Below are 57,671 nucleotides of genomic sequence, written 5' to 3'. Positions count from 1 at the left end.
ATCGCCGGCAAAGCTGGGAATGGGTGGTGCAGCCATAACCACATTATGACCGAAATCAGTGCCACAGACTCCACAATGAGAACAACCTTCAAAAGAGCAGTCAGGGACAATTGCAGCTTCTAGAGCGCGTTGTAGGTCTTGTTGCAGCCACTTTTTATCAATGCCAGTATCAATATGATCCCAAGGTAAGGGAGTATCCAGAGGTGATAGAGTTTCTTGTTCGTTGTTGCTGACAGCAAACAGATTCCATTCGCCATTTTCCACTTGACGGTATTTCCAGTCTAGACCGGCTTCGGTAATGGCTGTTCCCCAAGCTGTAAAGGCTTTATCTACATTATCAAACCAAGCATCCATGCCTGCACCCAATTTCCAAGCCCGATGTAACACTTTCCCCAGAGTGCGATCGCCTCTACCAATAAAGTCTTCCATCGCCGAGATCCGAAAATCCGTGAAATTTACTTTCACATTCCGCATTCCCCGAAATTCTTCTCTGAGTAGGTTTTGCTTTCTCGCAAACTCAGTTGTGGAGACTGAATGCCATTGAAAGGGAGTATGGGGTTTGGGGGTAAAGTTGGAAATGGTCAAAGTGAAGTTTAAGGATCTTCTGCCCTTTTCCCAACATTCTTGCTTTAACCATCTTACCGTTTCCACAATGCCAATCACATCGGCATCTGTTTCACCGGGTAAACCAATCATAAAATACAGCTTGATTTTATCCCAACCTTGTGACCACGCTGTTTTTACACCCCGCAATAACTCTTCATTTGTCAAACCCTTATTGACAATATCCCGCATTCTTTGTGTACCCGCTTCTGGGGCAAAGGTTAACCCACCTTGGCGCGTACCTCCCAGGATATTGGCAATATTTTCATCAAACCTATCTACTCTTTGACTAGGTAAGGTGAGGGAAATGTTGTCATTTTTTAAGCGATTTTTTATTTCCATCCCCACCGCTGGTAGGGCTAAATAATCTGAACAACTTAAAGACAAGAGGGAAAACTCATTGTAACCAGTTTCCCGCATTCCCTTTTCTATAGCTTCTACCACTTTTTCCGGTTCGACATCCCTCGCTGGTCTAGTTAGCATTCCTGGTTGACAGAAGCGACAACCGCGAGTACAACCGCGACGAATTTCAATGGTGAGGCGATCATGTACTGTTTCTACATAAGGAACTAAGCCGATAGAATAGGCAGGAATGGGTGTGGCGACTCTTCTGAGGACTCTTTTGGGTACATCTGGACGCAGGGGATATACAGCCCCACCTACACCCATCTCATAGAACTGCGGCACATAGACACCAGGAATTTGCGCCAGGTCTAATAATAGTTCTTGACGACTCAAGCCTGATTTTTTCCCTTCTTCTAAAACCAAGCCAATTTCGGGAAGTAGTTCTTCACCATCTCCCAAAACCATGAAATCGAAGAAATCTGTATAGGGTTCGGGGTTAGAGGTTGCTGTTTGTCCACCGGCAAAAATTAGCGGGTAATTTCCCTGTAACCGTTCTTCTCTAGTCACGGGGATTCCGGCTAAGTCCAACATTTCTAAAATATTGGTGCATCCTAATTCGTAACTGAGACTAAAGCCTAAAATATCGAAGTCCGTCAACCACCGTTTAGATTCCACTGCAAACAGGGGTGTCTGCGTGGTGCGAAGTTTGGCGGCTAAATCCGCTCCTGGTAGATAAGCGCGATCGCATAACTGGCGAGGCTGGGCATTCAAAATATTGTATAAGATGATATGCCCTAAATTTGATGCCCCTACCTCATACACTTCTGGATAGGTCAAAACCCAACGGATTGTTGCCGTATCCCAAGGTTTATGGACTGCTAAACGCTCATTACCCAGGTAACGGGCAGGTTTTAAAATATCCGATGTTATTAATTGTTCAACTAAAACAGCCACTTTGCTATCTTCTAGCTACCATAAATTACAGCTAACCACCCCAACACTAGCATTAATTAGAGATTTTGACTGGAGTTCAATAATTTTATTTAGGTTATGCCTACACGCTGCGCGTTAACAAAGTTCCTCTGAAAGAGTCACGTGCAGAGGCTTCCAGAAGCAAAGGCGCAAAATTTTAGGAATTATATTGACATTATCGTCTAAGCTTTTATAAGTGTAAATTTGCATCTTGTTTAAAGATCAACTTTTTTTTCTGACTTGGCTACAAGTTTGAAGTCTCTTTACTCAATCTTTATAGCTTGACTGGGTTTATTTAAAGATTGTCATAAGTCAATGGTAAAGTGTAATTATATATACATTTTTTTTTAGCAAGTTAAAAAACAATCTACTTATGCCTTCTGAATGCAGATTAATCATCTGTCCCTATAGCAGTTACTCTTGCTGAAACTGTGAATGGAGGTAGTTCCAGGAAAATTTCTCTGTGATTGTCCACCTTGACTTTTACCCTTGTCATTGATAAAAACAGAGTTATAGAATAACTGGTCTTGATTATTTAGTAGTGATCTAAATCACAGGGTCGAGAGGTATAAATCACCTTTTATACCGAGCATTGTCTTAGATAATGACTAGTAACTGCAATTTGGTTTATTTGTTATGAAAACTCGATACGTGATTCGTCAGTTGGTAGAAAAAGCCCTGCATATCCGCAAGCTAACGCCAGAAATCGAAAATGAGATTAACTCGGAATTAACAAAGCTAGGTCATATCTCTGATGTTGACTATGAAGCTTTAGAATTACTAATGGCAGAGATGGATGCTGGTCGGGTACAGTTAGTTCCTACCTGGGGATAATACTCATACTGGAAGGTACTGACAATGCGTATTGACATCCTGTATTGCTAGTATTACCTATGCAATTAAGTCTCTTTATGTTTCTTGTCCTTGTTGATATGCTTGCCACAGTTGATGAATAAATAAATTAAATTGTTGTTTAGCTACTAAATCAGGCTCAAATTTTAGTTCTTTAGGAAAAAGTTGCCCTAAAAAAGCAATAACTTCTGTATCTAAAGCCGGTTTAAACAAATCTAGTGGCCAGAACAAATCTGATACACCTTGTAAATCAATTACAAGTGGTAATTCTGAGTTAGAGTTCACAAGCAGTAAAGGACGCACCCAACACAATTGTCGGGAAACGACGATTTCAATAACTTCTGCATAAAGATGCTGATGGCTATAATCCAAGGATACAATTTGTCCTGGTTGAAATTTTGGGCTGATATCCATAACTATCTAGAGTATTGACTTCTGTGTGGCAGTTTCCTTAATTTTAATAATTCCCGTTGCCAGTGATGAGATAGAAAATAAGGGAAAATTTTTCTGTCCCAATTATTAATGTAAATTTCTTGTGTTTGTGCTATGATGTCATAGGAAAAGCTTCTCAGCAACGCCAAAGGTATTTTAAGATGGAAATACGGCAATGCAGAAGTAAATAACTGTTCAGCATTTGCTTAACAGGAACATATTCTAGTAAATCAACGATAAAAGAGCAAAGAACCGTGTCAGTCGAAACCATTGAGAAGCGTTCTACATCCCGCAAGCTTGCGCCTCAGTATCGCGTCTTGCTCCATAATGATGATTATAATCCGATGGAGTACGTTGTACAAGTGCTAATGACTACTGTTAATAGCATTACCCAACCGCAAGCTGTTAGTATTATGATGGAAGCTCACCATAACGGGTTAGCTTTGGTTATTACTTGCGCTCAAGAACACGCGGAGTTCTATTCTGAAACCCTCAACAATCATGGTTTAAGTAGTACGATTGAACCAGAAGAATAGTTTTTGGTCATTAGTCATTGGTCATTAGCAGTATATTGTTGACTGATGATAATTGACTAACTTTATGAAAATTAATCTCACTCAACTTACCCAATACCCCGTTCCTGTGAGGCTAGTTTGTTTTATACTGGCCTTACTGTTTTTATGGCTACCCCTAGCTGTACCAATTTATTTGCTAGTCAAAGATACTAATTTAGAAAGTATTTTGACGCTGGTGATATTATATGTAGAGTTTATTTTTCTGCTGAATATTTGGGGTAAGCAAGTTTATCAACAACCAAAAATATTCAGCCATTATGGTTTAGAATTTACGCGTCTTAATGGGGTGAATGTGTTGCAGGGGTTGGCTATTGGACTAACTACTGTTTTAGTTTTATTTGGTTTAGAAGGTGTACTGGGTTGGTTGATATGGCAACAACCACAAGTATTTTTAGGGAGAATAATTTTAGAAGGTTTATTAGTTGGTTTTGGGGTGGGTTTTGCAGAAGAATTATTATTTCGGGGTTGGTTATTGGATGAGTTACAACGAGATTATAAATTAAATATCGCTCTCTGGATAGATGCAATTTTATTTGCTGTATCCCATTTTATTAAACCTTTGGAGGCAATTATTCATACTTTACCCCAGTTTCCGGCTTTGGTGTTGTTGGGCTTAACGCAGGTATGGGGAAAACGTTGGAGAAGGGGACGTTTGGGTTTACCTATTGGTTTACATGGTGGGTTGGTTTGGGGTTATTATATCATTAATGTCGGGCAATTAACTAAATATTCGGGACAAGTTCCTGACTGGGTGACTGGTGTGAATAATAATCCTTTACAGGGAGTTATGGGGGTATTATTTATGGGTGGTTTGGCTTGGTGGATAGGGAGTAAACAGCAGGTGACAGGGAAGAGTATAGAATTTGAACATAAAACCTGATTCAGAAAAAAGCGTTGCTGATTAAGGGTAGGAATTTTAGTCTCACGCAAAGGCGCAAAGACGCAAAGGTAAGAGGTTAAAAAAACCTGATTCAGAAAAAAGCGTTGCTGATTAAGGGTAGGAATTTTAGTCTCACGCAAAGGCGCAAAGACGCAAAGGTAAGAGGTTAAAATTTATCCTGTCAATCCTCAAATCCTGGACATCCTGATTCTGACAATTTAGGCTTGACAAAGCTCAAGTCTTGAGTTATCCTTATGTTATAGGTGGGAAAGTGTGCGCCCATATATATAGGCTTTTCAACCACCAACATAATTATTTTCCTCTTTATCCTGTCAATCCTCAAATCCTGTACTTCGACTTCGCTCAGTAACCGGATATCCTGATTCAGACAATTTAGACTTGACAAAGCCAAAAGCTTGTATTATGATTATGTTATGGGTGGGAAAGTGTGCGCCCATATATATAGACTTTTCAACCACCAATATAATTATGATGATTGTTTGTGGGAATTTGGGATTTTTCAGGATGTTGTTTAATGGTTGTTTGTTGAGATTTTGGAGATGATTTTGTCTGAATCAGGATATCCAGGATTTGAGGATTTTCAGGATGTTGTTTAATGATTGTTGGTTGAGATTTTGGAGATGATTTTGTCTGAATCAGGATATCCAGGATTTGAGGATTTTCAGGATGTTGTTGGATGATTGTTTGTGGGAATTTGGGATTTTTCAGGATGTTGTTTAATGGTTGTTTGTTGAGATTTTGGAGATGATTTTGTCTGAATCAGGATATCCAGGATTTGAGGATTTTCAGGATGTTGTTTAATGATTGTTTGTGGGGATTGTGGAGATGATTTTGTCTGAATCAGGATATCCAGGATTTGAGGATTTTCAGGATGTTGTTGGATGATTGTTTGTGGGAATTTGGGATTTTTCAGGATGTTGTTTAATGGTTGTTTGTTGAGATTTTGGAGATGATTTTGTCTGAATCAGGATATCCAGGATTTGAGGATTTTCAGGATGTTGTTTAATGGTTGTTTGTTGAGATTTTGGAGATGATTTTGTCTGAATCAGGATATCCAGGATTTTCAGGATGGGTAATTGGTAATTGCGAAAATGCTGTAAACTAACCATCTAAAGAAGAGCATAAAACAATCTTTCCATCACATCCTGAAAATCCTCAAATCCTGGATATCCTGATTCAGACTAAAAAAATCACCACTTCATCAAAAACAATCTTTCCATCACATCCTGAAAATCCTCAAATCCTGGATATCCTGATTCAGACATTTAAGCAACAAAAGGATACCCAAATTCTTGAAAGTATGAATCATTTATAAATAAAGACCCTATATATGGGCGAACACTTTTCCACTCATAACATAAGTGTAATCGAAACTGAGAATTTTGTCAAGGGTTAAAATTGTCAGAATCAGGATATCCGGTTACTGAGCGGAGTCGAAGTACAGGATTTCAGGATTGACAGGATAAATTATTTGTGTATGGTTTGCACAATTTCCCAGCCATAACAGAAGCATGGTGGAAACTGAGAATTAAGGTAAATACTTTTGCACAACAGTCCAACCACTGAGAGATACCCAAGCAAATCCTAATAATAAGCAGAAATTACACCCAAGATGTAATGGTCTAGCCCAAGGTTTGATGGTACTAATTTGAGTGGCACTAAAAGCGGATACTAAAACTAAGATGACGACTATTAAACCAGCGACTAAATGTGGTGAGTGTCCTAGTGAACCGAAGTGTCCTAATGTACCAACAATGCCAACGGCTAGGAGTAGTAATACTAGGCTAACTATAGTTATGCCGATTATATAATGGAGCGATCGCACTTGCGGACGATACGAAGGTAATAGAATACCGAAAGATTCTGGGTTTGTTCTGACCCGTAACATCCAAATACCAGTTATGGCTAAAAATAAATAGGCTAGTAAAGATAATCCCATTGACCAAGCGGCTATTTTCCATAACCATAGAAAGGAAGGTAGGTGCATAAAACAGTTCAGTTCCAGAAAGTTACCTATTGAGCTTAACAGGACTTCGGCTTTTTTCGGTATGCACTTGAATGAAATCCAGAATTTACCTAAAAAACAATCCACCAAAAGACTTTTAATTCTGTTCCCTGTTCCCTGTTCCCTGTTCCCTGTTCCCTACTATAAACATAAATCAAAATTATGGCTGGTTCTAGAAATGACTGGTTTCCCACTTCTGTTTGGCATTTTTCCCTAGAAAATTATCAACAATTAAATCCTCCACTCTTACAAACTATCTATGCAGAGGAACGTCGAGATAGTCAGGGTGAGAAGTGGTCAAATATACTAGGATGGCATAGTACAGATAGGTTGCATGAAAGGGATAGTTTTGACAACCTGATACAAATCATTAATCAAAATGTCTTAGAAGTTGCCACATTTTTACAATGGGACTTACAAAAGTTTAGTCTCAAAATTACAACTTGTTGGGGAATTATTAATCGTAAACTTGCTTCCAACTCTGTACATAATCATCCCAACTCAATTTTAAGTGGAGTTTATTATCTGAAAACTCCTGAAAATTGTGGTGGCATATTTTTCTCTGATCCGCGACCAGCTTCACAAATGATCGTACCACCATCTATAGAGTTTAATCTATGGACTTTCCCCAAAATCACTTATAAAGCTCGTGAAGGGACAATGTTAATATTTCCCAGTTGGCTGTTACATGGTGTGGAAATGAATATGAGTGATGAAGATCGGGTGTGTATTAGTTTTAATATTGGCATAGTACCTATAAATAGATAATCTTGCCTTAATCAAAAATTAACTTTTAGAAGGATTTTTAATTAAGAAATAGCCAATTCATAGTGCCTTCTTAACCTCTGAGTGAGAGGCTAATAAAAAGTGATACTCGTATTCGGTAAATATAGGTTTTCCTAAATTTACCAAACATTCATTCAGTAAGCACTACACAGAGAATTGAGGGATTTTATGGCTATATCATTCGATACAACCCAACCATCTCAAGTTAAAGGGCTAAATGGTTACACAGTCGATCCTATTTTTACAGTTGGTGACAAAATTGGCAACTATGTTGCTCCTGGGATTCTTGACGGTATTGGCGCTTACTCACTCAACGATACAACTGTTCGTATATTAGTTGTTAATGAGGTAGCGGCTACTGATGGTTATAAGTACACCCTGAAAAATGGGACACAACTCCCCGGCGCAAGAGTTAACTATTTTGATGTTGACAAGCGCACATTGCAAATCGTTGATGCTGGATTAGCCCATGACACAATTATCAACCGCAAAGGTGAAGTTGTTGATGCTGCTGCTGACTTAGAATTTGGTGGTATTCAACGTTTTTGTTCTGCTGCTTTGTTTGAAGCCAATCAGTTTGGTGCGGGTATTGGTTTAGCTGATCGTATTTTCTTCTCTGGTGAAGAAACCAGTAATGGTACACAATTCGCCTTAGATACACAAACAAATACTTTATATGCAGTCCCGGCATTTGGTCGCGCTTCGTGGGAAAACGTCACAGAACTAAATACAAGCCGCACTGATAAAGTTGCCTTTTTAATTGGTGACGATAGCAATAACGCGCCTTTATATCTCTATGTTGGCGATAAAAAAGCTGGTGGTTTCCTGGAACGTAATGGTTTAGCACAGGGTAAACTATTCGTATGGGTGGCTGACGATCCTGCAAATGCTACTGATGCGATTGAAGCTAATCCTAGCCAGTTCAAAGGCAGTGGTAACAGCACAAACGGTCAATTTGTAGAAATTTCTTACTACGATCCCACAAAAGCAAATACTACAGGTTATGACGCTCAAGGTTTTGCTACACAAACAAAACAAAATGAGTTAGCTACCGCCGTTAATGCCTTCAGATTCTCTCGTCCTGAAGATATCGCTACCAATCCTTTCGATGGTACTCAAGCTGTTTTAGCCTCCACTGGTATTACTGCAGGTCCTGATGTTTGGGGTACAACCTACAAAATTGATGTTGACTTTAGCCAACTTCTTTCTACTACTGCTACTGTTCCTACAGCAGAAGACACTGCACCCTTTTTACTACCAACAGGATTCACTCAGACAGAAATTGTTGACCGCAACAAAGCTAATCTAGATCCTCAATTTGCTGCCACCTTTGGTAACTGGGATATGGTGGCACTCGATCCCACCAACCGCTACATCTACATTCCGATGGAAGTAGGTCAAGGCGCTGGTTTAGCTCGCTACGACACCCAAACTGGTGACTTTGTTTCAGCCTTGACTGGTCAAGCGGCCTTACCCTACACCACCAATCCTACGGTTTGGGATAAGAATAATGATGATTTTGGTCCTTTTGACCCTGCTGTATATACTCCTTACGGAACAGTTCTTACCGCCGAAGAAAGAACCAATGGTCGTCTATTTGAGTGGCTTAACCCCTTGATGGCTGCTGGTGATCCAGCCAATGTGGTTTGGCGCAGCAATATTCCTGCGGTTTCCCATGAAGGATTGAAGTTTGACACCTCTGGTACTTTGTACTTTATTGATGAGAGCAACACTGGTTCTATCTACAAGTTTGTACCTAAGACTGTTGGTGATTTGAGTGTTGGACAAAGTTTTGTCTTGAAGGTAACTGCCTTTACAGGTAATGCTTCGGAAAACTGGAACTCTACTGCAAATGCAGCTACTACTCGCACTGGTGCAGCTACTTGGGTGGCGATTACCGATGCTAATGGCGTGAAAACCACCACCGCCGATCCCTTTGACTTTAGTAGCACTACTACGGGCGGACGGGCAGCAGCGGATGAAGTTGGTGGTACACCCTACGGTCGTCCAGAAGACTTAGAAATTATTGGTGACATTCTTTATGTAGCTACAACTAGCGAAAACGCAGTTTATGGCATTAACCTCAAAACTAATGAAGTTAAGCTTTTTGCTAGTCGTAGCACAATTGATGGTGGTACTGCTTTAGCTGCGGGTACCAACCTCAATAACCCTGACAACTTGGCTAGTGATGCTGCTGGTAATCTTTACATTATCGAAGACAACGGTCCTGGCGATATCTGGAAGGCATCTGATAGCAATAAGGATGGTGTAGCTGAATCAATTACTCGTTGGGCTAGTTTGGGAGTTCCTGGATCTGAACCTACTGGGTTGATTTCTACAAACAATCCCAATGAATTTATCGTTGCCATTCAACACCCCACATCTGGAAATGATGCTCTGTGGAAGATTACAACTGCACCAGAAATCACTGCAAAAATTGACATCCTTTACGATGGCAACGACGCTGGTAAACAAGATTTCGGTATGCGTAGTCCTGATAACCTCGACTGGGCTGATAATGGCAAAATTTACTTACAAGAAGACCGCGCACTAGGAGCAGATATCTGGGGTGCAACTTCTAAGCAAGAAGCCTCTATTTACGTTCTTGATCCTGCTGCTGCCAATCCAGCGGACAGCTTAACTAAAATTGCACAAGTTGATCGCTCGGCTGTTCCTTCTGGTCAAACTGATTCTAGCCCCACTGATATCGGTAACTGGGAAACTTCAGGTATTCTAGACGTTTCTAGTCTTTTTGGTAACGCTCCTGGTACACAGTTTGTGTTTGATGTCCAGGCGCATAGTATTCGTTCTGGAACAATTATTACCGCCACAAATATTGATGGTAATGGTGATGGCACAAAAACTAGACAAGAAAACCTGGTTGAAGGTGGTCAGTTATCTTTCTTGACTGCGCCTAATGCCAATTTGATTCAGGACACACAATTCTTTGCCGGTACACCTAATGCCGATACAATTGTCGCCAAACAAACTCCTGGCTTTAGTGGTATTAAGGATGTCGTGTTTAGTGGCGCTGGTAATGACGAGATTGATAGTGCGGCTGCGGGCGCTCTTGCCAGTAATAACATTATTGACAGTGGTAGCGGCAATGATACCGTGTTTTTAGCCAGTAGCGATCGCGCTTTTGGTAGTGATGGCAATGATACATTTTTCGGAGATGAAGCCAGTAATTTCCGTGCCTCTGGTGGCGCTGGTAATGATCTGTTCTTCCTGGGTAATGGTTCTAATGGTCGTGCCTTGGGTGGTGATGGTAATGATACCTTTGAAATCGGTCTTGGTGGTGGTCACACCCTAGCTGGTGGTGCTGGTGCTGACCAATTCTGGATTGTTTTTGGTGAATTAACCAAAGCTACTAATACAGTTCTCGATTTCCAAATTGGTACTGATAAAATTGGTATTTCTGGTGCTGCCAGTTTAGGTATCACTACAGCCAATCTGACTTTGACTCAAGTTGGTGCTGATACTGCGATTATCTTTAGTGGTCAAACTTTAGCCACTTTAACTGGTATTCAAGCGAGCGCTTTGAGTGTGGCTAATCCTAATCAGTTTGTCCTGGTTTAATTAAAGCCAGCATTTAATAGTAATTACTTGTAACTAAATACCTTGGCAGGACTTGATATTTTTACAAGTTTTGCCAAGGTTTTTTATGATGGTAGGAGTTAGGAGTCACCGAGTCAAATGGGAATTATTTGTAGGTTGATTGATTTGAGTTGGGGATAGTTTCACAGCCACAATTATTACAAGTGGGGTGTTGTAGGTAATTTTTACAAAAGTTTAAGTAATCAAATGTAGGCTTTCGTTGAACCATAGCATATAGTTAGTTCATCTTTGGGAAGAAGTTTAGTAAGAAAATAGCACTTTTCAGCAATATCTACTTCTTCTAACATACCTCTAAGATACAAGGTTGGGTTGAAGTATGAAACCCAACAGAGCAGAAAATGGACAAGGTATTGTCACTAAAAATTAATTTTAACCCCAATTTTTTAATCAAAAAATTGTTAAATCATAGGACTAGCTTAACCTTTACGTGAAAACCTCAAAAATATTAACACTCATACTCAGCAAATTAGATTTACCTAAGTTTGCCAAAACAGGACTTATTAATTCAGTAAGCATCATCAAAGGAATTGAAGAGTTTTATGGCTAAGAATACAATTATCATGATCGGCGACGGTTTAGGCTGGGAAATGGCTCGCGCTGCGGCTATCTACCAACAAATCAGTGAAGGTAAGACTGGTACAACCCTCAATGACTTTTATACATCTGGCAAGGGAACAGGGCTTAATTTCCAAACCTTGACAGGTTATACACAAGCAACTACCTACGGAACTACAATTGCAGGTAGTAACGGTATATATAACGTATCAAACTCAGCCCTCAATGGTAATACCTTCACTAATGTGACAGGTACAGCACCTATCCGTCCTGGGTTTGAATTTAATCCCACATTTAACCCTGGAACTACCCCTAATGGAGGAGCAAACGCTAACAATGGTGTTGTTGGCAACCTTGTGGGTTACGATCCAGTTAGAGGTGGTATAAATCCTTGGACGGCAGGTATTGATGCTGAGTATATTAAGTACAGCTATCCTGACTCTGCTAACACAGCTACCACCCTTTATTCAGGGATTAAGACCTATAACGCCGCTATTGGTGTTGATATTTTTGAAAATCCTGTTGAAAGTGTGCTTTCTAGAGCGGCATCTCTTGGTAAATCAACTGGTATAGTGTCATCTGTTCCTGTTGATCATGCTACTCCTGCTGCTGCTGCTGCAAATGTCAATAATCGCAACAAGTTTGATGGTGAATTTCCTTCACTAGATAACATCTTGCAGCAAGAACTCCGCATTTTCCAACCAACTGTACTCCTTGGTGGTGGTCATCCTCTTTCTACACCAGGAAATCCTTTACCAGTAGGTGTTGAACCAGATTCAATCAGAACCAACACTTACATTACACAATCAACCTATACAGAGTTAAGTACCAAGCCTACCAGCAACATTTACGACTACACCTTTTTGGAACGTGGTGCAAATGCGGCTGAGGTATTGGCGAATACTGCGGCTCAACTTGATCCCGAAAAAGGCGATCGCCTCCTTGGTCTCTATGGTGCGCGTGGACAAGATGGTAACTTGCCCGTTAGTTCTGCCGATGGTGACTACAGCACCACTGGCTTGGGAATGTTCACCGTCTACTCAACCAAGGGTCTAAATCCAGATACCCTGAGACCTCTCAATCCTGGTGAAACAGATACACAGTTCATTGCCAGAGAGACTGACGAAAACCCAACTCTTGATGACCTGACTAAAGCCGCTTTATCTGTATTAGGTAAAGATCCTGATGGTTTCTGGTTGATGGTTGAAGCTGGTGATATTGACTGGGCTGCCCACGACAACAACCTTGACAACCTGATTGGCACAATTTTAGACTTTGACAAAGCGATTGGCTCTACCATTGAGTGGATTAACCAAAATGGTGGTTGGGCGGATAACCAACTGATCGTTACTGCTGACCATGACCATTACCTTACCCTTAATGGCGACTACCCTACATTAGTCAGAAACCTCGGTGCTGAACAATTAACTACCATTGACACAATCTCTGGTTCTGGGCAATTCTGGGGAACTAGCGCCACCGATAAATACGAATGGGGAACCCATACCAACCGTCCTGTCCCTGTTTACTATCAAGGTGTTGACTCTGAAACACTAACAAATTCAATCGGTACAGGTTTTGAATCCTACGGTTTTCAAATCCCCGGTCTTGCTAATACCGTTGATCAAGTCCACATTGCTAAAACTTTGTTTGCCTCAGTAACTGAAGTTAATCAGGAAGACTTTGTTTCTGGAACTACTGGCGCAGATACCTTAATTGCACTTCAAAATATAGATGGGGTTCAAGACACTGTATTTAGTGGTGCAGGAAACGATGAAGTTGATTTAGCATTCAATAGCAATGCTCGTAACAACATCATTGACACTGGTAGCGGTAACGATAAAATCTACGTTAGTCGCAACGACGTAGCCTTCGGCAGTGATGGCAATGATGAATTTGATGCTAGAGATGGTAAAGGTGAGAATCGGATGTCTGGTGGCGCTGGTGATGATACTTTCTATTTAGGTAGCAATGACCGGGCATTAGGTGGTAGTGGTAACGATAAATTCTTTGCCGGTTTAGGTGGTGGCAACCTTTTATCTGGTGGTGCTGGTGCTGACCAATTCTGGATTGTCAACGCTGAACTACCAAAAGCCGCTAACACAGTTCTAGATTTCCAAGTTGGTACTGATGTGATTGGTATTAAGGGTGCTGCTAGTTTAGGCATCACTACCGCCAATCTAACTTTGACTCAAGTTGGTGCTGATACTGCGGTTATCTTTGGTGGTCAAACTTTAGCCACTTTAACTGGTATTCAAGCCAGTGCTTTGAGTGTGGCTAATCCTAATCAGTTTGTCCTGGTTTAATTAAAGCACTTTCCGGTCTTATCAGGTACAAGAACCCCACCCCCAACCCCACCCCCGCAAGCGATGAGGGGGCTAAGATGCACCTCATAAGAGCAGAAACCGCTGTAAAGTTGGGATTTAATAGTAATTACTCCCGGTTCGCCCATTTTTTAGGGAGTTAGGAAAAATGTGCAGATAAAAGTATAATCAGAGACAGGTTATACAAAATAAGCTAAGTAAGTATATGTTCGACGTTATGGCAACTGAATCCATAATTACAAACGAACGAGTAGATGACATACCCGTACTACTCACACAGATAGAACGGATGGGTGTACAAAAGCTAATAGATAAAAACTTCCCCACCCATGGAAATTGGCGAGGACAAAGCTTGGGGAATGTAGCAGTGATCTGGTTAACACATATCTTATCGCAAGCAGACCACCGTTTAAATCAAGTTCAAGCCTGGGCTGGTAAACGGTTAGAAACATTGAAAAAATTGATTGGTGAAAGCTTAAACGAACTTGACCTAACCGATGACCGATTAGAAGCAGTATTGCGTTACCTTAACTGTGACGAGAACTGGTATGCGTTTGAGGAAGAACTGGGAAGTAATTTGTTGCAAGTGTATGATATCAAACCAGAACGGGTAAGACTGGATAGTACAACAGCTTCAAGTTATTGCGGGGTGAATACTGAAGGGCTATTTCAATGGGGTCATAGCAAAGACCATCGTCCAGATTTGGCACAAGTCAAAATCATGCTATCAACATTAGACCCATTAGGAATGCCAATAGCAACAGAAATATTATCGGGAGAAAAAGCAGATGACCCTTTATATATCCCCGCAATTGAGAGAGTCCGTTCGACGCTAAAACAGCCAGGATTACTGTATATTGGGGACTGTAAAATGGCATCAATGGGGACAAGAATCCATATTGTATCAGGGGGAGATTTTTATCTATGTCCTTTAAATGCCAAGCAAACACCGACAGAAAAATTAAGAGAATATCTGCAACCAGTTTGGGATGAAAAACAAGAATTGACAACTATCAATTATGATTATGCAGATGGAAAAACGAGAGAGATTGCTGAAGGATTTGAACTAAAATTGCTCCAAAAAGAAAAGATTAACGAGCAAGAAATATCTTGGGAAGAGCGACAATTAGTAGTCCGTTCTTATGCCATTGCCCAGACAGAGGAAAAATATCTACGTGAACGCATACAGAAAACCGTTCATGCTCTTGAACAACTAAAAATCCCCAAACGCGGCAAGAAAAAGCTGACATCATTTCCAGAGTGGGAGTTATCTGTAGCTGAGATTCTCAAGCGTTATCGGACTGGGGGATTATTTGAAATTGATATTCAAACTCAGCGAGTTGAAAAAGTTAAAAGACAATATGGCGAACGTCAATCTCAAATAATAGAAGAAGTTTCCTTTAATTTAGATTTTAAAATTAATGAAGACGCGGTAAAACAACAAGTTCAACTGTTAGGCTGGCGAGTTTATGTCACTAATGAAACTGAAGCTAACCTGAGTTTGAAACAAGCAGTTCGTGCTTATAGAGATGAGTATTTGACAGAACGAGGATTTGCTCGACTTAAAGGCTTTCCTCTTTCTTTAACTCCAATTTATTTACAACGTGAAGACCATATTACTGGTTTGATCCGACTACTTTCAATTGGTTTGCGAGTTTTGACTCTTTTAGAGTTTCAGGTTCGTCGCCATCTTGACAAAAATCAAGAAAAATTGGCTGGACTTTATGCTGGTAATCCTCAGCGTAAAACGGCACGTCCTACTGCTGAAATGCTTCTTGTTGCATTTAAAGAAATCACATTGATATTAATTGAGGTTAACAATGAAGTCTACACTCATTTAACTACTCTTTCCCCTTTACAGCAGCGTATTCTTGTTTTACTTGGGTTTCCCCCTACTATTTATACTCAGCTTAGTGGTCAATCTTTTACTCCTGAGTAGAATTCTTCTAACTCTCGCAAAAATGGGCGAACCGGGAGTAATTACTTGTAATTAAATACCTTGGCAGAACTTGATATTTTTCGAGGTTTTGCCAAGGTTTTTTATGATGGTAGGAGTTAGGAATCACGGAGTCAAACGGGAATTATTTGTAGGTTGATTGATTTGACTTGGGGATAGTTTCAAAGCCGCAATAGGTATTGGAGTCGCTACAATCACAACCGCAATAGATAAAATCACAGCAACAGGTTTACCTCCAAATGTTAATAAGTCTTTGAAAATGGTTTCTGTGGTCAAGCTGAGGAAAATAATGATAATACTCAACAAATACTTTTAAGTCACCTGGCAAAACACACCGCAGGATTAGGTTTAAATGAATGAATTAATTGAGTTGACGGGAATAGATGAAACTGATTTACAGAAAGCTTTAGAAGTTTTGAAACATCATGATGTGATTGTAGAAAATCAGGGACGCTGGAGAATAATCGTAGAACTAGTTCGGCATTGGGTTGTTAATATGTTTTGTTGAACCTACAAACAGATATAAATTTGATTAAAATATGAATTTGGTAGGAAATATTGCTACTATAGAGCAAAATAGAGGTATGACCTATGCCTAACGTCGAAAAACTTAGCATTGCCCTAACACCAGAAATGGCTACTTTGGTTCGTGATGCGGTAAAATCTGGTGAATATGCCAGCAGTAGTGAAATCATCCGCGAAGCACTGCGGGACTGGAAATATAAGCGGTTTATTCAATCCCAAAATATTGAGGAAATACATCGTTTGTGGCAAGAAGGTATTGATAGCGGTACTGGAAAGTATGCAAACATAGACGCTATTAAGCTAGAAGCACGAAAGCGTTTCGCTCAGATTTCTGAGAGGGATGTGTAATTAGATGGCATATTTGCTTCGTACTACCAAAGCGGAAGAGGACTTGATTCAAATATGGTTGTATATTGCTACTGATAATCAAGTAGTAGCGGATAGAATTATTGACCTTTATAACATTACGGAAAACCCATAGCCCGCCTGGGAATGAATTCCCAGTCTAATAGCAAAAGTCATCTGAAGATGACTAAAAATCCCCATAAATCTATAGTTTACTTTAGTAAACTTTGACTATTAGCCATGAAATTCATTTCATGGCGGGTGCGAAAGCCAATAAATAAGACATTTTTCGGTTAAGTTGACAATCTCTAAAAATCATTAAGTCAGATTTAAATACTATCAGGATCTACACCCAAAGCCTTTAACTTTTCTGCTAGTAATTGAGCGCGTGCTTCGGCATTTTTAGCCCGTTCATCACCGGTTAGTAAAATATTACTATTTTGATCACACCAACGTAACCAAGAATCATTTCTACCTTCAAATTCTCCAGTCCATAAAGTTATAGCTAACCCAATATCTTCTAACCAATTATCTGTAGTTTCTATATAACGTCTACCCTGGAGAGTATAAATTCTGAGAATTTCTTCTCCTAAATTTTTATTTGGGTCATAGACAATATAATATAAAACTCGCATTTGCTCATAAATTTGCAGCTTTTTAGCTAATTCATTCCCATCTTTATTAGAAACAATTTCCAGTACGAGTTCCGGGAATTTACCAAAATTCCAAACTAGGTAAGAACGATTTTGTTTTTCCCACCAGTTCTCAGGAATTTGCACATCAAAACTAATAAACACATCAGGAACTATGGGAGGTTCACCATAAGTATGATAAACACCAACATTGGCTTCAGCTAAAAAAACCTGATTTTGTAAAGAACTGTAAAGCGAACCGACTAAAAGGCGTTGTTGTTTGGCAGATGCGAGATTATCTACAGTTGTATCATCTTCAGTGATGAGGAGGTTGGCATCTGGTACATCACAATTATCAATTTCAGTTTTGATGAGAAGTTGGTCAATCATGATTGTATCCACTAGTTGAGATATGGAAATTATAACACTAAATACAGGAATACTATGGTTGTTTTACAGTTATGAAATAGAATGTTTAATACCTATATTCTACATGGGCAAATACAAGGGAAATTTGGACAAAGTTCTGCCTCTAGCGTAAAGTCCGAAATATCACTCTTCCTGGATACTGTTGCTGATTAATTTTGGCATAGACTCGCAAACAGGTTAATACCTCGCCAGGATTACCACCACAGTCTAATTGCAGGTCATCCTTAGAAAATTCACAAACATCAGCATACAGTCCTGATAATTGTTTGAGTCGGACTTCATTACCTGCTTTAATAGCTTTATCGGCGGCTTTTTTTAACAGATGTCGGGATTCTTTTTGTAATTTTCCCCACCAAGAATAACGTTCCGCAGGGGGGATAAATACTAAGGAATGAATGGCTTCATCTATGTCAATCCAAGCACATAAATTAAGAACTGCATCAGTATTTTCATCTATTCTTTGGATGCGGTGAAAGCGATCGCTTAAAGCATCAATATATTGATGACGTTGTTCCAATTTGGCAGATAAAGAAACTATATCAAAGCTAAAAACACTTTTTAAAGCATGATATAAATCTGGATCTATTTCTATAAACTTAATATATAAAAGTAAAAATCCGGCGATTAAATATAAATTATCGGAAAGATGAGTTTGGGAAATTTCTGAATTTATCAAAGCTGTTTGAGATAAACATAGTCCTTTGGCTTGAACTGTACCACTCAACCCCGGATAAATAATTTCATCACGCACAAATGGCAATTCATTCAGATTGATATTATCTACAACTGCCCCTACTTCCTGTGCTAATTCTAAAGCCTTATGTCGCCAAGATGTCGCTACATCTTCAGGAACTCGCAATAGTTTTCTATGAATTTCGTTCCATATTTCCGTATCAGTTTGACCTTGAATATGAGAATTACCTAAATAAGAATTTAATTCTGAATTGTTATTAAAAATTTCTTTTAATTTTAATAATTTTAATTTATTTGTTAATTCAGGTTGTTTGAGATCCCCGACTTCTTTAATAAGTCGGGGATCTGAGGATGATGGTTCTAATAATTGATGAAGTTCTTGTAGAAGTTCTTCGCATACCTGACATCCGGCATCAAATGGATATTCTTGATTTGCTTTTGTTAAAGTTGCAGCTAATCCATATAAATTAAACCGCAATATTTTGGCTAATTCTGAGTTTTCTATAGTTAATAGTTTATGTAGATTCTGCATAATTTTATCAGGATGAAAATAAAAGATTTTAGATCCCCGACTTCTTGAAGAAGTCGGGGATCTTGAACTTAATGAATACCGCAAAAAGGATCACGTTCTTTATCAACTTCATTGGGTTGTAGTTCCAATTCTGCCCGATAAACACATCCTTCTTGTTCGAGACATTCTTGATTATTAGATGTCCAATAAGGAACTGCCCCCGCGTGCATTCTTAATATGCCTGTATTATCAAGAGTTACATGATATTGACAGGGATAATCTGTGATAATATCTGGTCTGCTGAGTGTACCAATCCGTAGCCATTTTTTAGTATTTGTCTCACTATCAGTTTGATAAATGTAGAAAGTATGTTGACCACTTTGAGGAAATGGTGGCAAAGGTTTACTGATTAATCCTGTGCCTGGTTGCTTCACACCATCTTGTAAATAATGAAATGTTTCCATTGATTTACTTTCATTATTATCAATGGCAAATACTAAATGATAAGCATGAGGTTGATCAACTGTGGCAGATTCTAAAACATTGACAGCAATATCACCATCATTTAAGTTGTGTTGGTGGTTTTCTACAGCGATATTCCACTTTAAATTACCATCAGTAAACAAGGCATTTTCAGTAGATTTAGATATGACTGAATTAATATCAATACCAACCACGTCTATTAAATAATGGGGATTACCTCGACATAGTAAAATACTAAATTGTAAAGCTTGGTCAATCTCAAATTGGACTTTGATTTTTTTGAGAAATTCCTGTTCTTCCATGCCCAACTTATCCATCAATATTTTACCGTCGAAACTACCCCACAGACGAAAAGTTCCATTTTCATAATCTTGACGATGGATAATATTAGTTAATTGAATGCCCTGCCAAGGTGTCCGCACTTTAGCAACCGTATCCCAAGGTGCAAGCTGATATAGTTCTTGTCCAGCACTAAAAATGGCTAATGGGTCGTTACTTTGGGTTTTGCGTTTGAAGTTGCAAGGAAGATAATAAAACAGGTTTTTGACATCAATTTCTAATTGATTTGCACCTTTGCGTAATAGACTTTTAGATTCTTCAGGATCAAATCGAAAGCGACGTAGTTTTTCGGCATAACAAGCACCTGCTGAGGTAGCAAGTTTAGTAAATTCTAAAACAAAAGTAATTCGTTCGGGATTCCAAACAAAATATGGTGATTGACCAAATTCCTCGTAAATTTGTTGTTGCACAAGATCAAGACTACAGGTTTTTCCAGAAAGAATTAACCAATCTACTTTTTGATTAGGTTCTGAACTGAGACGGCTTTCTATTAAACCTTTAGCAATCCCAATTGCTTCTTTAATTGACGAAGTTGCTGCCCGTTCAAATTGCTGATGATCTAAAGTTAAATAAATAGATTCAGAACTTCTAACTTGAAATTTAACAGCACTTTGGGCAAGCAGTTCGCCAATTTGTTGTTCATTTAAAGTGAAAGTTAATAAAGAACCATCTGTGGTTGTTTTTTGTCCTAATTTGAGTTTGGCGGCTTCCGCATGATCCCACAATGTGTAAAAGGTTTGTAGGCGTTGGGGTGCCTGTTGCCAACGAGTTGGTAAGACTTTTTCCGCAGTATCCAGGGCATCTTTAAAGGCAACATCACCTTCAGGATTTTCCTTATCTATACATTTTAATAAACTACCAGTTTTAAATTTCCCATCTTCTAAAAAACGGTCGTTTAATTCGGAGTTAATTAAGTCTTCTAATTTATCGCTTTCGATATCACCTGTAGTGACTGCGGTAAGGAGAAAATCAGAAATTGCTACTTTTAACAAGCGGAAAATTCGTAAAGTAATTAATTCACCACCTAATTGTAAATGTCCTGAAGAACCTAATAATTTAGGAGTCAGTTTATAGTAACGTCCTCCTAAACCTCGATCTTCATGATCTGCAAAGAAAGGGGTTTTATCTTCGAGGGTAAGTTCAATTAAAGCTAAGTCAGTTGTGCCGCCACCAATATCTAAAACTAGGACATTTTGTGACCATTTATTCCCATTTTGACGACAACGAGTTTTAAAAGATTCAATGCCAATATTCAGATTTCCGCCAAATTCTCGCCACAGGAAAAAGATAGCAACAGACACAGCTTCATCATAGGCTGTTTGCACATCATCAATGCCTAATTCCTGTACCAATTGCTTGATTTCTTTACGAACTACGGGAGGGGCAACGGTGGGATAGGTAACAACTGCTGTTAAAAAATCGCCTTCTGAAAATCTGCGTCTAGCCCGTTGCCGATAATCTTCTGTTAATTCAATTAATTGCGCCCAAGCTGCTTGAATGAGGCGATTAACTTGAATGTTTTCTTCGTCGTCTTCTAAGATAATGGGAAAAGATCGATCTTGTCCAAAATAGCGTTTGGGTGAATGATGAAATCTGCTAATAATTTCTTTGACTGAAACAGTTGTTCCTTGGGCTATGGCTTTTTTTCTATTATCTCTTGCGTCTCTACCCATGCGTAGTTTTAAAGGGATTAATTGCGATACTTCCATTTCACTGGGAATTTCTGTACTGCGTCGGTCAATATCTAAAACTACAGGAATTAAATTTTGTGATTCTAATGTGGGAACACGAAAAACTTCATGATATATAGCATAAAGCTTTTTGCTAACAGCCCGCCGAAATCTATCACTTGTTCCTAGACATAATTCAATTTGCCGAATTGCTTCTAAAAATAATTCTTTGTTATCGCTTTCAAAAATTTCACTTAATTGATATGATTCTATTTCTAAGTTTTTGCTAATATCAACCAGGAATTTTTCCCACTCACCACTACTAACATCTGGTAAGGCTAAATCTGGGGAGGAATTAAACCATTCCGCCATACGTTCTCTTAATCTCAGTTCTTGTTCTCTGGGTAAAACTTCGGCAATGGGAACTTCTATGGGGTCAAAAAGTGTCACTGTAGAATTGGAAGTACCAAAATCTAAAGCTAACCAACCAGGAAATCTTTTTCTTTGTTTTTCGTTGAGTTTTTCACTGAGTTGTTGACTTAAATTATGCAAATAGTGATCAAATTGTGAAGTATTCATGGGTGGATGATTTTTTGTAGATGAACTTGATGATGTTTGTAAATTGGGTATAAACCAAAGATCACATTCAGCACATACATGATTAGATATGGACAAATTTGGTTTTCCCGCAGCGTCAGAATCAAAATATTCGACAATTACCTTTAAGATACAATCAACTATTGTGGTTAAAGGTGCATCTAACTGACAGGAGTTTTGTCCTAGTTGAGAAATATTATAAATTTGTTTGGGTGTATCTGAGTGAAATTGTCTATAGCTGCTTTGAATTTTTGCTGCTAATTCATTTGGTGTACCTCTGACTATGCAGGTAATTCGAGAAATGTAGGGAATGTTGCTTTTAATAGGGACAATTTGGATGGTGGGTAGATGCAACTGTGCGTTTTCTTTCATACCTAATTTAAAGCTAGGTAGAAGCTGAATTTCCACAGGCATTTTTATTTTCCTTTTTTGTTTGTTAATATTTCATTGATAGTGCATTTCCCTAAATTTATTTGATAACTAATAGAAGAGTACGGATTATATCAATTCCTATTTCATTGAGGTAGATAAGGAAGATTTTAACCGCAGATGGAGGAGGATAAACGCAGATGAACGCAGATGAATTTGTACTTTATTAGATGTTATACCAATTTTGTATAAAGATGCGCCAAATTTAGAAAGGAACGTTAGCGAAGCGTGGCGTTAGCCATACCACAGAGGCACAGAGAACACAGAGGAGGAAAAGACAAGGTTACAAAATTCAGCGCAGTCTCATAAAGAAATGGTATTACCAATTAAATGCAGGTAAATAATTCTTCTTCATTAATTGTGGCAATATCGGTTAAGATTTCTAGCCAAGCTGGAATGGCTAATTCGGTTTGTGAATCTCTTGCAGCAATATATCTTAGTAGTGCTTCTTTTTTGGAAAGGTTTTGCAAGCTGGGAATAATTTGATCTAAAATTCCATTGATTTCTATATTTACTTGCTGATTGCTTTCACTGACATATTGCACAAGGTGAAGACTAGCACTAGCGGTAATTTCATCTCGCAGTCGTAATACGAAAAGTTGATGATTGACACTTCTTGATGGGTTTTGATTTCTTTCTGGTGACCAATCAAAAATTTGCCCAACACTGTGTTTTTCGTCTTGTCTAGCTAGGGGAAAAATACTTTCTGGTTTGATGGTTTGATTATGGTTATTGATTTCGGCAATAATTGCTTCTTTCCATTGACGAGGATCAGATCCTAGTAACAGTTTATAAAATAAATCTGCTTCTTCAAGTCCAAATTTTGATTCAATTTCTTGTTCCATTTCTGGCTGAAGAATGGCTTGTAGTTTTTCTCGTTCTAAGGTGATTTGATGTGCCAATGAGCTTAATAAGTCTATCACGGCTTGACGAATGCGATCGCTCGCAAAGTTCTCCAGTTCTCTAACTGTTTTCTCAAAGGCTGGATAAAAGTCATCACTCTTAGTCGGTATGGAGGTATTAACCCGATTTCCTCTATCAAATAATTTCCCCGCTGCACCTTTAAATTCTGCTAAGGTAATTGTGCCATTTTGGATTTTATTAAATAATAATGTCCACTGACTCCAATTCAAAATTTTTAAAGTTAGTTCATCTTTAATGACATCAGTAACTACAATACCTCGGCGGTCTTTCAACTGTTCTTTACCTAAATCTTTTTGAAAGTTTCTGTAGGTTCTATCTAAACTTTCTATAGCTAATCTCAATTCTAGTAAAGCCGGAGTATCAACTGTTGGTATACCTTGTTCGTGAATTTCGGCAATAATTTCTTTGAGATATTCTTGTTGTTGACGAATACCATCAGCCGCCCGACGGGTATCTTCATATAATTGCTTTAGTCCGTGATTAGCAACATGAGTTTGAATTAGTTCTCTTAATTTACTAATACCACCATCTTGAGCAAAATAACCCAATTGTTTCCCTAATTGATTTCTCCCATCTGCTGCTAATAAAGATTCACTTAAATCTCTCCATTTCTGTTGTAATTTTTTCGGTCTTTCCAGATATTCTGGATAATCTAAATTAGCGAGAAATTCCTCAGAACCTGCTTTCACTTGACCAGAACGTTTGGCTAATTCAGCTAATCCTAACAGGGGTGATAATAAAACAATTCTGTCTTTTTGACTGGTAAATGCTTCCGCTCCATCAATAATGGTTTTGAGAACTTTTAATTTTTGGAAAACTGTATTTGTTTGTAACGGTTGAGAATCAGATTGATTATTAATTAATAAATCTAGTTCTCTTTCTCCACCTTCACTTTCTAAAGGCAGTTGATCAAAACGTCCCACACCGACGAGAATTAAATCCTTGAGGTCTTGTCCTGGGCGTTGTTGCTGCATCATTGTGAAGATTTTATGGGCGCGATCGCTCCCCGGTGATTTACCATTCAGTAAGACTAGAATTGTCTGTACTTGTGCCAATTCTCGCAACGATAAAAATGTATCCCTAGCCCCAGAATTAGCAGCACCCAACCCCGGAAAATCCAACAACACAAATTCTTCTGCACCCGTAACATCCCAAATTTCCCGTGATATTTTCACTTCAATATCAACGCGACGAATTAAGAGAAAACTGGTTTGTAATAATTGCGTTCCTAATCGTTGTGGCGCATTTGGTAAGCGAACATTCGCCGCTGGTAAATCCTCAAACTTGAGAGATTGAATCGCCATTGGCATTTCTGCCAGTTGTAAACCCTCACGAGCAGTAATGCCATCAATTTGGTAAAAGCGACCGCATAAAGCCTCACCATAAGCCTGATAAGCCCGCAAAAATAACACTAACTCCCGCACCAAATAACGCAACTCTAAATTATTTGAGCTTTTCCAAACTTCCTCACACCAAATACTGATATCCTTACCGGTTTTAATTTTAGCTACCTGTAAAGGTGTCACCCCAGCGGACGTAGCGCGACGGTTTGCTTCTTTGAGAATGAAGTGTAAGCACTCATTTACCCCTTCATGGGATAAATATTCCACCGTATAATTATTTACTTGAGTAGTTGCAAAATCATCCTGGGTTTTAATATGAATAGCTGTGACATTACCTGTTGTCGGATTTTCACTCACAGGTAAAGCATCTGCATAACCAATCAGACTGCCTAGCAGCAAACTTTTTCCGCTGCTAAACTCCCCCATTACGCCAATTTTCACTGGTGAGTTGGCTAGTTCAACAGTTTTCTGTGCCGCCTCTCGCAGCCGCAACAGACAATCATCAAGGCTAGTGGGAACCCAATCTTCCTCTTGGGAAGGGCGTTGGGGAACTGAGTCAATTTTGCGGAGGATAAATTCACCGTACTCTTTCAATCGCGCCAGCTTGTCTGGTTCCATAGAGTAGTCTTTCGTTTGAGTTCATTTTCACAACTGGGTTATAACACAAAACCCAGAAACCACCACCACTGATACAACAAAAACAGACAAGACTGTTCGGTTAAGGCAATGGTTTACGAATAATCTTTAACAAAAAACATACATGACTTGTTAAAGCAGAAGATAATGTTATTTAGAGAACTCCACAAAAAAGATAATCCAATGTTGTGGGATGGGCATCTTGCCCGTCCTTGTATTATTAGCGGGCAAGATGCCCGCACCACAAGAAATTTTGAGATATTTTTTTAATTGGAGAACTCTTAATTTTGTTCAATTTGTCAATTATTGACCACCAGAAAAAAACAAAGGTAAAATAAATGCTGAGATAATTCCCCCTAAGACAATTACCTCAATAATTTGCAATAATAAACCACCCTTCATAAACTGATTAATTTCTTCCCGAAGATTATGGGAAAAATTACCCAACCAAACACAGAGACGACTATACCAGTTAGTAGGACTATCTTCTGGACGGAATTTCCAGGATAATATTGATAATAATAATGGCGCACCACCAACTTTAGCCGACATCAAAACATGAATTGCTAAACAAAAAATTATGATTACCCAAGCTATGAGATGAGCATAATACCAAACATGATCAAGTTCTCCTAGTGGTAGCCATTCTTCCTTCATCATTCTCCCAGATACCACCACTAAAACAGCAGCAAGCAACATTTTAGTATTCACTAAACGTTGCAGACTTACCCACCAAATTGGTTTACCAAATTGAGTTAGATTTTGGATAGAGTCTGGTTGTAACAGTCGTCTTTTTCCAGCATGAAAACTATAAACAGCAAAAAATGGCAGTAAAATCAAGAAAAATACTGCTAATGTCCCATGAATATCCTGTATAGGATTGATTTTGGGAATTGCGATATATCCAAATCTTTTGTCAAAAGTATTGTAAACTAAGAATCCGCTAATAATTGCACCAATTCCTAAAATCCCGCTTATACCATGCAGGATTCGGAATATTAATGGTTGATAGGGGGCTGAACGATTCATAAGTTGATATAGTAAGTTTCCACAAAAGCTAATTTTAGCTGAGTATATTAAAACATAGGATTTATATTACAGCAAATTGCAGATTAATTAGGTACAGGATCTAAATTTAAAGCCGAACAGTAGGTTGGGTTGAATGAAGTGAAACCCAACATTCGCAGTAATATAGTAAGAGTTTGTTGGGTTTCCTTGCGTCAACCCAACCTACAATAAATGTTGTTTTACTGAATCCTGAATTCTGCTATATTCCCTCTGCAAACTCAAATAACATGAATATCAAAAGTCCTCTCCGTTATCCTGGTGGAAAATCAAGAGCAATTAAAAGCATCGCTGAATGTCTTCCAGAAAAGTTTTCTGAATTCAGAGAACCTTTTGTTGGTGGTGGTTCAGTTTTCATTTATCTCAAACAACGATTTCCCAATTTAAAGATTTCCATTAACGATTTAAACCCAGAATTATTTTTATTTTGGCATTTGGCAAAATCTGATTTACCAAAATTAGTTTCCGCAGTTCGTCAAGTTAAAGAAAATTCTCAAGATGGAAAATTACTTTTTGCCGAATTAGCTCATGTAAATGTTAACACCTTATCAGAGTTAGAAAGAGCGGTCCGGTTTTTTGTTCTGAATAGAATTACATTTTCTGGAACTATAGAATCCGGTGGATTTTCTTTAGAATCTTTTCATAAAAGATTTACCAATTCATCAATAGATAGACTAGAAAAATTAGAAAATATACTAACACAAGATATCAAAGTTACTAACTTAGATTATAGCCATCTGATTAATGAACCAGGAAAAGAAGTATTCATATTTTTAGATCCTCCTTATGTTAAAGCCGAAAAATCTAAATTATATGGAAAAAAAGGAGATTTACATACAGGATTTGATCATCAAAGATTTGCTTCAAATTTAAAACAATGTCCCCATAACTGGTTAATTACCTATGACGATTGCCCAGAAATCAGAGAAAACTTTAAATGGGCAAATATCATTACATGGGAATTACAATATGGCATGAATAACTATAAACAAAAAAAAGCCGAAAAAGGCAAAGAACTATTTATTAGTAATTATCAGATCCCCGACTTCTTAAAGAAGTCGGGGATCTAAACCTCTAAATCTGGTAAAATCACATTCAACATCATAAAAAAGCCGAACAATGGATTTTACTATTTGGTCTAACTTACTCAAACAATTATTGGAACGGCAATCATTATCCCGGACTCAAGCCGCAGAATTGATGCAAGGATGGATAAATGAAACGATTCCCCCAGAACTGTCAGGGGCAATTTTAATGGCCTTGAACTTTAAAGGAATTTGTGCTGAAGAATTAACAGGAATGGCAGAAGTATTAAAATCCCTGTCTTCTATATCCATGAACAAGGGCGGGGAAACACCGTCCCAACGGTTAATTGATACTTGTGGTACAGGTGGTGATGGGGCATCAACCTTTAATATTTCCACCGCTGTCGCCTTTGTAGTGGCTGCTGCTGGTGTACCTGTGGCTAAACATGGTAGTCGTTCTGCTTCCAGTCTCACGGGAAGCGCGGATGTTTTAGAAGCCTTGGGAGTAAATTTGACTGCTGCCAGTGAAAAAGTCCAAGCAGCAGTGCAAGAGGTAGGAATTACATTTTTATTCGCCCCTGGGTGGCATCCAGCCCTGAAAGCCGTTGCCCCATTACGGCGAAATCTCAAAGTGCGGACTGTGTTTAATTTACTAGGACCTTTAGTAAATCCCCTGAATCCTACTGGTCAGGTAATTGGTGTTTTTGATCCTCAACTGATAGAAACCGTTGCTGAAGCCTTAAATCTCTTGGGAACACAAACAGCGGTGGTTCTCCATGGACGAGAAAAATTAGATGAAGCTGGTTTGGGCGATATTACCGATTTGGCGATTTTAAAAGATGGTAAAGTATTCCTAACTACTGTTGATCCCCAGGAAATTGGTGTGATTCCTGCTCCCATTACCGCTGTTAAGGGTGGTGACGCACAAGAAAATGCGGTGATTCTTAAAAAAGTTTTGCAAGGGAAAGGCACACAAGCGCAACAAGATATAGTGGCGTTAAATGCTTCCCTGGCATTGCAAGTAGCAGGTGTAGTTCCCTGGCTAAATCATGCCCAAGGGGTGACTGTAGCTAAAGAAATTTTACAAAGCGGTAGCCCTTGGACAAAGCTGGAACATTTAGTGGATTTTCTGAAGGATTAGCTTCTGAGTGGCCTTGGGGACGAAATTCTACGACATTACGTTTGATAGTTACATCGTAATTACCGAAAAAGTCATGTCCTAAAAGTCCTGTTTCTAATTCTGTACCAGCGATCGCTACTGGGACCTTATTTACGATCATGCCCCCGGCTTCCATAGAATCAAGATAGCCAATGGGGAATTCTACCGCTTTGGCACTGGCAGTATTCGCTTTAGCTTTGCCGACAGTAACTACACCCAAAGCCGCTGCTATCTTCTGGGTAATCACAGTCCCACTCGCCCCCGTATCTACAATCATCTCAAACTGCTGTGTCCCATTGAAAGTAACTTCAATAATTGGTGTACCACCAACTCGCCGTTTAATTGGGGCAATAAATACCTCGTGGTTGCGAGGGAGGGTGGGTAGTGGCGAGAAACTAGGCTTAGATTTAGATAAGGATGGTTTTAGAGCTTTATCAGAGGGACGAGCCGAAATTATCCCATTACCCGGTAGTTGAGGAACCTCAATGACCACTGATTGCGGCTGAGTTACAGAAGATGCTAAATTTTTGGGGTAAGCCTTCCGGCGAGCTAAGGCAACTTGACGGCGGTATTCAAGGATTTGACGTTGAGCAAAGGCAAAATTGCCACTATTGCGCCTAACTTGCTTCATCAGAGCGATCGCATCTTGCCACTGATTCACCACCAACTTCCAATCATCCACAGATACAGCGGATTGGCTGATACTTTTAGCACCAGCAGCTTTATCTAGTGCCATTTCCAAAGAACTTAATTGGGTGGAAGCAGATGCTCGTGGCGTTGAATTTGGACTAGCTAACAGTTGTTTACGTTGACTGGAAGAACGGATAGCTGCCAAACTCCCATTTGATAAAGATTGTTTAGACTCACCAGCTATCTTTGTCTGCTGATCTTGATTACAAGCAACAGTCAAAACCGCTAAACTAACGGAACAAAAAATGAGGGCTGTCCGGGACAAAAAATACTGAAGCATAGTGAATGTTTTAACCGCCCTGGCTGCTCTTCCCAAGTGTACTCCTCCCACCCAATTAAAAATGCTTGACTATTGAATCATTTTAAAATTAAAGTTTTGATTGGGAATTTCTGGTAATTTTATATACATATACATGATTTTTTTGTAAAGGATTGTATAGTAATGACAGGAAGGTTTTGAGTTTTCGATCAATATGTAGAATATATTGTCTATTTGGCATTATCCAGATATTATCCGTGAGGAGTTATATTCTCTAGAAAGGTATTTAAGGTTGTCATTTATATACAAGTAGAGGTATTAACCATGTCTAGCGCAGTGTTAATTGATTTTGAGCAAATTTATCAAGTTCGGGGTAAGAAGGTTGCTTCTACTTCAAAATTTGATGAAATTGCTTCACGTTTAAAGAAAGCATCTAGAGAGATCAAGACTGAATGGAACAATTTATCTTCTGAACAACGTGATTACTTAACAGATTTTGCCTACTCTTTTATTGAACCAACGCAGGGAGCTACAGGGTTTTTGGATATCCTCAAATCAAAAATTTATTTGCTTTTTTTGAATCTTAGCTCCCAAAGAGAATCTTTTGATGCTTGTATTGATGCTATTGATTTCTTGGTTGATACAATTCTTGATTGTATTGAGCAAGATGATCCCGGCTATCAGGCTGTTTTATCTGATACTTTAGAGGAATTGCGTTTAAATTACGAACGGATTCCAGAAGTAAAGCCGGAGGATAGTAGTGCCTGGTTGCGAAATATATTCGATAAGGCCATTGCAGAAGTTTGAGATTAGTCTTGTTAAACTTGTTAAAACTCACTACAAAAAAAATAAAAGAGCTAGAGATTCATTTGAGACTTTGATACAAAAGTATATAGAGACTCTTGCAAAAGATCCGCTTTTTGATGAATCAGATAGCGAGAATTTTCCTAAAGGTGCTTACAAACCAGATTTTGAATTTAGAAAAATTCGGTTTTTGATGCCAGAACTTCAAGGTGCTTCTCGTAGAGGCCGATTTATGTATGTTGTTCATCAAAATTCTTGTTCTGTCTATCCTGTATGGGTTTATACCCATGAAGAATACCCTAAAAGACCTAGCGACCAGGACTTGAAAGAGCAACTGACAATTATAGAAATGAATATTGTAGATATAGACTCTCCACCTTCATAAACCATGAGAAGATATACCTTTGCTGTCTTCTAAAAAAATAAGTTATAGAAGATATAAAACCCTCTTTTCTCTCCAATTACTAATTACAAATGATCTATGTCCTTATCTGACGCAGTACCTGCTCTACTTGTCCTAGCAGATGGCTCTACTTATCGTGGTTGGTCTTTCGGCGCTACAGGAACTGCCATTGGCGAAATCGTGTTCAACACTGGTATGACCGGATATCAAGAAGTGTTAACCGATCCTAGTTACTGTGGACAAATCGTCATTTTTACCTATCCCGAAATAGGAAACACTGGTATTAATTCCGAAGATGAAGAATCAAATCAACCCCATATTAAAGGAGCGATCGCTCGCAATATATGTCATAAACCTAGTAACTGGCGTTCCACCCAATCCCTACCCAACTACCTGCAACAGCACCACATTCCCGGTATTTACGGCATAGATACCCGCGCCCTCACCCGGAAAATTCGGATGTTTGGAGCCATGAATGGCGGCATTTCCACCGCAATTCTCGACGAAACAGAATTGTTAGAAATGGTACAAGCAGCACCCAACATGACAGGCTTAAACCTAGTCAAAGAAGTCACCACACCAACCGTTTACGAATGGATGGAAGCCACAACCACCCCTTGGGAATTCAACCCCGAAGCCGTAGCTAAAATTAGCGAAACCTTCACCGTCGTCGCCCTAGACTTTGGAGTCAAGCGGAATATCTTACGCCGTCTCGCCAGTTATGGATGTCGCGTCATAGTTGTTCCTGCCGATACACAACCAGAAGAAATTCTCAAATACAATCCAGATGGTATTTTCCTCTCCAACGGACCAGGAGACCCCGCCGCCGTCACAGAAGGTATCAACACCACCAGAGCCTTGCTAGAGAGCCAAAAACCCATATTTGGCATTTGCATGGGACACCAAATTTTAGGTCATGCCCTGGGAGCAGAAACCTTTAAACTAAAATTTGGACATCGCGGTTTAAATCAACCTGCCGGCTTACAAGAAAGAGTGGAAATTACCAGCCAAAACCACAGTTTTGCCTTGAACCCAGACTCCTTACCCACAGCCACAGTTGAAATCAGCCATTTGAACCTCAATGATCTGACCGTAGCTGGAGTCCGTCACAAGACCCTACCTGTGTTTTCTGTCCAGTACCACCCAGAAGCCAGTCCTGGACCCCATGATGCCGATTACTTATTTGAGCAGTTTGTACTAAAAATGCAAGCAGCACGGCAATAAATTTTAGATTTGGGATTGCCGATTTTAGAAGAGCATCCGGTAAGCGTAAAGCGAGCGTGTCTTTAGACCTGAGATACAAGCGACACTTCGACAAGCTCAATGACCGCTCGTGCGGTTTTAACCGCATAGAGTCTTTTTTTCATGAAGATTGGTTGAGGTGCGCGAAGTTTTGTTATCTTTGCTCTCAATGGTGTTATACTGTTCACAACAGGAATGGTAATCAACCTGTATAAAAACCTAACTGCCTAACCGCAATCTGTACCTTGACTCTTGTTGATATGGGGTTCTATTCCATAGTTCTAGTGACTGCCCTCCGAATAGGTAAAATCTTCATGGGAGCTAGACGACACAGAATTTAAACTCAATCAAAATTTGCAGTAATGCAACTACCTTCGGGCAGGGGGAAAGTTAACGCTTGGGGAGAGAACCACCTCTGGCTTAGATACCGCAAGGGTTCTAAGTTAAGTGGACTCGTTGAACCAAGAATCTCAGTGGCTTTAGCCAGTGAGAGTGTCAAATTCACAAACTTGGATTCATGCCAGCAGAGGTAAAGCATAAACCCATAAACCCCAAAAAATCTAAAATCTAAAATCTAAAATTCCCAGGTCATGATGGACATTGGTAACTAGTAAAAAATTTTGCCAGTTCCCAACATAGACAAATTGCTCAAAAACCATCTATACTAGAACGTTTACTTTTAGTAAAAAGAACGAGGAGAAAATCATAGCTGAACCATTAAATCTAACCGTGAGCCTGAGAGGTACACGCGAAGTCCGCGATAGCTGTCAGCTATTACGCCTCACAGGTTTATTAGACGCTTTCTCTGAGCCGACATTCACTAAAGTAATTGGCAGTAAAATCGAGGAAGGTCCAAAAAACATCATTTTAGACCTCTCACGTATTGACTTTGTGGATAGCTCTGGCTTAGGTGCGCTTGTAAGACTAGCCAAACTGGCTAAACCTGAATCTCAAAGTGAAGGCAGTTTCCAAATTGTCACTAATGCTCGTGTCACCCAAACGGTTAAGCTTGTTCGTTTAGAAAAGTTTCTCTCCCTACAAGTTTCAGTTGAGGCAGCCCTAGAAAACATCCCAGCAGATTGATTGCTTGAATGGAAAATCTAAATTAAGCTATCCGATGTCAAATCTGGATAGCTTAATTTTTGGATTACAGTAGAAGTTAGGAGTCTCTTTCCGTATGGCTTTTATCTCAGATTCTGGATCTCATTCAACTACACACCCCCATCTCAAAGAAGAACCCCCATTTAATGTATTATGTTGAGAGTTAAATATAATTTAAGTTGTTTTAGATAATGACGGCAAAAATTGTCTCCCGATGTAGTGCTTTCTTAAGGAATGATTAATCTGTGAAGTCCAAGGAGGAAACAGGCGAACACGAAGAAGATGAAACCGCTACACAGCATTCATCAGAGATTTACCCGTGGTTGGTAAATGCGACGCAACTACCCCAGCAAATATCCCCAGCCCAAATAAAACAGATATCTCCTTCAGCATTAGCCTACTTGGGGGACGCAATTTACGAATTATATGTTAGAATGTTTTATCTGTGGCCACAACAACGATTGGAAAATTACCATCGTTCCGTAGTGGATCAGGTAAGAGCAGAAACACAAGCGCTACATTTGCGAATGTTAACTCCTTACTTGAGGAGTAACGAATTAGAAATTGTTCGCAGAGGTCGTAACTCTGCTACGAGTCGTCATAAACGACTAAATCCCGAAATTTATCAACAGGCAACTAGTTTAGAAACCTTAGTTGGCTACCTATATCTTACTGATTACCCCCGTTTAACCGAGCTATTACAAAAACTTCCCCTAGAGAAATAGTGAGAAGCTACATCTGGCGATTGTTACTGATTTGTAATGGTTCATTAAATTGATGTCATCGGGCTGTTCACTCATTTAAATCAAACCTCAATACTGTTATGACAAGTCAACCAAAGAAAAATCATGCCGGCGGACAACCAAAACGTGGTCAGCCAGTGAAAATCAAGGGCAAACGCGTTGTGCCTCAACCTAGCCGTAATCAAGGCAAAAGTGATGGTAAACCCCTTTCCGTTAAACCCCGGACATCTCGCTATGCTTCTGAACCATCTCCAGAAGTTAGAGGAGACAGAGAAGGTAAATCCTATTCTGCAAAACCCCGCTCTCGCTACGGTTCTGAACCATCCCCAGAGGTTAGGGTAGACAGAGAAGGTAAATCCTATTCTGCTAAACCTCGCTCTCGCTACGGTTCTGAACCATCCCCAGAAGTTAGAGGAGACAGAGAAGGTAAATCCTATTCCGCAAAACCCCGCTCTCGCTATGGTTCTGAACCATCCTCAGAAGGTAGAGGAGACAGAGAAGGTAAATCATTCTCAGTTAAACCTCGGACATCTCGCTACGGTTCTGAACCATCCCCAGAAGGTAGAGGAGACAGAGAAGGTAAATCATTCTCAGTTAAACCTCGCTCTCGCTACGGTTCTGAACCATCCCCAGAAGTGAGAGGAGACAGAGAAGGTAAATCATTCTCAGTTAAACCCCGCTCTCGCTACGGTTCTGAACCATCCCCAGAAGGTAGAGGAGACAGAGAAGGTAAATCATTCTCAGTTAAACCCCGCTCTCGCTACGGTTCTGAACCATCCTCAGAAATCACCTTAGCAAATGAAGGTAAATCCTTCACCAGTAGATATCGTCCTTCTTATCAGTCTTCCCAGGAACTTCCAGAAATTACATCCACAGAAGAGACTGATTTAATCTATGGTCGTCATCCAGTTTTGACGGCGTTGGAAAATGAACGCAGTATTAACCGTCTTTGGATTACTACTCGTCTTCGTTATGATCCCAGATTCCATCATTTGATTTTGCAAGCCAAGGATAATGGCGCAGTGATTGATGAAGTTGAACCAATGCGGTTAGACCAAATTACTGGTCGCGCTAACCACCAAGGAATAGCGGCTCAAATTGCTCCTTATGCCTATATTGAATTAGAAGACCTGATTGCTAAGTCCAAATCTATTACTGATCCTGTCATTGTAGTTGCTGATGGTATTACTGATCCCCATAATTTAGGGGCGATTATTCGCACGGCGGAAGCTATTGGCGCTCATGGTTTGGTGATTCCCCAAAGAAGAGCAGCGGGAATTACTTCTACTGTCGTAAAAGTGGCGGCAGGTGCATTAGAAACCTTTCCTGTATCTAGAGTTGTCAACCTGGGTCGCGCTTTAGAACAGTTAAAAGAACAAGGCTTTTGGATTTATGGAACTGCGGTTACAGGTAGCGAACCATTACAAAGTGTTAAGTTTAGCGGACCGGTGGTTTTAGTTGTGGGTGGTGAAGGCGAAGGTCTGGGGATGTTGACACAACGTTCCTGTGATGTTTTGGTGTCTATTCCCTTACAAGGTAAGACTCCTAGCCTCAATGCGTCGGTGGCAACTGGTATGGCACTTTACGAAATTTATCGTCAAAAATCGCAGAATACACTGTATCTTGATAAACTACAGACAATTGCTTTGAAAAAACAATAGTACAAAAGCTGATCTCGTGGATATTTGTCTGCGAAGTCAGCAACTGTAAAAGACAATAAATTTAATCTATTTGCACACGCCCAGTTATCACGTTTATAAATCGGCGAAAACTATGACAACGATTTGGCATAACTTCCAAGAGAGGTTAATTAGTACATTCAATGGACTCGGTCTTGCTTGGTGGGTAGAAGTTGTTACACAAAATCCCAGTTGTACATACTACTTCGGTCCATTTTTCAGTTCTGCGGCAGCTACTAAAGCCAGCAATGGCTATGTAGAGGATTTGGAAATTGAAGGGGCGCAGGGAATTATAGTGAATATCAAACGCTGTAAGCCTACTGTTTTAACAATTGCTGAAGATTTGGGGGAATGGATTGACCGTAAAGTAAAGCCTGTCTTTAGCGGTCAAAATTAGTCTAATTACCAATTCCAGAGGCTGTTATCGTTCCCAGGCTAATCCTGGGAACGAGTTATGCCTAATTTAAACTTTCATGATTTGGTGGTTATTGGCTAACCAATTGTCAATGTCTCCTAATAACTGTTGGGGTATTTCCCAAGGAAAAAGATGGGCTGTGTTGGGGTAACATTGCCATTGGGAGTTGTTAATGTGTCGGGCTGTTTCTAAACTGGCATCAGCGGTAATGTGGCGATCTTGTTCACCAGCAAGCACTAGGCTGGGACATTGAATTTGCCAAAGGTCTGGGGTGCGATTATAACCTGCTCTAATGGCACTGTAGAGGGCATTTGTAGCGGCTGATGAGGTTTGTAAGTAGGCTGGTAGGGCATCCCTAGCTATGTAATTGTAAGCTGTGGATGTGTGTTGTTGAATCAAGTAGCGAAAGAGCGATCGCTTGCCAAAAGTATTAATATTCCATTGCCAACTGGGTTTCATATAGTTTAATATACCTGCAATTCCTGTATAAATATTGTCTTTCCAAGAAATTCGGGGATGATTGCCCCAAGGTCTAGCGGCTGTGGCTACTAAAATTAAGCCTGTGATGCGTTGGGGTAGACGCATGGCTAGTTCCATCGCTAAAATGCCTCCTAGCGACCATCCCAATACTAAGCATTTTTCTATTTTCAACCGATCTAATAGGGCTTCTATATCGTCTAAATGGTCTTGCATTGCAAATTTACCCTGAAACCGACTTTTGCCGTATCCGCGTAAATCTGGGGCAATGGTTTGGTAGTGTTGTGATAAATGATTGGTGAAGACGGAAAGGCTACGTCCCGAACCAGGATGTCCATGTAAACCAAGTATGGGAAATCCTTGACCTTGGGTGTAGAAGTTAAGTGGTACGGTTCTAGGTGTGTGATTTCCCATAAATGTCCATATAAGTTATGTTTCGCGCAATCTCTCTTAGAGATCCCGCAGGGTAGGCGCAAAGAAGCAAAGGCGCAAAGGTTAACTCTTTATTGGGCGTAGACCCTGCGCCCCTACGTTATTTATTTTTCGATGTAACCGCCAGCGTAAGTAATTACACACATAGTTGCATAGGTGATGTGATTGCCGTAAGCAACGCCAGTTGTATGAAAAGCTGGGTTAAAAATGTTTTTGCGATGGCCACGGGAGGGGACTCCATCATCAATTATCAATTGCATGATGATATCTGGGGCTGTTTTCTGACCATAGCTGATGTTTTCGCCGGCGGTGCTTTGCCATTGACCATAACGATTTAAACGGGTAAAGGGATCACTGCTGTCACTACCATTATGACCGATACCACCTTTTACGCCTTGGTCTTTGACGTGATCTTTTGCGGCTAAAGACATTCCTGTGGAGGGATGTAAGACAATGATGGGAGTGGTAGATTTAAGGAAAGCGATCGCCTCATCAACAGCTACAACTCCTTCTTTGGTTTGTAAATAGGAATTTGCCGCGATTTTGATTTTTGTGCCTTCAAATTTCTGTTTCCAGCTTTCTAGAAGTGGTATATAAGCGGCAGGATTTGTCCGCACCAGGTTCATTTCGGCAATTACTTTCTGTTCTAAATCGGAGAGAATGGTCAAATTTGCCTGAGTCATTGATTACCTACAGGTGGAAGATAGACGCTATGGGTTAATCATAAATCTTCCGTGTAAATCTTGAGAATCAAAAATCTATTTTTCTATATAACCACCAGCATAAGTAATTACACAGATAGTTCTGTACTGTTTATGAGAACCATAAGCCACACCAGTTACCCGAAAAGATGGATTAAAAATATTTTTCCGATGTCCACGAGAAGGTACACCATCATCAATTATTAGTTGCATGACAATATCTTGGGCTGTATTTGGTCCATAACTGATATTTTCCCCAGCGGTGTTTTGCCATTTACCATAACGATTGATGCGAGTGCTAGGGTTACTACCATCACTACCATTATGACCTGTTGCGCCCTTTGGTCTTTGGTCTTTAACATGATCTCGCGCACCTAAAGACATTCCTTTCGAGCTACGTAATGCACCAACGGGACGGACGGATTTTAAAAAAGTTATAGCTTCATCCACAGGTTTTACACCTTCTTGGGTAATTAAATAGGTATTACTAGAAATCTTGACGCGATTCCCCTGAAACCGTTTTTTATAATTTTCTATAATAGGTATATATGAACGGGGATTTGTTCTAACTTTGTTAGTTTCCGCAATTACTTGTTTTTCTAGGGTGGACAGATAATTTGTTTGTGCTAATGAAGTTTGATTATTTTTATTAGCAATCAGTGGCAGAGTAGATTCTGGATGTTTGAGTAATTGATCAGAAAAAGTTGTTGCCAGCGTAATAGGTAATAATACCAAAAATCCCAGGTAACGCATTCATAACCTCGTTTTTTGTTTAATGTAGTGATCTTTTTGGATAACTACTTATTACCTGTTGTAATCTTATTTGCTATTAAATGTAAAGTATGATCGGATTAATAATTTGATTTTTGAAATAGGTGAACACAATAAAACCAATCTGTGTAAAGAAAAGTAAAATCGCCCAAACCCTCTTCACTCTTGCCTCTTGCCTTGCCATAGGTTACTGAGCGAAGTCGAAGTAACGACAATTTTTAACGCCCACCTACTTAATTTATTCTGACTCCTGACTCGGTGACTCCTGCTTCAAAAGAGGAATTGAGAAGCGAAAAGTTATCCTCATCACTTCTCATAAGACTACTCCTTACACTTACTGTAATTAGAACACTTAATTAATAAGTGCCACCTCTAGCTAAAGGTGCAGATTTATTGGCAATAACCATGAAACTGGTATAAATTATTCCAAATCATCAGATTTTATTGTTTACCTTGCAATATTTCTTCTACTTCTGTGAGTTTTACAGGTCCAGCAAAATTTGGACTGGTGATAATAAAAGATGGTGTGCCACCTAATCCTAATTGTTGGGCTAATAATAGGTCTTTTTCAATGGATTTATTAGCTAATTTGCGATCATTGTCAAATTTTGTGAGGTTTAAATTGAGCTTTTTGGCAATATCTAAATATAAAGTCTCACCCAATTGTTTCTGATTGGTAAACAGGGCATCATGATATTCCCAAAACTTACCTTGTTTATATGCTGCTGTAGCTGCTGTAGCTGCGGGTAATGCTTGATCATGAATTTGATAAAGGGGAAAATGTTTATAAACTAAGGTGAATTTATTCGGATATTTTGCCAATAAATCTTTGAGTGTTTGATGTGCTTCGGCACAATAAGGACATTCAAAATCTGAAAATTCTATTAATACCGTTTTTGATTTGGTTGCACCAATTGTGGGAGAATCACCAATTACGGATTGAGGATTTGCTTGAAAATTATTGATAAATTCTTGCCGTGATTTTTGGATATTCTGTTGCTGTTGCTGCTGATATGCTGCCACAGATTCAATAATTATTTCTGGGTGTTTGCGGATAATTTCTAGAACTTGTTTTTCTAGTTGGGGGTCTATTTTAGTCTCAGCTTGGACGGGAAGTGACCAGCTTAATATCAGACAGATCAAGCTAACAATTGCTAAATTGCGAAAATGAGTAAAAATTTTGAACATTTGTCAAAGATAGATAACTAGCAATGTAATTTTATCAAGTAGCGGAGAAAACAGCAGTTGTAAAAATTATCTCTATGTCTTTTATCATTATCAGTATTATTGGTTTAAACTTGGCTGAATAGGGAAGAGATAGAGGGGTAGGGAGCAGGGGGAAATAATTACCAACTGACAACTGACCACACTAAACCAAAAACTTGGATTAATACAAAAATAAATTATGAACAGTAAAATTTTGGCAACATCTGTATTTTTACTCAGTGTGAGCTTATCAGGTGCAGTTCAAGCTGCAAGTTATGAGGATATTAGGCAGTTATTGGCAAATAAAAAGTGTCCAAAATGCTTTCTTGGTAACGCTGGATTAGTCATGGCTGATTTAGCTGGGGCAAATTTAAACGGTGCTAATCTTGTGGGTGCTAATTTAAGTCGGGCAAATTTAGCCGGTGCGGATTTGCGGGGTGCAAATTTAAGCGGTGCAAGTTTATTTGGTGTGAATTTAAGTGAGGCTAAACTCAGTGGTGCAAATTTAACTGGTGCTGATTTAAGAGATACCTATTTAATGAATGCTGAATTGAAAGGTGCGAATATTACAGGTGCAAATTTTCAAGGTGCGGTAGGAATACCTTCACAAATTGCTAAATCAGAAGATTTTTATGCTTGGGGTGTAGCAGCAGCAGAAAAGGGGAATCTTAAACCAGCTATTGATTATTTTAGCCAAGCGATCGCCCTTAAACCAGACTATGCCGGTGCATACTTAGCCCGTGGTATTGCTAGTTATCAAAGTTTAGACAGACAAAAGGCCTTACAAGATGCTCAAATAGCAGCAGAATTATTTGAAAAAGAAAAAAATACCGAAGGACTAAAAACAACGCAAGCTTTTATTACAGAATTAAAAACGCCTTACTCAGAAACAGTGAGTGCGGGTAAACCCAGCTTTATGGACTTTGTAGGGAATTTAGGTTCAGTCTTATTACAGTTTTTCCCCTTCTAGTCCCCATTTTATCCAGAAAATTAGGTTGAAAAGTCTTTTCTAATTACTTAAAAACAAGTATTATTGCTAGTAAGGATACTTAATCACTACCAAGACAATCATACTACTGACAAGATGGATATTAAGGATTTTCATAAAGCCACTAACCCCGCACGGACACTCAAGGCTCAGAATGTAGAAGATCAAAAATGTTATATTGACTTTTCTGAAGTGCGTGGTGAGGATATCATCAGCACTCTTAAAGATAGTATTACAATTTGGAATCCAGATGAGCCTACCTGTAACCTATTTACTGGACATATAGGTTGCGGTAAATCCACAGAATTATTACGGTTGCAGGTAGAATTAGAAGCAGCAGATTTTTATGTTGTCTATTTTGAATCTAGCAAAGACCTAGAAATTACAGATGTAGATATTGCTGATGTATTTTTAGCTATTGCTAGTCGCATTAGTAAAAGTCTTGAGGAAATTGTTCTCGAAGAACCGAAAAAATTTCAGGAATTACTTCAAGGTGCATGGAATATTTTAAACTCTGAAGTTACAGGTGTTAAAGGTAAATTTGCTGGTCAAGATATTGGTTATACTGTTGACGGACAAAAATTATCTTTGTCATTGGGTATTGGGGAAATCACCACCAAAATGAAAAGTGATCCCACATTAAGAACCAAAATAAATCAATATTTAGCACCACAGAAAACAAACTTAATAAAAGCAATTAATCAAGAACTTTTAGAACCTGCCATTTCTAAACTCAAACAACAGGGTAAAAATGGTTTAGTTGTCATAGTTGATAACCTAGACCGCATAGAGAACACGGTTAAACCCTGGGGTCGCACACAACAAGAATATATATTTGTAGACCAAGGTGAATATCTAACTCAACTTAATTGTCATGTCATTTATACCATGCCTTTAGCTTTGAAATTTTCCAATGAATATGGCATACTAACTCAACGATTTCCAGAACGCCCAAAAATATTACCAATGGTTCCTGTTAACTATTCAGATGGTAGCATCCATCAACGGGGATTAGCGCTAATGCGACAGATGATTTTAGCTAGAGCATTTCCTAATTTAGCCCCAGAAGACCGCTTAAATAAAATTACCGACATTTTTGATACTCCAGCAACTTTAGACCGTTTGTGTCAGGTTAGCGGTGGTCATGTGCGCGATATTTTAAAGTTATTAAACCCCTGGATTATGAAAGATAAAAAATTTCCTCTCCAGGGTAACACTTTAGAGCAGATTATTCGTGACCAACGTAACGACTTCTCATTAAGACTTTCTGCTGAAGAATGGCAATTATTACGTCATGTCAAAGAAACTAAGGAAGTTAGTGATGATTTAGGATATCAGAAATTAATCCGCAGTAGATTTGTCTTTGAATATCGAGATCAAGGTGAATTATGGTTTGATATCAATCCGATTTTAGCAGAATCGGAAAAATTGTCTGAATGAGGATTTTGTCTGAATCAGGATTTCCAGGATTAAAGGATTTGCAGGATTAATATTTTGTCTGATAGCGAAGCGTGGCGCAAGCCATATCAGGATATCCAGGATTTGAGGATTTGCAGGATTAATATTTTGTCTGATAGCGAAGCGTGGCGCAAGCCATATTAGGATTTTCGGGATTTGAGGATTTGCAGATTTTCAGTCATCTTTAGATGACTTTTGCTATGAGACTGGGAATTAATTCCCAGTCGGGGGTTTTACGTTAAATTGACACCTATGAGTTTTTGCTTTACCCTACCTATAGAATCAAACAATTCAAACATTTTGAGTATAAGATATTGAATCATCAATTACCAAATATGACAAACTCACAGCAATTAGAAGATTTAGCATGGTCTTTAGAAGCTTCTCAGGGAGAATTTAAACTGATTTTAGCTAAATGCAATTATCTCGACTTACAAAATCAACTTATTCAAGAATTGCAGCAAATATGTCAGATTGAAATTCAGATTTTACGGCTACAAACATCAGAAAGAACATTGTATAATGCTATTCAAGCAGAATTTGATCAGGAAATTGCAGCATTAATGATTGTCGGTTGGGAATCTTTACCGAATTTATCAAAGATGTTTAGTTCAGCTAATCAAGTCAGGGAAGAATTTAGAAATAATTGTCCATATCCGGTAGTGCTATGGATTAATGATGTAATATATCAACAAATCATGGAATCTGCACCTGATTTAGAAAGTTGGGGAATTACTATCAATTTTTCTCTTCCTTTCGATGAATTAATTAATTTACTCAAATCAATAATAGATAAAGTCTTAAATGATGATTTGAATGTAAATCTACAAGAACTTGAATTAGCATTACAAGACTTACAAAAAAATGGTCAAGATTTAGAACCAGAATTTGCAGCTAATTGTAATTTTCTAAAAGGATTTATTGCATATAACAAAAAACAATTAGATACAGCTATTAATTACTATCAACAAAGTTGGGATTTTTGGCAAACAACGGATAATTTAGAAATTCAAGGGAAAATACTTTATAATCTGACAATTTGCAATTATGAAAAATTAAGACCTAACCCCTCAACTCCCTTCCCCGCTAGGGAAGGGGGAGAAGTTGGGAATTATTTACAACGAACGTTAGAAAAGTTTAAAAATGCTCAACGTCTGGATTTAATTGCTAATTCTTTATCAAGATTTGGGTTAATTCTCCAAGATTTACAAGCATGGGAACAATTAAAAATATTATCTCAACAAGCTTTAGAAATACATCAAGCTGAAAATAATATCTTGAAAATAGCGGAAGATTATCTATTTTTAGCAATAGCTAATTTTGAACAATCAAATTTTCAAGAAGCAGCAAAAATTGCTAATCAAGGGATAGGGGTAATTCATGAATTACCCCTACTAAATTATTATCGTCAAAGTCTATTTTTAATTCTAGCACAAGCTCAAGAAAAATTACAACAACATGAACAAGCAATTAGTAATTTAAAATTGGCTAAAGATATTGGGGTTATCAATAATCAACCAAAGCTTTATGTTAAAATTCTCAATCTTTTACAAAAACTATTATTTCAAAAAACAGAATATCTGGAAGCTTTTAACACCAAATTAGAATCTCGTTCTATTGAACAACAATTTGGTTTGCGGGCGTTTATTGGTGCAGGTTGGTTAAAACCAGCAAAAAATACAAATCTAAATGTAGAGACGTTCCATGGAACGTCTCTACAAACAAATTACGGAACGTCTCTACAAACAAATCAAACCATTAAAAAAGAAAATATTTCTCCAGAAATTGAAGCATCTGGGCGGAAAATAGATGTAGATAAATTATTAGAAAGTATTGGGAGAAATGATAAAAAAATCATTGTTATTCATGGACAGTCAGGAGTGGGTAAAAGTTCTCTAGTTAATGCTGGGTTAATTCCTGCTTTGGAAAATAAAGCTATCGGGTTTAAAGATAATTTACCTGTGACAATTAGAGTTTATAATAGTTGGCTTCCAGAATTAGCAAAACAACTATTAGATGTATTACCAGCAAAATTAAAACCAGCAGAATTAAAATTAGATACTCAAGAAGAGTTTATTTTAAAACTGGTAGAAATTGAACAAAGAAACCTGAGAACAGTGTTAATTTTTGACCAGGTTGAAGAATTTTTCTTTGTGTGTCCTGACGATAAAGCCAGAACAGAATTTTTTAAGTTTTTAGGGAAATGTCTAAATCATAAAAATATTGGATCTTTGCGAATAATTTTATCTTTGCGGGTAGATTATTTGCATCTTTTATTAGAATGTGATGAAATCCCCGATATGAATATTATTGGTGATGGTATTCTTAGTAAAAGCGTGCTGTATAAATTAGGTAATTTAACACCAGAAAATGCTAAAACTACGATTGAGAGTTTAACTCAAAAAACAACTTTTCAGTTAGAACCTGATTTAATTAATCGGCTGGTAGAAGATTTAGCGGGAGAAGTAGGTTCAGTTCGTCCCATTGAATTACAAGTTGTGGGGGCGCAATTAGAAACAGAAAATATCACAACTTTAGCAGCATATCAGCAAATTGGTAACAAACAAGAATTGGTTAAACGTTATTTAGGGGAAATAGTTAATGATTGCGGTGAGAAAAATCAAGAACTTGCCGAATTGTTACTTTATTTTCTCACAGACGAACAAGGAACAAGACCGTTAAAAACTAAGGCAGAATTAGAAGAAAATTTGCAATCATTATTAGAACGAGATAAAAATGAAACTGAGAATAACTTAGATTTAGTATTAGAGATATTTGTTAAATCTGGTTTAGTGGTGTTGTTACCGGAAAATCCCTGTGAACGTTATCAATTAGTTCATGATTATTTGGCTTTGTTTATTCGTCAGCAACAAGAACCGAAATTAAAAGCGGTGATAGCAGAACTGGAACAGGAAAAACAACAAAGAAAAATTGGTGAAGCTAAACTCAATCGCTTTCTCAAAATTGCCCTAGCAGGTTCAGTGGCCGCAGGGGTAGCATTGACCTTGTTAACAGTCACAGCTTGGAATGCTGCAAAGAGGGCAGAAACGCAAAAACAACAAGCTGATGTTAATGCAATTCAAGCCTTAACTAAATCTAGTGAAGCCATGTTTGCTTTGGGAGAACGCGGTAACGCTTTGATAGAAGCATTAAGAGTAAATCAAAAAGTCAAACTGGCATCTTGGGCAACATTGGATACTCAAGAACCAACGACAGCAGCATTAAGCCAAGCGGTGTATTTGCAGCGTAATGAGAAGCCAGAAAACAAAGCCTTAGCCTTAGCAGTTAATACCCTGAAAGGTCATGAGAGTTCGGTCAATAGTGTGGGATTTAGCCCCGACGGCAAACAACTGGCTTCTGGGAGTGAAGACAAGACGATCAAAATCTGGGACGTGACCACAGGGAAAGTCCTGAATACCCTGAAAGGTCATGAGGATTCGGTCTGGAGTGTGGGATTTAGTCCCGACGGCAAACAACTGGCTTCTGGGAGTGGTGACAAGACGATCAAAATCTGGGACGTGACCACAGGGAAAGTCCTGAATACCCTGAAAGGTCATGAGGATTCGGTCTGGAGTGTGGGATTTAGCCCCGACGGCAAACAACTGGCTTCTGGGAGTGGTGACAAGACGATCAAAATCTGGGACGTGACCACAGGGAAAGTCCTGAATACCCTGAAAGGTCATGAGGATTCGGTCTGGAGTGTGGGATTTAGCCCCGACGGCAAACAACTGGCTTCTGGGAGTGGTGACAAGACGATCAAAATCTGGGACGTAACCACAGGGAAAGTCCTGAATACCCTGCAAGGTCATAAGAGTTGGGTCTTTAGTGCGGGATTTAGCCCCGACGGCAAAAAACTGGCTTCTGGGAGTGAAGACAAGACGATCAAAATCTGGGAGGTGACCACAGGGAAAGTCCTGAATAGCCTGAAAGGTCATGAGAGTTGGGTCTATAGCGTAGGATTTAGCCCCGACGGCAAACAACTGGCTTCTGGGAGTGGTGTCACCACGATCAAAATCTGGGACGTAACCACAGGGAAAGTCCTGAATACCCTGCAAGGTCATAAGAGTTGGGTCTTTAGTGCGGGATTTAGCCCCGACGGCAAAAAACTGGCTTCTGGGAGTGAAGACAAGACGATCAAAATCTGGGACGTGACCACAGGGAAAATCCTGAATACCCTGCCTTCGGAACGCTACGCTAACAAAGGTCATCAGAGTTCAGTTAGGAGTGTGGGATTTAGCCCCGACGGACAACAATTGGCTTCTGGGAGTGGTGACAAGACGATCAAAATCTGGGACGTGACCACAGGGAAAGTCCTGAATACCCTGAAAGGTCATGAGAGTTGGGTCTTGAGTGTGGGATTTAGCCCCGACGGACAACAATTGGCTTCTGGGAGTCGTGACAAGACGATCAAAATCTGGAACGTGACCACAGGGAAAGTCCTGAATACCCTTCCTTCGGAACGCTACGCTAACAAAGGTCATGAGGGTTATGTCAATAGTGTGGGATTTAGCCCCGACGGCAAACAACTGGCTTCTGGGAGTGGTGACAAGACGATCAAAATCTGGGACGTGACCACAGGGAAAATCCTGAATACCCTGAAAGGTCATGTGGGTTATGTCGGGAGTGTGGGATTTAGCCCCGACGGCAAAAAACTGGCTTCTGGGAGTGCTGACAAGACGATCAAAATCTGGGACGTAACCACAGGGAAAGTCCTGAAGACCCTGAAAGGTCATGAGAGTTGGGTCTTGAGTGTGGGATTTAGCCCCGACGGCAAAAAACTGGCTTCTGGGAGTGGTGACAAGACGATCAAAATCTGGGACGTGACCACAGGGAAAATCCTGAATACCCTGAAAGGTCATGTGGGTTATGTCGGGAGTGTGGGATTTAGCCCCGACGGCAAAAAACTGGCTTCTGGGAGTGCTGACAAGACGATCAAAATCTGGGACGTGACCACAGGGAAACTCCTGAATACCCTCAAAGGTCATGAGAGTTATGTCTATAGTGTGGGATTTAGCCCCGACGGCAAAAAACTGGCTTCTGGGAGTGAAGACAAGACGATCATTTTATGGGATTTGAATTTAGATAATTTAGTCACCAGTGGTTGCAGTTTGCTGAATAATTATTTGATTGGTAATCCTCAAGTGTTGGCAGAATTAAAAGATTGCCAAACTCCATCTCGGTTATTATTAGCAGCAACGGTGTTAGTGATCCAAGGTGAGAACTTAGCAGAAAATGATGATATAAATGGGGCTTTGGCTAATTTCCGCCAAGCTAAAGAATGGGATAAGAATTTACAACTTGACCCTCAAGCTAAGGCACAGGAGTTTGCTAAGAAGGGTAAATGATTTTGTCTGAATCAGGATTTTCAGGATTATAGGATTTTCAGGATTTATTTTTTTGTTTGAGTTGGGATTTTTTGGATGTGGAGGATTTATATGAAGTTGGATGAGATAACATATAAGGTTAATGGTTGTGCGATGAAGGTACATAATACTCTGGGTAATGGTTTTCAGGAGGTTATTTATCAAAGATGTTTAGAAATTGAGTTGAAAAAGGCGGGTTTAAATTTTGGTCGGGAGGTGGAAAAAGTTATTTATTATGATGGTGTTGATGTGGGTACGCGCAGGGCAGATTTTCTGGTGGAAGACCAGGTTATTGTGGAGTTGAAGGCGCTGATCAATTTGGAGGATGTGCATTTATCACAGGTAAAAAATTATGTTGTCGCTTATGATTTTCCTGTGGGGTTGCTGATTAATTTTGGCGCTGTGAGTCTTCAGTTTAAAAAGATATTTAATCCTAAATATAAAGGTGTTTTTGTCTGAATCAGGATTTTCGGGATTATGGGATTTTCAGGATTTTAATTGTCTGAATCAGGATGTACAGGATTTATTTAATTCATCCGTCTTTATCAGCGTTAATCTGCGTGCATCTGCGGTTAAAATTCCAAAAATCTGATTCTATGCAGCTACATCTTAATTTGGTATAAGGAATACTGAAGACTAAACAATAATAGTAAAGAAGGAAAAAAGATAGATGTCAGAAAATCTTAAAAGTAAAGCTATCACACAAGGGGTACAGCGATCGCCTAATCGTGCCATGCTGCGGGCTGTCGGTTTTCAAGATGAAGATTTTAACAAAGCCATAGTCGGTGTAGCCAATGGTTACAGCACCATCACCCCCTGTAACATGGGGATTAACGAACTGGCACAAAGGGCGCAAACTGCTGTAAAAGCCGCCGGTGCCATGCCCCAAATTTTCGGGACAATTACTGTCAGTGACGGGATTTCTATGGGAACAGAAGGGATGAAATACTCCCTAGTATCACGGGAAGTCATCGCTGATTCCATTGAAACAGCCTGTAGCGCCCAAAGTATGGACGGTGTATTAGCAATTGGTGGTTGTGATAAAAATATGCCTGGGGCAATGTTAGCAATGGCGCGGATGAATATCCCTGCTATCTTTGTCTATGGTGGAACAATCAAACCCGGACATTATGAGGGTAAAGACTTAACCGTTGTCAGTTCCTTTGAAGCCGTTGGTCAATACAGTGCCGGGAAAATTGACGAAAATGAACTGTTAGCAGTTGAACGCGGTGCTTGCCCCGGTGCAGGGTCATGTGGAGGGATGTTTACAGCCAATACCATGTCTTCAGCATTTGAAGCAATGGGCATGAGTTTACCCTATTCCTCAACTATGGCCGCAGAAGACCCAGAAAAAGCCGACAGTACGGAACAATCAGCCGTTGTCCTCGTTGAAGCTATTCGCAAGCAGATATTACCTCGGCAAATCATCACCCGTAAATCCATAGAAAACGCCATTTCTGTAATTATGGCGGTAGGTGGTTCAACCAATGCAGTATTACATTTTTTAGCGATCGCCCGCGCTGCTGGTGTAGAATTAACCATAGACGACTTTGAAACCATTCGCGGTAGAGTTCCCGTCATCTGTGATTTAAAACCCAGTGGTAAATATGTAGCCACAGACTTACACAAAGCCGGCGGAATTCCCCAAGTCATGAAAATGCTTCTAGTCCATGACTTACTGCATGGAGACTGTATCACCATTTCCGGGCAAACCGTCGCCGAAGTTTTAGCAGATATCCCCGCCGAACCACGCCCAGACCAAGACGTAATTCGTCCCTGGAATAACCCCATGTATGCCCAGGGACACCTAGCCATTCTCAAAGGCAACCTCGCCACAGAAGGGGCAGTAGCAAAAATTACCGGAGTCAAAAAGCCAGTTATTACAGGACCCGCCAGGGTATTTGAATCAGAAGAATCCTGTTTAGATGCCATCCTCGCTGGAAAAATCACAGCCGGTGATGTCATTGTGATCCGTTACGAAGGACCAAAAGGTGGACCCGGCATGAGAGAAATGTTAGCCCCTACCTCCGCCATTATTGGTGCTGGTTTAGGAGACTCCGTAGGCTTAATTACCGACGGACGTTTCTCCGGTGGTACTTACGGCATGGTAGTCGGCCACGTTGCCCCAGAAGCGGCTGTAGGTGGTGCGATCGCCCTAGTAGCAGAAGGTGATAGCATTACCATAGATGCCCATAATCGTCTATTACAACTGAATATATCAGATGCAGAATTAGCCATCCGTCGCGCAAATTGGCAACCACTTCCACCCAGATATACCAAAGGCGTACTTGCCAAATATGCCAAATTGGTATCCTCCAGCAGTGTAGGTGCAGTCACAGATTTGGACTTATTTGCTAACTAGCAGCAATAAGTAATTGGACAAAAATATTTACAGTCATTGCGAGCGAAGGGAAGCAATCACAACCCTTGGAATTGCTTCATTTCACTTCGTTCCATATAGCTAACGCCACGCTGCGCTAACGCAATGACATTGTGTAATTAATTCTGTCTCACTACTTACCTTGTACACTTTCTGTAGTTGGGTTAAGCGACAGCACAACCCAACGCATTTGTTGGGTTTCATGCTGATTGCTCCGTGAACGTTTACCAGAGAAATTGATTTATACATTAAAAAAATTTTAAATATCCTCTTAGTTTAGTCGCATTAATACTTTGACAATCCAAAAACAAAAATACATCACATCAACCACAAATACTTAAGTAGGTTAGCATTGAAAATCGTCGTTATGGCAAGGCAAGAGGCAAAAGGCAAGAGGCAAGAGTGAAGAGGGTTTAGGCGATTTTACTTTTCTTTACACAGATTGGTTTTATTGTGTTCACCTACTTATAGATAACTAACTATACTAAACACGGTTGAGACATGGACTTTTACAAAATTACGAAAAACCTAGATTTGTAGGGGTAAAGCAAAAGCTTAATGGTGTCAACTTAAGCTACAGATGTCTTATTTGTTGGCTTCCACACCCACCCAGAAATGAATTTCCGGGCTAATAGCGAAAGTAAACTTTAGTTTAAGTAGGTGAGCGTTGAAAATTGTCGTTATGGCAAGGCAAAAGGCAAGAGGCAAGAGGCAAGAGTGAAAAGGGTTTGGGCGATTTTACATTTCTTTACACAGTTTGGTTTTATTGTGTTCACCTACTTACTCAAAAATTTCCGGGTTATTTAGTCATCTTCAGACAACTTCTGCTATTAGACTGGGAATTCATTCCCAGGCGGGCTACAGGTTTTACGTTAAGTTGACACCAATGAAGCTCTTGCTTTACCCCTACCCACAGAATCAAATTATTAAGCCGTGTTGAGTATATCGAACTCTTTCTAGATATACATGGATATAGAAAGATGACTTTTTATTTTTTACCATCTGTCCAATGTTTCAACTACCATCCTAATTATGACCACTACTGTAAGCATATAAACCCTGCCGTTGCTGTATTTGCACAAACTCAAATTAAGCCTGCTATAACGCCTGGAGTTAAAGAGTTTACCGATACAGTAGAGATTCCGCGAGTGATAGATTCAAATAAGCTATACTCGGATAAAATCTCTAACAAACCACTCAATAAAGAAGAAACAAATAGTAAAAATCAGGAAGTTACTCAAGAAGTTCCTAAAACCGCAGCAGTCTCGCCAGTTAATGAGTCTGCCCCTTCTCCCCCCAACCCATCCCCCCAACCCATCCCCCCCATTGATCCTAAAAATATTGCTGCTCAATGGGGTGTTTTGCCTGTTGCAATTGAAGTAGATGGACGTATGGTTGTTAAAAGTACATTGATAAGGGGAACTGAGGATGGTTCTCAGGCAATTCAATTTGATGATTGGCTTGTTCCCTATGATTCAATGATCAAGGCGTTAAATATTCGGGTGACTAATTTGCCTAATGGTCAGGTACAGTTACGATCACGCACAGTTATCTTCAATCTTGATCTTAGCCGCCTCAAACTCGACCCCGAAATTGGTGCTGTGTTGTCTATACGGGATGTTAAAGACTGGTTTGGTATTACTCCAGAATTTGACATTAATAATTATGGCATCCAAATTAAATATCCTGCCACAAACCAATCTGACCCCACCAAAGTCCCCGTTGAACCGCCCATTGACTTCACGAATATCCCCCATCTTTCCGCGCCTCGATTCACTGTCACCACCATAAATAAACAAGAAACAACCGAAAATTCCCCTTCTCGTGGTAGTCAGAACCGAACATTTACCAGTAGTGGTAGCTTGCTAGGAGGATCATGGCTTCTTACTCTCAATCAAACACGAACCCAAGACAAAAATAAAAATGAAACCATTTTGAGATTAGGTTCAGCCAGCTATACTCTCAACAAAAGCTCCACCGATTTATTTATAGGCTCACAACAGCCCTTTTGGCGTAGCACTAGCCCCAAACCTTTTTGGGGTGTAACTGCCGTCAAACGCTGGGGATTTACCATGCCCCTGGGGAACGGTGGAAACGCAAATACTCGTGTCCGGCCAACCAGTTTCGGTCAAACGGTGAGAGGTCAAGCCGCTCCAGGAACTTTAGTACAATTACTTTCTAGGTATAATCAGCAGCTTTTTGCCGAGGTTTTAGTGGATGAATCAGGAAAATACAGCTTTAACGATGTCACCCTTTCTGAGGTGCGATTACTGTTATATCCCCAAGGAAAACTGACATCTAAACCCGAAGAAAGGATTGTCAATCTCCCAATTATCCCTGGACAGTCGCCTTCCCAGACTTCTTCTCTAATGGTATCAGCCGGGACACGACGCAATAATTTTACTAATAACAAACAGTTTTTAGGAACTTTCAGTGATTTGTCTTTAGCTGCCAGCTATCGTTATGGGGTATCCCAAGAACTGACATTGGGAGCGATCGCTAGTTATGACAATGGTTTTTCCGCCTCAACAGAGTTGTTGTTTCAACCCGAAAATACTCCCCTACAAATTACAGCTTCGGCTTTAACTCCAACTCTGAACACAGATTGGGACTTTAATGCTAATATTCAGTATAATCCCACTCCTAAAATCAAAGCCAATTTAGCTACAGATTTACAACGCAGTAGTTTGAATATTAGTGGAACTATTTTACCCCGTCTATCGCTATTTAGTAATTTTAACTATGACTACACTGCTAGTTCGCCATTTAGGTACAACATTGGCGCGCGAACTAATATATTAGTCCGGAAAATTTCTGCTTCCCTAACTCTACAATGGAATAGTGTAAGCAAACTAAAATGGGATTTAACTGGCAAAATAGGTAATCTTGAACTCCAACATTCTCGTAGTAATTTTCTTACCAAAACTAACCTCACTTACAATCTCTTAGGTAACTCTAGATTAAAAGCAGGCAATTCCTATAATTCTCTGGGTTTGAGTTATCAAACTCTTGCATCACCTGGTTCTAGCAACTCTAAAGGGGACTCTTTACTAACTCTCAATTGGCGTTTTCAGCCAGATAAATCTAAATTGCAGGTAGAATTAGGTTATATTATTGGCTCAAATGGGTCGGGATTTATGACTAATTTCTCCCACGAAATCTTTTCCGGTTTATTTTTGCAAGCTAATTATAGTAATGTTGGTTTGGGGTCTAATAGTGGTAGATTTGAACTTTCACTATCAACTAATTTTGACTTCAAACGTGGTGTTTACCTAAAAGATTCTTCTCCACCTATAGGCGACATTTTTAGTGGTATTCTACTTAAACCATTTTTAGATAAAAATAATAACGGTACTAGAGAGCCAACAGAGCCTTTAATTGTCAAAAAATTCGACTCACTCTTGATTCTCAATAACAAGCCTATTTCCCAATATCCATCAGAAGTTACTGATAATGAGATTGTTGTACCCATTGACCCAGGACTTTATCGCCTTGACTTAGATCCTTCTAGCTATCCTCTAGATTGGTATCCTACTAAAAATACTGCTGTAGGGATTGAAGTTACAGGGGGAGGTTTTACAGAAGTCCTGATTCCCTTTGCTAGATCCTATACGATATCAGGAACTGCAACTGATTCTCAAGGAAAAGTTATGTCTGGTGCCAAGGTTGAAGCTGTGTCTTCTACCTCTAGTCACAGAGTCTTTTCTATTACTAGTGCGGACGGTATCTATTATCTAGAGGGATTAATAGACCCTAATTATAATCTTTTCATTAATAATATCCCCGCAGCACCGAAAACAATAGATCTAAGCCAATCCTCCGAACCATATCAACAGCTAAATTTGAGACTTAAACCGTAATATAACTGAGTTAGACATAAAAGAAAAAGTATTGATCTAAAATAGATAATAGTGTATTTTATTAACAATACCTTGTCCATTTTTTGTAGGTCGGGTTAAACGACAGCGCAACCCGACGCATTTGTTGGGTTATGGCTAATGCCACACTTCGTGAACGTACCTCAGTCCAACCTTGTATCTTAGAGGATGTTTTAAAAGTTTTCAAGGTATAAATTAACCCCTCTCCAAACCTCTCCCCGAAGCGGGGAGAGGCCTTGAAACCCCCCTTCCCAGCCTTCGGCACGCTGCGCTAACGTAGGGAAGGGGGGCAGGGGGGTTAGGTTTTTGGAGATTATTGGTTTTATTTAATACTTTTCAAACACCCTCTTAGAAGTATGTTAGAAGAAGTGGTAGAGCGTCCCAACCTGGGTCAGAAAAGATGGTAGAGACGTTACATGGAACATCTCTACTACAGGGGGTCAAGGTCAAGGATCTTTAATCTCTGGAGATGTCTATTGAACAGTTAAATCTGTTTGCTTGTTAATAGTATGTTTAGAGACAACTAATGTACTTTTACCGTGTTTAAAGTAACTCTGCCCGTACAGGGTGGAAAAACGCCAGAATGTCTAAAATCCCAAAAAAGTTTTCCACATACCGTGAGGTTTTATGAGTAACGTTAAACAGACCGTTTATCTGATTACAGATCGTCAACGGGACGGATTGATTGGCTATCTGCAAAATTGTCCTTACAAAGAAGTTGCAGGAGCAATTCAATTTCTAACTAGCGCCCCTAGTGCTGTTTTAAATGTAGATGTTCCAGAAGACCAGTCTGCTCCCAATAACGGAGAATCAGCGACTCCTGCTGCAAGTCTTGAGTTAACATCTGTCGCTTAGAGTAAGCCACAAAATATACTCAGAACGGCTTGATTGTTTGATTCTAAACGTAGGGGTAAAGCAAAAGCTTAATGGTGTCAACTTAAGCTAAAATCCCCACCACATCTCGTTCCTAGTCTCTGACTAGGAATGCAGTTAATGAGGCTCTGTCTCTAATATCATTGAAGGCAGAGCCTTCTAGAATTCATTCCCAGTCAGAGACTGGGAATGAGATGACTTGAGTTCTTTGCGGGATAGATGTTTTACGTTAAGTTGACACCAATGAAGCTCTTGCTTTACCGCTACACATCTGGGTTCTTTGTCATTTGGCAAAAGTTTAAATCTCACCCGTGTTTAGTATACTCAAAACGGCTAGAAGCTGGACTTTTTTATCGCCAAACCCGTAGGGGCGCAGGGCCTGCGCCCTCCATTCTATTTCATGAGAACGAGAATTGCTGTAAATATTATTCCTTTTCCCTCTCCTCTTAGGAGAGGGTTAGTGAGAGGGTTAGGGAGAGGTTTACCAGAGGGGTTTCATATTTGGTTAAACTACTAACCGTTTTCAGTATAGATGCGTTTCCCCTGTTACACTACCTCTCCAAAATTCGGCGGCTTTTCGGTTAACTTCATCCCATTCTTGACTTGATTTTAACCTTTTTACGCTCTCTTCTGTAATCAGTGGATGCAGCCAATACTTCCCCTTGGCAAATTCAAACAAACGCAAATTTTTTAAACTTCTAATTATATACATACGCTCTTGCTGGTCAGGAATATCCCACAACAAAGCTAGTAAGGCATCTTCGGTAACTTGCGGTATATCTTGATAGCGATAACACCCTAACCGACACAGTAACTTATAAGCATTTGGATTTAAACTTTGCAATCGGTTAAATTGATTGACAACTAAATTTTTTAATCCTCTTTCCACCAAAGTACAACTTTCTTGCCAATAAGCAGTTGCATCTCCTTCATAATCTGTTTTTATTGACCCAACTAGGGCGTGCATAGCTTTTGCATTACCCCCATATTTTATGTGCATTTCTTCTAGTAAAGAAATATCAATCTCGACTTCGTGAAATGCAAAAAATTCTTGCCACGCTGATACACCTAATCTACTTAAATAATAATGAGAGATTATATCAACACGGTCATCAAATAAACATTCTCTACTAGTAATTATCGTAAATGACTGCACAGTTGCATCAGCTAAAACCCTGAATAATTCTAAATAACGACTATAATTTTGAATGAACCTACCATGTTTATCTAGTGCGGGTTCTAAGTTATCAATTAATATCCCGACTTGGCGATTTTGCAAGTGTTTTTTTAATCTTGCGAGTGCAATACCAAATTCCCTTCCTGGTTCTTGTTCAAAGTATTGTTGCAGCCATTCTTCAACTACGCTTTCTACGCTAATGATGTTCCCAGTCTCCCTAGCCATTTCTAGGGATAAAACTAAATCAAACCCTTGATTATCTAAATATTGCTTGGCTAAAGTTGTTTTACCTAGTCCTCCTGGTCCCTGAATAACAATCATTTTTCGATGTTGATTGATTAGAGTATTAAGCCTTGCTATGTCATCATCTCTACCGAAAAAATTAGAATGTTTGTTCTCAACAGGAAAGAAGTCTTGATGGCAACTCTTCGCAGTATTTATATCTTTTGAAACTAAAATGACATCTACGTTACGCTTATATGATATATTCAATGCCTTAAATACTATTTTAATTGCATACTCTTCAACACCCTGCTTTGTTAAAATTTTACGAATCGTATTTTCACTTATAATTTTATTAGTATTTTGCATCTTTTTCTTTACCCAAGTAACTCTATTACGAGGGTTTACGTGGTTTTCAGTAAGAGTATTAATTATTTTTTTCTCACCCAACTTGGTTAATAAGTATGTAGGGCGATTTCTTTGGTTTTTCACGACTGGGCGCATCTAAGGCTTGGGAGATATTTAGTATATCTAACTTTCTTACTTATTTCCTCTATCTTTCGGTATCCCCCACCCGCTCTCTGCGCCCATTCACGACTCAACTTAAAAAATGATGAATTTAAGGAAGTTAAGGAAAATTTTACTAAGTTTATTTTTTTTCCTGAATAGCTAAAACCAAATTATAAACCGATTTTCAGAATTGTAATTAATGAACTTTACTTAACTTTCTTAAATTCGTCCATACCATATAGAAAAAGGATTATAGTGATAACACTGGAGTTAATTGTTTTGTTTATCAAAACTAACTTCGGCAGATACATCTACTTTAGGTATTAAAAAAATGAAACATATTTCTTTGATTTCTGCTCTTGTATTAGGCGGTTCTTTTTTATTAGCACCCGTAGCTAAGGCTGACCAAGAACTGAATGTGGACTTTACAGGTGTTGCTCAGGCTAACTGTTTGTTCACCAATATCCAATCGGGTACAATTATAGCCAAAGGTCGTGACCTGGGAACTATTGGCGCTGTCAATAACGCAGCACTGGACCCAGTTAGTGGTGTCAGCCCAGTCGCAGCAGCATTTACATCTACATGCAACTCAGGCACAGTATTTTTTGTAGACACTCCTGTTGCTGATGCAGCCAACAGTCCTCTTACTCTAATTAGTACCAAGTCAGTTTTAACTAGTGCCACTGCCGCTATCCAGGGGAACGTAGTAGCTTATACCGCATCCCCTGGTACAGGCCTTGCTGGTACCTCTGTCAGAAGCGATGGTTTCATTCTTGGTACTGACCTTACTGCTGTTACTGACCCAATAGACTGGACTGTTGATATGAACGCTCAAGTTAAGTCTACTATTCCCGTAGGTGTCTACAAATATACAGTTTTAGTAACGGCAGTTCCTCTATAGACAGCACTTAATCTGCGTTCCCATAGCCATGTAGATACCTGCCATGAAAGGTATCTGCATGGCTAGATTAAATTACAGCGATTTCCAATCATAAGTAATTGGACAAAAATATTTACAGTAGACATCTCCAGAAATTAAATGTGCGTATCCTAGAACTCTTGTAGAGACGTTCCATGGAACGTCTCTACATTCTTTTTTGGAGATATTTAGTCATTGCGAGCGAAGGGAAGCAATCACAACCCTTGGAATTGCTTGATTTCACTTCGTT

Annotated in this window: 43 protein-coding genes (1 of these 43 running past the window's edge); 27 read left to right on the top strand and 16 right to left on the bottom strand. The window is 39.4% G+C overall.

Going from position 1 to position 57,671, the window contains the following annotated elements; genetic code table 11:
- Positions 1-1,902 carry the 5' portion of a TIGR03960 family B12-binding radical SAM protein gene (locus AA650_RS09725; protein WP_053538862.1) on the bottom strand. 720 nt of this gene lie to the left of the window's left edge, so 1,902 of the gene's 2,622 nt are visible here — the first part of the coding sequence; the start codon lies at positions 1,900-1,902; the stop codon falls past the left edge of the window.
- Positions 1,903-2,556: 654 nt separating this feature from the next.
- Between AA650_RS09725 and AA650_RS09720 the strand changes: the two genes are divergently transcribed.
- A complete protein-coding gene (locus AA650_RS09720; RefSeq protein ID WP_015078743.1) occupies positions 2,557-2,754 on the top strand; it encodes a hypothetical protein in 198 nt (65 codons plus the stop codon).
- A 75-nt stretch (positions 2,755-2,829) separates the two neighbouring features.
- Here the strand turns inward: AA650_RS09720 and AA650_RS09715 are convergent, their stop codons facing one another.
- Positions 2,830-3,186 carry a hypothetical protein gene (locus AA650_RS09715; protein ID WP_199924416.1) on the bottom strand — a complete coding sequence of 119 codons (357 nt, stop codon included), beginning with the start codon at positions 3,184-3,186 and terminating at the stop codon, positions 2,830-2,832.
- 272 nt (positions 3,187-3,458) lie between these two features.
- Between AA650_RS09715 and clpS the strand changes: the two genes are divergently transcribed.
- Together clpS and AA650_RS09705 are read left to right on the top strand one after the other, a co-directional pair.
- Positions 3,459-3,740, top strand: a complete 282-nt coding sequence (clpS, locus tag AA650_RS09710) for an ATP-dependent Clp protease adapter ClpS (RefSeq protein WP_027401430.1) — start codon at positions 3,459-3,461, stop codon at positions 3,738-3,740.
- Between the two features lie 64 nt (positions 3,741-3,804).
- Positions 3,805-4,659: a CPBP family intramembrane glutamic endopeptidase gene (locus tag AA650_RS09705; protein WP_053538861.1), complete on the top strand. Its 855-nt coding sequence runs from the start codon at positions 3,805-3,807 to the stop codon at positions 4,657-4,659.
- Positions 4,660-5,546: 887 nt separating this feature from the next.
- Here the strand turns inward: AA650_RS09705 and AA650_RS09700 are convergent.
- Complete coding sequence (locus AA650_RS09700) at positions 5,547-5,789, bottom strand: hypothetical protein (RefSeq protein ID WP_053538860.1); 243 nt, start codon at positions 5,787-5,789, stop codon at positions 5,547-5,549.
- A 419-nt stretch (positions 5,790-6,208) separates the two neighbouring features.
- Positions 6,209-6,667, bottom strand: a complete 459-nt coding sequence (locus tag AA650_RS09695) for a DUF4079 domain-containing protein (RefSeq protein ID WP_053538859.1) — start codon at positions 6,665-6,667, stop codon at positions 6,209-6,211.
- Between the two features lie 180 nt (positions 6,668-6,847).
- Between AA650_RS09695 and AA650_RS09690 the strand changes: the two genes are divergently transcribed.
- The 4 genes from AA650_RS09690 (at position 6,848) to AA650_RS09675 (ending at position 15,907) form a co-directional block, all read left to right on the top strand.
- A complete protein-coding gene (locus tag AA650_RS09690; protein WP_053538858.1) occupies positions 6,848-7,453 on the top strand; it encodes a TIGR02466 family protein in 606 nt (201 codons plus the stop codon).
- A gap of 186 nt (positions 7,454-7,639) precedes the next feature.
- A complete protein-coding gene (locus AA650_RS09685) occupies positions 7,640-11,050 on the top strand; it encodes an alkaline phosphatase PhoX (protein ID WP_053538857.1) in 3,411 nt (1,136 codons plus the stop codon).
- 578 nt (positions 11,051-11,628) lie between these two features.
- Positions 11,629-13,950 carry an alkaline phosphatase gene (locus AA650_RS09680; protein ID WP_053538856.1) on the top strand — a complete coding sequence of 774 codons (2,322 nt, stop codon included), beginning with the start codon at positions 11,629-11,631 and terminating at the stop codon, positions 13,948-13,950.
- 235 nt (positions 13,951-14,185) lie between these two features.
- Complete coding sequence (locus AA650_RS09675; RefSeq protein WP_053538855.1) at positions 14,186-15,907, top strand: IS1634 family transposase; 1,722 nt, start codon at positions 14,186-14,188, stop codon at positions 15,905-15,907.
- A 123-nt stretch (positions 15,908-16,030) separates the two neighbouring features.
- Here the strand turns inward: AA650_RS09675 and AA650_RS09670 are convergent, their stop codons facing one another.
- Positions 16,031-16,228: a hypothetical protein gene (locus AA650_RS09670; RefSeq protein ID WP_190383968.1), complete on the bottom strand. Its 198-nt coding sequence runs from the start codon at positions 16,226-16,228 to the stop codon at positions 16,031-16,033.
- 49 nt (positions 16,229-16,277) lie between these two features.
- On the opposite strand from AA650_RS09670, the gene AA650_RS27780 reads away from it, so the two are divergent.
- The 3 genes from AA650_RS27780 to AA650_RS29085 all read left to right on the top strand — a co-directional run bounded on the left by AA650_RS27780 (position 16,278) and on the right by AA650_RS29085 (position 16,931).
- The gene (locus AA650_RS27780) at positions 16,278-16,433 is read left to right on the top strand and encodes a hypothetical protein (protein ID WP_190383967.1); all 156 of its coding nucleotides are present in this window, start codon (positions 16,278-16,280) and stop codon (positions 16,431-16,433) included.
- Positions 16,434-16,516: 83 nt separating this feature from the next.
- A complete protein-coding gene (locus AA650_RS09665) occupies positions 16,517-16,798 on the top strand; it encodes a ribbon-helix-helix domain-containing protein (protein WP_053538853.1) in 282 nt (93 codons plus the stop codon).
- Between the two features lie 4 nt (positions 16,799-16,802).
- Positions 16,803-16,931 (top strand): hypothetical protein, encoded by a 129-nt coding sequence (locus AA650_RS29085; protein ID WP_257720901.1) that lies wholly within the window; start codon positions 16,803-16,805, stop codon positions 16,929-16,931.
- Positions 16,932-17,124: 193 nt separating this feature from the next.
- On the opposite strand, the gene AA650_RS09660 is transcribed toward AA650_RS29085, so the two are convergent.
- The 5 genes from AA650_RS09660 to AA650_RS09640 form a co-directional block, all read right to left on the bottom strand.
- A complete protein-coding gene (locus tag AA650_RS09660; RefSeq protein WP_053538852.1) occupies positions 17,125-17,817 on the bottom strand; it encodes a Uma2 family endonuclease in 693 nt (230 codons plus the stop codon).
- 142 nt (positions 17,818-17,959) lie between these two features.
- Positions 17,960-19,081 carry a hypothetical protein gene (locus AA650_RS09655; protein ID WP_053538851.1) on the bottom strand — a complete coding sequence of 374 codons (1,122 nt, stop codon included), beginning with the start codon at positions 19,079-19,081 and terminating at the stop codon, positions 17,960-17,962.
- A 68-nt stretch (positions 19,082-19,149) separates the two neighbouring features.
- Positions 19,150-22,563: a virulence factor SrfB gene (locus tag AA650_RS09650; protein WP_053538850.1), complete on the bottom strand. Its 3,414-nt coding sequence runs from the start codon at positions 22,561-22,563 to the stop codon at positions 19,150-19,152.
- Between the two features lie 341 nt (positions 22,564-22,904).
- On the bottom strand, positions 22,905-25,463 hold the full coding sequence (locus AA650_RS09645; protein WP_053538849.1) for a dynamin family protein: 2,559 nt from the start codon (positions 25,461-25,463) through the stop codon (positions 22,905-22,907).
- A 321-nt stretch (positions 25,464-25,784) separates the two neighbouring features.
- Complete coding sequence (locus AA650_RS09640; RefSeq protein WP_053538848.1) at positions 25,785-26,510, bottom strand: cytochrome b/b6 domain-containing protein; 726 nt, start codon at positions 26,508-26,510, stop codon at positions 25,785-25,787.
- A 266-nt stretch (positions 26,511-26,776) separates the two neighbouring features.
- Between AA650_RS09640 and AA650_RS09635 the strand changes: the two genes are divergently transcribed.
- Both AA650_RS09635 and trpD read left to right on the top strand, forming a co-directional pair.
- Positions 26,777-27,616: a DNA adenine methylase gene (locus AA650_RS09635; RefSeq protein ID WP_053538847.1), complete on the top strand. Its 840-nt coding sequence runs from the start codon at positions 26,777-26,779 to the stop codon at positions 27,614-27,616.
- A 49-nt stretch (positions 27,617-27,665) separates the two neighbouring features.
- Positions 27,666-28,712 carry an anthranilate phosphoribosyltransferase gene (gene trpD / locus AA650_RS09630; protein WP_053538846.1) on the top strand — a complete coding sequence of 349 codons (1,047 nt, stop codon included), beginning with the start codon at positions 27,666-27,668 and terminating at the stop codon, positions 28,710-28,712.
- On the opposite strand, the gene AA650_RS09625 is transcribed toward trpD, so the two are convergent.
- Complete coding sequence (locus tag AA650_RS09625; RefSeq protein ID WP_053538845.1) at positions 28,642-29,700, bottom strand: retropepsin-like aspartic protease family protein; 1,059 nt, start codon at positions 29,698-29,700, stop codon at positions 28,642-28,644. The genes trpD and AA650_RS09625 overlap by 71 nt on opposite strands.
- A 303-nt stretch (positions 29,701-30,003) precedes the next feature.
- Here AA650_RS09625 and AA650_RS09620 point away from each other — a divergent pair, with 303 nt between their 5' ends.
- From AA650_RS09620 to AA650_RS09590, 7 genes are all read left to right on the top strand, one after another.
- Positions 30,004-30,486, top strand: coding sequence for a hypothetical protein (locus AA650_RS09620; protein WP_053538844.1), 483 nt, complete (start codon positions 30,004-30,006; stop codon positions 30,484-30,486).
- Positions 30,473-30,868, top strand: a complete 396-nt coding sequence (locus tag AA650_RS09615) for a hypothetical protein (RefSeq protein ID WP_199308551.1) — start codon at positions 30,473-30,475, stop codon at positions 30,866-30,868. The genes AA650_RS09620 and AA650_RS09615 overlap by 14 nt, the downstream gene beginning before the upstream one ends.
- A 96-nt stretch (positions 30,869-30,964) precedes the next feature.
- On the top strand, positions 30,965-32,110 hold the full coding sequence (gene carA, locus AA650_RS09610) for a glutamine-hydrolyzing carbamoyl-phosphate synthase small subunit (protein ID WP_053538842.1): 1,146 nt from the start codon (positions 30,965-30,967) through the stop codon (positions 32,108-32,110).
- A gap of 747 nt (positions 32,111-32,857) precedes the next feature.
- On the top strand, positions 32,858-33,211 hold the full coding sequence (locus AA650_RS09605) for an STAS domain-containing protein (protein ID WP_053538841.1): 354 nt from the start codon (positions 32,858-32,860) through the stop codon (positions 33,209-33,211).
- Positions 33,212-33,474: 263 nt separating this feature from the next.
- Positions 33,475-33,954, top strand: a complete 480-nt coding sequence (locus AA650_RS09600) for a Mini-ribonuclease 3 (protein ID WP_053538840.1) — start codon at positions 33,475-33,477, stop codon at positions 33,952-33,954.
- Between the two features lie 653 nt (positions 33,955-34,607).
- Positions 34,608-35,633, top strand: coding sequence for a 23S rRNA (guanosine(2251)-2'-O)-methyltransferase RlmB (gene rlmB / locus AA650_RS09595; RefSeq protein WP_442853963.1), 1,026 nt, complete (start codon positions 34,608-34,610; stop codon positions 35,631-35,633).
- Between the two features lie 112 nt (positions 35,634-35,745).
- Positions 35,746-36,048 carry a DUF1816 domain-containing protein gene (locus tag AA650_RS09590; RefSeq protein WP_027401408.1) on the top strand — a complete coding sequence of 101 codons (303 nt, stop codon included), beginning with the start codon at positions 35,746-35,748 and terminating at the stop codon, positions 36,046-36,048.
- A 66-nt stretch (positions 36,049-36,114) separates the two neighbouring features.
- Here AA650_RS09590 and AA650_RS09585 read toward each other — a convergent pair whose 3' ends face one another.
- The 4 genes from AA650_RS09585 to AA650_RS09570 form a co-directional block, all read right to left on the bottom strand.
- Entirely contained in the window at positions 36,115-36,957 is an 843-nt protein-coding gene (locus tag AA650_RS09585) for an alpha/beta fold hydrolase (RefSeq protein ID WP_053538839.1), read from the bottom strand.
- Between the two features lie 122 nt (positions 36,958-37,079).
- Positions 37,080-37,658 carry a CAP domain-containing protein gene (locus AA650_RS09580; protein WP_053538838.1) on the bottom strand — a complete coding sequence of 193 codons (579 nt, stop codon included), beginning with the start codon at positions 37,656-37,658 and terminating at the stop codon, positions 37,080-37,082.
- Positions 37,659-37,733: 75 nt separating this feature from the next.
- A complete protein-coding gene (locus AA650_RS09575) occupies positions 37,734-38,429 on the bottom strand; it encodes a CAP domain-containing protein (protein ID WP_053538837.1) in 696 nt (231 codons plus the stop codon).
- Positions 38,430-38,888: 459 nt separating this feature from the next.
- Positions 38,889-39,635, bottom strand: coding sequence for a DsbA family protein (locus AA650_RS09570; RefSeq protein WP_053538836.1), 747 nt, complete (start codon positions 39,633-39,635; stop codon positions 38,889-38,891).
- A 217-nt stretch (positions 39,636-39,852) separates the two neighbouring features.
- On the opposite strand from AA650_RS09570, the gene AA650_RS09565 reads away from it, so the two are divergent.
- From AA650_RS09565 to AA650_RS09535, 7 genes are all read left to right on the top strand, one after another.
- Complete coding sequence (locus tag AA650_RS09565; RefSeq protein WP_053538835.1) at positions 39,853-40,623, top strand: pentapeptide repeat-containing protein; 771 nt, start codon at positions 39,853-39,855, stop codon at positions 40,621-40,623.
- Positions 40,624-40,737: 114 nt separating this feature from the next.
- On the top strand, positions 40,738-42,081 hold the full coding sequence (locus AA650_RS09560) for an AAA family ATPase (protein WP_053538834.1): 1,344 nt from the start codon (positions 40,738-40,740) through the stop codon (positions 42,079-42,081).
- A 353-nt stretch (positions 42,082-42,434) separates the two neighbouring features.
- Positions 42,435-47,444, top strand: coding sequence for an nSTAND1 domain-containing NTPase (locus AA650_RS09555; RefSeq protein ID WP_081424195.1), 5,010 nt, complete (start codon positions 42,435-42,437; stop codon positions 47,442-47,444).
- Positions 47,445-47,534: 90 nt separating this feature from the next.
- Complete coding sequence (locus AA650_RS09550; protein ID WP_053538833.1) at positions 47,535-47,921, top strand: GxxExxY protein; 387 nt, start codon at positions 47,535-47,537, stop codon at positions 47,919-47,921.
- Between the two features lie 211 nt (positions 47,922-48,132).
- Entirely contained in the window at positions 48,133-49,824 is a 1,692-nt protein-coding gene (gene ilvD / locus AA650_RS09545; protein WP_053538832.1) for a dihydroxy-acid dehydratase, read from the top strand.
- Between the two features lie 998 nt (positions 49,825-50,822).
- Entirely contained in the window at positions 50,823-53,702 is a 2,880-nt protein-coding gene (locus AA650_RS09540) for a carboxypeptidase-like regulatory domain-containing protein (protein WP_053538831.1), read from the top strand.
- A gap of 645 nt (positions 53,703-54,347) precedes the next feature.
- Positions 54,348-54,575, top strand: coding sequence for a hypothetical protein (locus tag AA650_RS09535; RefSeq protein ID WP_053538830.1), 228 nt, complete (start codon positions 54,348-54,350; stop codon positions 54,573-54,575).
- Between the two features lie 541 nt (positions 54,576-55,116).
- On the opposite strand, the gene AA650_RS09530 is transcribed toward AA650_RS09535, so the two are convergent.
- Positions 55,117-56,361, bottom strand: coding sequence for an AAA family ATPase (locus AA650_RS09530; RefSeq protein ID WP_053538829.1), 1,245 nt, complete (start codon positions 56,359-56,361; stop codon positions 55,117-55,119).
- A 472-nt stretch (positions 56,362-56,833) separates the two neighbouring features.
- Here AA650_RS09530 and AA650_RS09525 point away from each other — a divergent pair, with 472 nt between their 5' ends.
- Positions 56,834-57,403, top strand: coding sequence for a hypothetical protein (locus AA650_RS09525; protein ID WP_053538828.1), 570 nt, complete (start codon positions 56,834-56,836; stop codon positions 57,401-57,403).
- Positions 57,404-57,671: the final 268 nt, after the last annotated feature.

Source organism: Anabaena sp. WA102 (genome assembly GCF_001277295.1).
Taxonomy (GTDB): Bacteria; Cyanobacteriota; Cyanobacteriia; order Cyanobacteriales; family Nostocaceae; genus Dolichospermum; species Dolichospermum heterosporum.
The sequence above is the reverse complement of the archived record's forward strand: the minus strand, read 5'-3'. Positions and strand labels throughout refer to the sequence as shown.

Bases quoted from the DNA above. Each gene is read 5' to 3' on its own strand.
- AA650_RS27780 (WP_190383967.1), top strand. From the start codon at position 16,278: ATGAATGAATTAATTGAGTTGACGGGAATAGATGAAACTGATTTACAG.
- AA650_RS09590 (WP_027401408.1), top strand. From the start codon at position 35,746: ATGACAACGATTTGGCATAACTTCCAAGAGAGGTTAATTAGTACATTC.
- AA650_RS09695 (WP_053538859.1), bottom strand. From the start codon at position 6,667: ATGCACCTACCTTCCTTTCTATGGTTATGGAAAATAGCCGCTTGGTCA.
- AA650_RS09675 (WP_053538855.1), top strand. From the start codon at position 14,186: ATGGCAACTGAATCCATAATTACAAACGAACGAGTAGATGACATACCC.
- AA650_RS09620 (WP_053538844.1), top strand. From the start codon at position 30,004: ATGTCTAGCGCAGTGTTAATTGATTTTGAGCAAATTTATCAAGTTCGG.
- AA650_RS09680 (WP_053538856.1), top strand. From the start codon at position 11,629: ATGGCTAAGAATACAATTATCATGATCGGCGACGGTTTAGGCTGGGAA.
- AA650_RS09565 (WP_053538835.1), top strand. From the start codon at position 39,853: ATGAACAGTAAAATTTTGGCAACATCTGTATTTTTACTCAGTGTGAGC.
- AA650_RS09640 (WP_053538848.1), bottom strand. From the start codon at position 26,510: ATGAATCGTTCAGCCCCCTATCAACCATTAATATTCCGAATCCTGCAT.
- AA650_RS09535 (WP_053538830.1), top strand. From the start codon at position 54,348: ATGAGTAACGTTAAACAGACCGTTTATCTGATTACAGATCGTCAACGG.
- AA650_RS09645 (WP_053538849.1), bottom strand. From the start codon at position 25,463: ATGGAACCAGACAAGCTGGCGCGATTGAAAGAGTACGGTGAATTTATC.
- AA650_RS09660 (WP_053538852.1), bottom strand. From the start codon at position 17,817: ATGATTGACCAACTTCTCATCAAAACTGAAATTGATAATTGTGATGTA.
- AA650_RS09655 (WP_053538851.1), bottom strand. From the start codon at position 19,081: ATGCAGAATCTACATAAACTATTAACTATAGAAAACTCAGAATTAGCC.
- AA650_RS09570 (WP_053538836.1), bottom strand. From the start codon at position 39,635: ATGTTCAAAATTTTTACTCATTTTCGCAATTTAGCAATTGTTAGCTTG.
- AA650_RS09525 (WP_053538828.1), top strand. From the start codon at position 56,834: ATGAAACATATTTCTTTGATTTCTGCTCTTGTATTAGGCGGTTCTTTT.
- AA650_RS09650 (WP_053538850.1), bottom strand. From the start codon at position 22,563: ATGCCTGTGGAAATTCAGCTTCTACCTAGCTTTAAATTAGGTATGAAA.
- AA650_RS09555 (WP_081424195.1), top strand. From the start codon at position 42,435: ATGACAAACTCACAGCAATTAGAAGATTTAGCATGGTCTTTAGAAGCT.
- AA650_RS09685 (WP_053538857.1), top strand. From the start codon at position 7,640: ATGGCTATATCATTCGATACAACCCAACCATCTCAAGTTAAAGGGCTA.
- trpD (WP_053538846.1), top strand. From the start codon at position 27,666: ATGGATTTTACTATTTGGTCTAACTTACTCAAACAATTATTGGAACGG.
- AA650_RS09560 (WP_053538834.1), top strand. From the start codon at position 40,738: ATGGATATTAAGGATTTTCATAAAGCCACTAACCCCGCACGGACACTC.
- AA650_RS09690 (WP_053538858.1), top strand. From the start codon at position 6,848: ATGGCTGGTTCTAGAAATGACTGGTTTCCCACTTCTGTTTGGCATTTT.
- AA650_RS09530 (WP_053538829.1), bottom strand. From the start codon at position 56,361: ATGCAAAATACTAATAAAATTATAAGTGAAAATACGATTCGTAAAATT.
- AA650_RS09635 (WP_053538847.1), top strand. From the start codon at position 26,777: ATGAATATCAAAAGTCCTCTCCGTTATCCTGGTGGAAAATCAAGAGCA.
- AA650_RS09550 (WP_053538833.1), top strand. From the start codon at position 47,535: ATGAAGTTGGATGAGATAACATATAAGGTTAATGGTTGTGCGATGAAG.
- carA (WP_053538842.1), top strand. From the start codon at position 30,965: ATGTCCTTATCTGACGCAGTACCTGCTCTACTTGTCCTAGCAGATGGC.
- AA650_RS09625 (WP_053538845.1), bottom strand. From the start codon at position 29,700: ATGCTTCAGTATTTTTTGTCCCGGACAGCCCTCATTTTTTGTTCCGTT.
- AA650_RS09575 (WP_053538837.1), bottom strand. From the start codon at position 38,429: ATGCGTTACCTGGGATTTTTGGTATTATTACCTATTACGCTGGCAACA.
- ilvD (WP_053538832.1), top strand. From the start codon at position 48,133: ATGTCAGAAAATCTTAAAAGTAAAGCTATCACACAAGGGGTACAGCGA.
- AA650_RS09580 (WP_053538838.1), bottom strand. From the start codon at position 37,658: ATGACTCAGGCAAATTTGACCATTCTCTCCGATTTAGAACAGAAAGTA.
- AA650_RS09715 (WP_199924416.1), bottom strand. From the start codon at position 3,186: ATGGATATCAGCCCAAAATTTCAACCAGGACAAATTGTATCCTTGGAT.
- AA650_RS09585 (WP_053538839.1), bottom strand. From the start codon at position 36,957: ATGGGAAATCACACACCTAGAACCGTACCACTTAACTTCTACACCCAA.
- AA650_RS09720 (WP_015078743.1), top strand. From the start codon at position 2,557: ATGAAAACTCGATACGTGATTCGTCAGTTGGTAGAAAAAGCCCTGCAT.
- AA650_RS09700 (WP_053538860.1), bottom strand. From the start codon at position 5,789: ATGGTTAGTTTACAGCATTTTCGCAATTACCAATTACCCATCCTGAAA.
- AA650_RS09705 (WP_053538861.1), top strand. From the start codon at position 3,805: ATGAAAATTAATCTCACTCAACTTACCCAATACCCCGTTCCTGTGAGG.
- AA650_RS09665 (WP_053538853.1), top strand. From the start codon at position 16,517: ATGCCTAACGTCGAAAAACTTAGCATTGCCCTAACACCAGAAATGGCT.
- AA650_RS09540 (WP_053538831.1), top strand. From the start codon at position 50,823: ATGACTTTTTATTTTTTACCATCTGTCCAATGTTTCAACTACCATCCT.
- AA650_RS29085 (WP_257720901.1), top strand. From the start codon at position 16,803: ATGGCATATTTGCTTCGTACTACCAAAGCGGAAGAGGACTTGATTCAA.